The organism is Caballeronia udeis, from assembly GCF_044909315.1.
Lineage (GTDB): Bacteria > Pseudomonadota > Gammaproteobacteria > Burkholderiales > Burkholderiaceae > Caballeronia > Caballeronia udeis_A.
Genome location: NZ_JBIYEB010000002.1, coordinates 171874 through 229544, shown reverse-complemented (window position 1 = coordinate 229544; position 57671 = coordinate 171874). Strand labels below are relative to the sequence as shown.

The window sequence follows — 57671 nt, the reverse complement described above, 5'->3', positions numbered from 1 at the left end:
AACCAGACCACACCGTCAGTGGAAAAAATGGTCTCGCCTCGTGGAGCGGGCGGTGCTAGTGCCGCGCTCGATGTGCTGCGCAGCGCGGGCATGCGGGTATCGTCGGATCGCGTGGCACGTGCTCCTGAACCCGTGCGCAAACCCATCGCCCCGAAGGCGGGACCCACCGTACAGGTTCCGGTGCCGCGCAGGCCCGCTGCTTCGCCCGATAGAAGCGCCGCGCCCGCAGCAGGCGACTCGCGGGTCAACGGAACGCAGCAGGCTGCGAATGGCAATGATGCAAATGCGGGAGCCCAGCGCGGTGCCGCTGCTGGCAAGAGCAGCAGCGGCGCAACCCCTCCGTGGGAAGAAATGCCGCTGGACGACTATCAACCGGTGTCGTCGGACGAGGGTTATTTCATGCCCCCTGACGACGGCTTCATGCCGGCGTTCGACAGTGGCCCCGACGACCTGCGTTTTAACGATGCACCTGCTGCCAAGCCGGCGCCCAAGGTCGATGCACGTCCGCTGCCGCCCGCCGTCCCGCTCGACGTCATCGGTGTGAGCGGTGACTGGCCAACGCTGGCCGTGGATTTGCCGCTGAAGGGGATCGCTTACCAACTCGCGTTCAACAGCGAACTGACCGCGTGCGACGACACGTCCATCACCCTTGCGGTGCCGGTGCCGCAGTATGCCGAAAGCGCGCAGGTCGCGAAGCTGAAGGCCGCGTTAACCGATAAGCTTGGCCGGCCGATCGACGTGAACGTGAGTGTCGGTCCGGCGCGCCGCACGGCCGCTGCAGTCGATGCCGCCGCTCGCGCGCAGCGCCAGCAGGAGGCGGAACAGGAGATTACGCAGAACCCGTTCGTGCAGTCGCTGATCCGCGATTTTGGCGCGAGTATCGTGCAGGGTTCGATCAAGCCGATCGCATCGGGTAACGCGCAGGGCGGCCAGAACGCGGCATCGACGAACTGAGATTTGCACGAAGGCGAGGAACCCTCTTCAGCCGGACGGCTCGAACGAACACCGAAACACCCGCTGTAAAGTACCTAAAGCACGCAAGGCACAACCATCACCCCTTCACAGCCAGCGCGGACCCGAGCTGATTCCGAACCGCGCGGCACGCATTCATTCTCTTTACCCCGTTTCGAGCAAGGAGCCCGACCATGATGAAGAACCAACTCGCCGGCTTGATGAAGCAAGCTCAGCAGATGCAGGACAACATGAAGAAGATGCAGGACGAACTCGCCCTGGTCGAGGTGGAAGGACAATCCGGCGCCGGTCTCGTGAAGGTGACCATGACGTGCAAGAACGATGTCCGCCGCGTGTCGATCGACCCGAGCCTGCTCGCCGACGACAAGGACATGCTGGAAGACCTCGTCGCCGCTGCGTTCAACGACGCCGTGCGCAAAGCCGAAGCCACCACACAGGAAAAGATGAGCGGCATGACGGCCGGCATGCCTATGCCGCCGGGTTTCAAGCTGCCGTTCTAAGCACCTCAACCCTCAGAGCATAGGGGCCCCAAGCGCATGAAACAACCTTCCGCCTTGTCGGCGCTCGTCGAAGCGCTGCGCGCGCTGCCGGGCGTGGGTCCCAAGTCGGCGCAGCGCATGGCCTATCACCTGATGCAGCATGACCGGCCTGGCGCCGAAAAGCTCGGCCGCTCCCTGATGTTCGCGACCGAGCATCTGCAACACTGCGAGAAGTGCAACACGTTCACCGAGGCGGCAATCTGTGAAGTCTGCAGCGACCCTGAACGCGATCCTGAACTGCTCTGCGTGGTCGAAACGCCTGCCGACCAGATCATGCTCGAACAGACCTTGACGTATCGCGGACTGTATTTCGTGCTGATGGGACGGTTGAGTCCGCTAGATGGTATCGGGCCGAAAGAGATCCATTTCGATCGCCTGATCCAGCGCGCCACCGACGGGCTCGTAAAGGAAATCGTGCTCGCCACGAACTTCACGAACGAGGGCGAGGCGACCGCGCATTACCTCGCGCAGACGCTCAAGTCGAAGGGCCTGAAGGTCACACGCCTCGCGCGCGGCGTGCCGGTAGGCGGCGAACTCGAATACGTCGATGCCGGCACGATCGCGCGCGCCATGCTCGACCGGCGCTCCGTGTAGACAGCAGTTTGCAGACATCAGTTACACCGCAACAAGGCAATGACATGACCGAAGCAGAAGCATTGGCGCTCGCCACGCACCGGCATTACAAGGGCGGTTTATATCGCGTGATCGGTGTGGCGCGGCATTCAGAGACCGAAGAGTCGATGATCGTCTATGAACATCTCTGGCCGCACGATCACGGCCTGTGGGTGCGTCCGGCGGAATTGTTCAACGGCGCGCTGGCCGACGGTTCACCGCGCTTCAAGGCGCTCGATATTCCGCTGTAAAGGCTGTCTGGCGTTTCACGCTATCAAGCTATTTCAGGCCGCTGTGAAAACCGCTATGAAAACCCTAATGAAGGAGACAGCATGAGCGCTTCTACGGGACCGCTCGCCGGCGTCAAGGTGCTCGAACTCGGTACGCTGATCGCCGGGCCGTTCGCCGCGCGCTTCATGGGCGAGTTCGGCGCCGACGTGATCAAGATCGAAGATCCGAGCGGCGGCGATCCGCTGCGCAAATGGCGCAAGCTGTATCCGGAAGTGGGCGGAACATCGCTATGGTGGGCCGTCCAGGCGCGCAATAAAAAGTCGGTAACGGTTAATCTCAAGTCCCCCGAAGGCAAGGAAATCGTACGGCGGCTGGCGAAGCAGGCTGATATCGTCGTCGAGAATTTCCGGCCGGGCTTGCTCGAGAAACTCGGACTTGGCTATGAAGTGTTATCCGCCGAGAACCCCGGCCTCGTGATGGTGCGTCTGTCGGGCTACGGGCAGACCGGGCCGTATCGTGACCGGCCGGGATTCGGCGCGATCGCTGAGTCGATGGGCGGATTGCGTCACATCACCGGCTATCCGGACTTGCCGCCGCCGCGCATCGGCATTTCCATCGGCGACTCCATTGCCGCACTGCATGGCGTGATCGGCGCGTTGATGGCGCTGCACCATCGGCAAGCGAACGGCGGCAAGGGACAAGTAGTCGATGTCGCACTGTACGAAGCCGTGTTCAACATGATGGAAAGCGTAGTTCCCGAATATGGCGTGTACGGAATGGTGCGCGAGCGCACGGGGGCGTCGCTGCCGGGCATTGTGCCGTCGAATACGTATCCGTGCCGAGACGGCAGCATCGTGATTGGCGGCAACAGCGATCCGATCTTCAAACGGCTGATGCTCGCTATCGACCGTGAAGACCTGGCTAACGATCCCACGCTGGCATCGAACGACGGACGCGTGCCGCGCACGCGGGAAATTGACGACGCAATCCGCGTGTGGCTTTGCACCCGCTCCATAGACGAGGCGCTCGCCGTCCTGAACGCCGCGGATGTGCCCGCAGGCCGCATTTACAGCGTCGCCGATATGTTCACCGATCCGCAATACATCGCGCGGCAGATGATCCAGCATTTTCCCTGGCAGGACGGCCGGGAGATCGCGCTGCCGAACGTTACGCCAAAGTTGTCGGAGACGCCCGGCGAGACACGCTGGCTTGGCCCGCAACTTGGTGAACACACCGATGAAGTTCTGCAATCGCTCGGCTACGACGCCGATGAGATTGCGCGGCTGCGCGCGAACAACGCGATTTAGGCAGTCCTGTGCGCCTTGGCGATTCGCCAAATATGGAACTCGGCGCGCGGGGTGGGTCAGCAGTGGTCCTGTAAGCTGAATCTACCTTCGACATTGACACCGTGCCCGCCGACACTCTGGCGCCGGGCACCGCGCGATGAAGTGGCAGCTACGCACGGGCGATATCGAAAAGACGCGAGGGTCGGTGGGCGGCTTGAGAAGCGCTGTTCGTGCGCGCAGCCGTCCGTTACCGCCTCACAGCGTATCAAGGTTCGATCACGATTTTTCCTGACACGCGCCGGCTCGCCATGTCGTTCAATGCCTCGGCGGTCTGTTCAAGAGTGTAGCGCTTCGTGACGTGCGGCCGTACCCGGCCGTCCTTGATCCAGCCGAAAATCTGTTGCAACGCGGCGCTCGCCAGGTCGGGCTCGCGCTGGATATGCTGACCCCAGAACACGCCGACAATACTCGCGCCTTTCAGCAGCGCGAGGTTGAGCGGCAGCTTCGGAATCTCGCCATTCGCGAACCCAACCACAAGATACCGGCCGCGCCATCCTATGCTACGAAAAGCCGGTTCCGCGTACTCGCCGCCCACCGGGTCGTAGATGACGTCGGGCCCGTTCCCGTCCGTCAGCACCTTGATCCGTTCGCGCAGGTTTTCGCTCGTGTAGTCAATGACGGCGTCCGCGCCATGTTCCAGGCATAACGCGAGCTTTTCCGGACTCGATGCCGCCGCAATCACACGGGCCCCGAGCGCCTTGCCAATTTCCACCGCTGCCAACCCCACGCCGCCTGCCGCGCCCAGCACGAGCATGGTTTCGCCGGCCTTCAGCGCACCCCGGTCGACCACGGCGTGGTGCGACGTGCCGTACGCAAGCGTAATGGCGGCGGCGCTGGCGAAGTCGATGTCCTCGGGCAATGGCATACATGCCGCCTCGCTTGCCAGCGCCTGCTCGGCGAACGCGCCTTGCGCCGTGTACGCGGCAACCCGCATGCCGATCTTCAGCCGCTTGACGTCCGGACCCACGGCCCGCACCACGCCGGCGAATTCGGAGCCCGGCGTGAACGGCAATTCGGGTTTCATCTGGTACTTGTTCTGGATCACGAGCACATCAGGGAAATTCACGCTGGCGGCTCGGACGTCGATCGCTACCTGGCCGGCCCCGGGCTGGAGATCGGGCAGCGTTTCCAGGGCAAGGGACTCCGGTGGTCCGTACTGGTTGCATCGAATGGCGCGCATGGTGTCTCCGGGTGAAATTATCGTGATCTGGGAGTGTAGATCAGGGCTGCGCGAGTGTGCGCCTGCCTGCGCCGCGTTGGCCGAAAGGTCTATAGAACGCACGCAAATCATCCACTGCCACGCGCCGCAGCAGCCCATCAGGCCAAGTGCCCCGAGGGCGATCCGCGGGCCTTCCTTCCTCGGTTACAATCGTCGGATGCGAATCCTACTCAGTAACGACGACGGTTATCTGGCGCGTGGCCTCAACGTGCTGCACGCGGCCATGCAGCCGCTTGGCGAAGTGACGGTGATGGCGCCCGAGCAAAACTGCAGCGGCGCTTCGAACTCGCTGACGCTGTCGCGCCCGCTCATCATCCACACGGCGGCGAATGGTTTCAACTATGTGAACGGTACGCCAACGGACTCGGTGCACATCGCACTGACGGGCATGCTGGCCGAGCAGCCGGACCTGGTGGTATCGGGTATCAACAACGGCCAGAACATGGGCGAGGACACGCTGTATTCCGGCACTGTCGCCGCCGCCACGGAAGGGTTCATGTTCGGCGTGCCGGCCATCGCGTTTTCGCTGGTCGGGCGCGACTGGCTGCATCTGGAAGACGCAGCGCGGGTGGCGGCGGACATCGTCGCGCATTATCTCGCGCACCCCATGCCCGGCCATCCGCTGCTTAATGTGAACATTCCGAGTCTGCCGTATGACGAGATGGGCGAGTGGCGCATTACACGGCTCGGCAAACGTCATCCATCGCAGCCGGTCATTCGGCAAATCGATCCGCGCGGCAATCCGATCTGGTGGATCGGGCCGTCCGGTGACGCGCTCGACGCAAGCGAAGGCACAGATTTCCACGCGGTGGCGAACGGGCATATCTCCATCACGCCGCTGCAACTCGATCTAACTCACACCAAGCTGCTGCCTGCCACGCGCGAGTGGGCCGAGGCGCGGAGCCGCAGTTCATGACGGACGACCGCGCGAAACGCTTTCCGCTGGCGCTCGCCGATCTGGTGCGCGAGCCACGCAAGGCAACTGCGCGTCCCGATGCAGGAGCCAAGCCGGGCTTGAAACCAGCATTGAAGGCCATTTCGGGCGGCGGCGGTTTGAAACCTGCATCAACTATGCACAAGGCCGCTGCAGCCGCGCCGAAACTGGCGGGCGGCAAGGCAGTAAAACCGGCTAACGGCACGCATTCCGGCATGAACGCGAGCAAGGCGGCGAAACCTGAATCAATTGCGCTCGCGGGTAACACGGCGGCGCGCGGCGTGGCGGGGAGTCCGGCTGCTGCAACGGGCGATCGGCATCGCTCGTCTGCAAGATTGCATGCTGCGTCGAAACCTTCCACGGTCATCGCGCATCATCAGCCCGGCGCGCTGCGTTCGGGCGTGCGTCCGAACGAAACGCGCGATCTTCAGCCAAAGTTAAAGACACATCTGAAGCCGGATGCGAAGTCACAACCGGCAAAGTCACCGGCGCCGCAGCCCGAGGTCAGGCCGAACGCCGTCCGAAAGGCTGCATCCCAGGCGGGGCAGCCAAGCACGCACGCGCTGACATCGGAACGAGTGCGGGAGCGCATGGTCGAACGGCTGCGGGCGAATGGCATTACGGACGCCCGCGTGCTTGCCGCCATGGCCGCGGTGCCGCGCCATATGTTCGTCGATCCCGGTCTTGCCGCGCAGGCTTATGAGGATGCTGCGCTGCCGATCGGTCATCATCAGACTATCTCGAAGCCGTCGGTGGTCGCGCGGATGATCGAGCTGGTCGCGGCCGGACGTACGCTCAAGAATGTGCTGGAAATCGGCACGGGCTGCGGGTATCAGGCGGCCGTGCTCTCGCAGGTGGCAACCGACGTGTATTCCATCGAACGTATCCGGCCGTTATCCGAACGAGCAAAGCTGAACCTGCGGCCGTTACGCGTGCCGAACATCCGCCTGCATTACGGCGATGGCCGTCTCGGACTGCCGGCGGTCGCGCCGTTCGACGCCATTGTGATTGCTTGTGCCGGACTCGACGTTCCGCAGGCGTTGCTCGATCAACTCGCTGTAGGCGGCAGACTTGTAGCGCCCGTCGGGTCCCAGACGGCGCAAGCGCAGATACTGACGCTCGTCGAGCGCGTTTCGCCCACTCAATGGCGCGAGTCGCAGCTCGATCGGGTTTTCTTTGTACCCTTAAAATCCGGAGTGATTTAACACCGATGAGTATGTTGCGTGCTAAACGAGAAGTGAGCGCGAACCCCGGTCTGATGGCGGTTCAGCGCGGTGTATGCGTGGTGGCGCTGTGCGCGCTGGCCGCCTGCGCGACCCGGATGGACCAGGCGCCTGTCGTGGACCGGACCGGATCCGCAATCGGTACGCAAGCCGCTCAGGATGGAGCCGTGTTGCCGCCGGGTCCGCCGCCACCGGGTTACTACCGGGTGAAGCCGGGTGACACCCTATACCGGATCGCACTGGAAAACGGCCAGAATTATCGGGATATTGCGTCGTGGAACAACATGACGAACCCGAACCAGATCGAAGTCGACCAGTTGCTGCGCGTGGCGCCCCCGGGCGCCAATCTCGCGGCGGCCACACCGGGCGTTTCTACCGCTCCGATTGTCGGCGGCGGGGTGCAAGCCCAGCCGCTGAATAACACGTACGGCGCGAATCCTTCGGCTGCACCGGACACGAATGGCGGCGTGCCGCCTGCGCCGAATTACGGCACGTCGTCCGGCATGGGCGCAATGCCGGGTACAGCGGCGCCGGGATTGGCCATGACGCAGCCGCCGGGCGTGGGTGTCGACAACGGTGCAGCCGCAGTTCCGGCTGCACAGCCGGCATTCATCTGGCCGGCGCGCGGGCCGATTCTCGGCACGTTCGACGACGCGAAAAACAAAGGCTTGAACATTGGCGGCGCAGCCGGAGATCCGGTCAATGCGGCGGCCGATGGACGGGTCGTCTACTCTGGCAACGGTCTACGCGGATACGGCAATCTCATCATCATCAAGCACGACGCAACTTTTCTTACCGCGTACGCACATAACAGTGCTTTGATGGTAAAAGAGGGAGACGCGGTGACAAAAGGGCAGAAAATCGCCGAGATGGGCAACAGCGATTCGGACCGCGTGATGTTGCATTTCGAAGTCCGCCGGCAGGGCAAGCCTGTCGACCCTCTGAAGTATTTGCCGCCGCAATAAGCGAAACCATCATGCCTAAATCGAAGCGCCGCCCGCCGCAAGCCGAGACTGAGACAATCAGCCGACCCACGCAGACAACGGTGGAAGACGGCGCTTCGGGCCATGCAGACGAGGCTGAAAGTGAAACGGCCGACGCCGAGCTTGATGTAGACGAAGATAGTGGCGCGAGCGGGAAGGATGTCGCCGAGGGCGCGGCTGATTCCATACCCGACGTCGACGACTTCAAGTCCATTTTGCAGGCCGAACTCACGGCTGACACAATCCAGCATTATCTGAACCGCATCAGCGTGAAGCCGCTGCTGACCGTCGAGGAAGAGCAGCGTTATTCGCGGCTGGCGAAAGCCGGAGAATTCGAGGCACGCCAGGTGATGATCGAGCGCAACTTGCGCCTTGTCGTCAGTATCGCGAAGGGTTATCTGAATCGTGGCGTGCCGTTGCTCGATCTGATCGAGGAGGGCAATCTAGGCTTGATGCACGCTATCGAAAAATTCGATCCCACGCGCGGTTTCCGGTTTTCGACGTATGCCACGTGGTGGATCCGGCAGAGCATCGAGCGCGCGATCATGAACCAGGCGCGCACGGTGCGCTTGCCTGTGCACGTAATTCGCGAACTCAATCAGGTGTTGCGTGCGAAACGCCATCTCGAAAAAAGCTCGGCGAATTCGACGGCGGCTATTGCGCCTGACCGGCGCGATGCGAGTATTGACGACATCGCGCATCTCACCGGCAAAACGCCCGAGGAAGTCACGGACATCCTCGCGCTTAACGAACACACGGCGTCACTTGATGCACCGCTGGATCTCGACCCGGCGAGCAGCCTGCTTGATCTGCTCTCCGACGACGCCAGCCAGTCGCCTGATTCCGAAGTTCAGCATCGCGAACTGGAAACGCTGACGAAGCTGTGGCTTTCGCGGCTGTCTGACAAACACCGGCATGTTATCGAGCGTCGTTTCGGCCTGAACCACATTGAACCGGCCACGCTCGAAGAACTCGCGGACGAAATGGGCCTGACGCGCGAGCGTGTGCGCCAGATCCAGCAGGAAGCGCTGGTCCGGCTCAAGCGGTTCTTCGCATCGAACGGGGTGCGGAAAGACGCCGTGCTCTAGACGAGGCGCCGTCCTTGCAACGCTGTCCTTAAAAAATAATGACACCCATTCTCGTATTCGACATCGAGACGATTCCCGATGTCGACGGTATTCGCCGTCTCGACAATCTTCCCGCCACGCTGACCGACATAGAGGTCGCGGAGCATGCGTTCGCCGCTCGCCGCGAAAAGGTGGGCAACGATTTCCTGCCGCATCATCTGCAGCGCATTGCCGCCATTTCGTGCGTGTTCCGCGATAACACAGGTTTTCGCGTTCGCTCGCTCGGCACGACGACGGATTCCGAGGCGGTACTGATTCAGTCGTTTTTTCGCGTGATCGAAAAATATACGCCGCAACTCGTTTCATGGAACGGCGGTGGTTTTGATCTGCCCGTGCTGCACTACCGGGCGCTGGTGCACGGCGTGACGGCGTCTCGCTATTGGGACCTGGGCAACGACGATCGGGAGTTTCGCTACAACAACTACATCAGCCGTTATCACGCGCGCCACACCGACCTGATGGACGTGCTCGCGATGTACCAGGCGCGCGCGAACGCGCCGCTCGATGCGCTTGCCAAGCTCTGCGGTTTTCCAGGCAAGCTCGGCATGGATGGCGGAATGGTCTGGCAGACCTACTCGGAAGGGCGCATAGAAGAAATCCGCAACTATTGCGAGACGGACGTGGTTAACACGTACCTGATGTACTGCCGTTTTCAATTGATGCGAGGCGGGTTTTCCGCTGAAGAGTATGCCGACGAGATCAGCTTCGTAAAGAACGCACTCGCGCTTGAACCAGCGTCACATTGGGCCGAATATCTGGCGGCGTTCGACAACTGAGCACCGGGCCGGGGTTCTCCCGGCATCGTCTACAATCTCGCCTTTGCTGCCCGTTTTCGGGGCCTTCACCGCGCTTTTCGTTTCGTTTTCCGCTTCCCGATTCTTCAATTTTTTCACATTAGCCAGGAAGTCCGCAGGTGTCTCACGCTCGAAAAAAATCGCGTAATCGACGCAGTCCACCGGCTCGAATCGTTCCTCTGGACCCTTTGGCCGCACCGCTCGAGATCGAAATCAAATCGATCGACATGGATGCCCAAGGCGTTGGCCGCTCGACGACCGAGGACGGCTCGGACGGCAAGGTCATTTTCGTGGAAGGCGCGTTGCCGGGCGAACGCGTGTTGTATGCGAGCTTTCGCAAGAAGGCCGCATTTGAGCAGGCGCTTCTCGTGAAAATCCTGCGTGAAAGCGTGATGCGCACGCGGCCGAAATGCCCTTATTTCGGCAAGTGCGGCGGCTGTTCCATGCAGCACCTCGACGTGCGGGCGCAGATTGCCGTCAAGCAACGCGTGCTTGAAGACAATCTTCAGCATATCGGCAAGCTTCACGCGGAAACCATCTACCGGCCTATTCATGGGCCGTCGTGGGGCTACCGGTATCGGGCGCGGCTGGCTGTGCGGCTGATCGCGGGAAAGGGCGGCGCGCTGGTGGGATTCCACGAGAAAAAGAGTAGTTTCGTCGCCGATATGGAAACGTGCGAAGTCCTGCACCCGAAAGTGTCTGCCCTGTTGATGCCGCTGCGGCTGCTCGTACGCGATCTGTCCATTCGCGACCGCCTGCCGCAGATCGAAGTGGCTGTTGGCGCCGAGATAATCGCGCTCGTGCTGCGGATTCTCGAGCCGCTGACGCAAGCGGATGAGGCGTTGCTGCGTACTTTTGCCGACACCCATGGCGTGCAATTCTGGCTGCAGCCGAAAGGGCCGGAGACGGCTTATCCGTTTTATCCCCTCGGACAGGAACTGGCTTACACGCTGCCTGAATTCGGTATCCGCATGCCGTTCAAACCAACCGATTTCACCCAGGTCAATCATCAGATCAACCGGGTGCTCGTGAGCCGGGCTTTGCGGCTGCTGGGCGCACAGCGCACGGATCGGGTGCTGGATCTCTTTTGCGGTATCGGCAATTTCACGCTGCCGCTCGCGCGGATGGCGGGCGAGGTCGTGGGCATCGAAGGTAGTGCGGGCCTGACAGAACGCGCGCTGGAAAATGCCAGGGTAAATGGCGTCCATGAGCATACTTCGTTCGAGTGCCGAAACCTCTTCGAGATCACCGCGGACGATTTTCGTGCGCTGGGTCCCTTCGACAAAATTCTCATTGACCCGCCTCGTGAAGGGGCGTTGGCGGTGTCGAAGGCGCTGGGGGAGATTGCGCGAAGCGGCGAGGGAGTGTTGCCCAAGCGGATTGTGTACGTCTCCTGCAATCCGGCATCACTCGCCCGTGACGCGGGCGTGCTCGGGCGCGAGGCCGGCTACCGGATGAAGGGAGCCGGCGTGGTGAACATGTTCCCGCATACATCGCACGTCGAATCGATTGCGCTGTTCGAGCGCGACTGAATCCCCGCCCGCTGCGGACATAAAAAAACCGGCCCCTCGAAGGGCCGGTTTTTTACGAGTAACGCCAGACTGACGTGCAATCAGTTCCGGTTGCCGCCGAAGATGCCGAGCAGCATCAACAGGTTCGTGAATACGTTGTACAGGTCCAGATAGATCGCGAGAGCGGCGCTGATGTAATTCGTTTCACCGCCATTTACCACGCGCTGGACGTCGAACAGCATGTACGCCGAGAAGATCACGATGGCCAGCACCGACACCGTCAGCATCAAGGCCGGCAGGTGCAGGAAGACGTTCGCAAACGCGGCCAGCAGCAACACCAGTACACCCATGAACAGCCACTTGCCAAGGCCCGAGAAATCACGCTTGCTGACGGTTGCAATAGTCGCCATGGCGGCGAAGATCACACCAGTGCCACCAAACGCCATCATGATGAGCTGCGGCCCGTTCGTGTAGCCGAGAATGAAGCTCAGCAAACGCGACAGCATCAAGCCCATGAAGAACGTGAAGCCCAGCAGCACGAATACGCCGAGGCTGCTGTTCTTGGTACGCTCGATTGCGAACATGAAGCCGAATGCAATCGCCATGAAGGCAATGAAGCTCATGGCGGGGCTGGTGGCAGCGAACAGGGAGAAGCCCGTTGCTACGCCGACCCACGCGCCCAACACGGTTGGGACCATGGAAAGCGCGAGCAGCCAGTACGTGTTCCGTAGCACGCGATTGCGGGTTTCGGTCGACGTGACGCTACCGCTGCGGCCAAAACTGTAAGGGGATTCGTTCATGGTTTCTCCTTGCCTAAACTTGTGTAAAGCCATCTGGGTCAAAAATACCGGCTCAATTTGCCGTAAAACGCCGACACTGCCGCGAGCAAACACGGCTTTTAACGGTCAGGCGGCTTCGTTGGACGATTTGCCGCGAAACCTTTGGCTGCTTGGTTGCATTGTACGCTTCGGCCCGGCGGGCCTTCCAACACGACATATGAGCCTATCTTGCGCCGAAATCAACAATGCTGCTGTGCAGTAATAAGACCGCTAAAATTACGGCGCGTTTCATACCCACACTGTGATCCGCGCTGCGTGCACTGCAATTCCGAACCACGTTTTGCCTATGCTTTGATGCTTACGAAGTCGTAAGGTTTCAATCGCAATCATACATCGCTTCGTGCTATAATTGTCGATTCATTTATATTCGTAACCCGTTAATTTTTTGGAGTTTTTCATGGCGATCGAGCGCACCCTGTCGATTATTAAACCGGATGCAGTGGCAAAGAATGTGATCGGCCAGATCTACAGCCGTTTTGAGCAAGCTGGCCTCAAGATCATCGCGGCTCGCATGGTCCACCTGTCGCGCGCTGACGCGGAAAAGTTCTACGCGGTTCACGCTGCACGCCCGTTCTTCAAGGACCTGGTCGAATTCATGATCTCGGGTCCCGTGATGATCCAGGCACTGGAAGGCGAGAACGCCATCCTGACGAATCGTGACCTGATGGGCGCAACCGACCCGAAGAAGGCCGACAAAGGCACGATTCGTGCGGATTTCGCCGACAGTATCGACGCTAACGCGGTACACGGTTCGGACGCGGCTGAAACTGCCCGTCAGGAAATCGCTTTCTTCTTCCCCGAAGTGAACGTCTATTCGCGTTGATTCGGGAGTAGCTTTATCGCAGGAATTGGCGCGAAATAGCTGGAATGCGGCTCAGAACGTGTTCCAGGCTTCGCTCAGCAAGGAAATGGCAGAATCGAAATGACAGCTGCAACAGTCAACCTTCTGGACCTCGATGCCGCCGGGCTCGTCGCTTATTGCGACAGCCTGGGCGAAAAGCCGTTTCGCGCCAAGCAATTGCAACGCTGGATCCACCAGTTCGGTGTCGACGACTTCGACGGCATGACGGACCTGGCGAAATCGCTGCGTGAAAAATTGAAAGGTCGGGCCAGCCTGGACATGCCCGCCATCGTCCGCGATCACGTATCCACCGACGGCACGCGGAAGTGGCTGATCGACGTGGGTAATAGCAACGCGGTCGAGACCGTCTACATTCCAGAAGAAAATCGCGGCACGCTGTGCGTTTCGTCGCAAGCGGGCTGCGCGGTGAATTGCCGTTTTTGCTCTACGGGCAAACAGGGCTTTTCCCGCAATCTGAGTACGGGCGAGATTATCGGCCAGTTGCGCATGGCCGAATTTGCACTGCGCGCATCGAAAGGTGGTCGTGACGGCGCGCCGAATAACGGCAAGGCCGACCGCGTGGTGACCAACGTCGTGATGATGGGCATGGGCGAACCCCTGCTCAACTACGATGCCGTCGTGCCGGCCATGCGGCTGATGCTCGACGACAACGCGTACGGGCTGTCGCGTCGCCGCGTGACGTTGTCCACTTCGGGCGTCGTGCCCATGATGGACCGCCTCGCCGCCGACCTGCCGGTCGCGCTTGCCGTGTCGCTGCATGCGCCAATCGATTCGCTTCGCGACATGCTCGTGCCGCTCAACAAGAAATATCCGCTGCGGGATTTGATGGCGGCGTGCCAGCGTTACCTGAAGGTTGCGCCGCGCGATTTCATCACATTCGAATATTGCATGCTCGACGGCGTGAACGACACTGAAGCTCACGCGCGCGAACTGGTCGCGCTCACGCGTGACGTGCCGTGCAAATTCAACCTGATCCCGTTCAATCCGTTTCCCGAGTCCGGTTTGACGCGCTCGAGCAACGAACAGATCAAGCGGTTCGCCCAGGTGTTGATGGACGCTGGTGTTGTGACGACGGTGCGCAAGACGCGCGGTGACGACATTGATGCGGCCTGCGGGCAGTTGGCTGGGGCCGTTCAGGACCGTACGCGTCTTGCCCAGCGCATGGGCAAGACGCGTACGGTCATTGAGGTTCGCGCCGTCTAAGCCTGGAGCGAGATGTGTGCGCCGACCTGCAGCGACCCATTCGCGGAAAAACCGGAAAATCCGGCAATAAATGCTAGAAGGCGGCACACAATGCCGCGCATTTTGTTATAAAGCCGTCTGCAACGCCGACTCGGCTATGTCTGCGGTGGCGCTACGGTCAGCAACGAAGCTGAACAGCGACAAAAAAGAATCGATGCGAGGAAATTGGGATGAGTGAGCCGCAGCACCCGACGCCATTCGGCGCTCATAAAGGTGACCAATCAGGCAGTCAGGCCGGCGCTTTGTCCGGAAGTCAGCCCGAAAAAACCGTGAGCGCCGCCAGTACCGCGCCGGGCGGCATCCAGCAGGCAGCGAGTCTTGATTCGGTGGCCGCAGTCGGTGCGCGTTTTACGCAGCTTCGCGAAGCGAAAAATTGGTCCCTGGATGACGTATCCGCGCGGCTGAAGGTGTCGCCGCAGAAATTGCGTGCGCTTGAGAGCGGCGATCTCAGCCTTTTCCCTGACAGGAACTTCGCGACAGGTATTGTGCGCAGCTACGCGAAAATCATGGGGGCCGATCCGGCGCCCTTCACGGCAGCGCTGCGTCACGCGAATGGTCCCGTCGAGCAGAATTTGTCGTTGCCGGCATCGTCCGGCGCGGGTTTGCCGCGTGGTCGAGTGTCGGTCCCGCTCGGCGGTTCACCGAAGCGCCGGTCATGGCTATGGGGTGTCGCCGCGGTTGTCGTTGCCGTGATCGCACTCGCAATGTGGCACACCGGCGGGGATTCCGCGGCGTGGTTTGCCCGGCTGAAGGCCAGCGCCAACGGTGCAACCCAGACAACGAGCGGCGACACAAGCGCGGGTTCATCGGTGGCGGCCACCGAGGAGGCGACGGCCAACACGGGTTCGGTCGCATCGGGAGACGCTGCTACGGAGGCGCCCGCGGCCGTTGCTCAGGCTGAAACCCAGCCAGGTGCGCAGCCAATGCCGAGCCCGCTAGGTACGAATGCGCTTCCAGCGTCGTCGTCCGCTATTACTGCCGTTCAAGGCGCAGCCGCGCGCGCGCAAAGCGCGAGCGCGCCATTGGCGAATGCAGTGAAAGCCGCGCCGTCGGCCGATGCGGCTGTTACGGCATCGGCCGCTGCCTCGGTCGGAGCGGGCGCGAACGAACTTGAATTGAAGGTGGCGAAGGATAGCTGGTTCAGCGTACGCCAGAAGGACGGTAAGGAAGTGTTTTCAGGCCTGGTCAAGGCCGGCAGCGTGCAGCGAGTGGCTGGCGACGCGCCGTTCAAGATCACGGTTGGAAATCGGGCGGGTCTCGATTCGTTGATGTTTGACGGACAACCCGTCGATCCAGCCAAATTCGGCCCTGCGAAGGGCAATGTCGCCCGCTTCTCGCTGCCCTGATCTCCAGGCGCCGCGTGTTGGAGCGTGTGGTTGAACCGTGCCGGTTTTGGAAGCGGGCTCAAAAGCCATACGCCATACCGCTGGAGGGGTCTTGATGCCGCTTCTCAGCCCTGACACGGAGTTGTGCGAAGATTTCATCAAGGCGTCGCAAAAGTGGCGGCGCCGTTTCATGTCCTCGAGTCTCATTCATGTCCAGATACGCGTCACCGTGTGATAGCCGGCGGCGCAAAGGGTCTTTCGATGCAATCCGAAGCTCAACAACCCCTTATTGAAAGCAAGATTTGTTCGTCGGAGCCAGTCTTCGGCGGATCGTGGAAACGGCGGGCGTCGCACGCCGTGGACGTACGCTGGGGCGGCCAGCTCGTCACAATTGGCGGCGATGCGCCTGTGCGCGTCCAGTCAATGACGAACACCGATACCGCCGACGCCATCGGCACTGCCATTCAGGTCAAGGAATTGGCGCAAGCCGGTTCGGAACTGGTGCGGATCACGGTGAACACGCCTGAAGCTGCGGCGGCGGTTCCCGCGGTACGCGAGCAGCTCGACCGGATGGGCGTGACCGTGCCGCTGGTCGGCGACTTTCATTACAACGGCCATACGCTATTGCGCGACTATCCGGCTTGCGCCGAGGCGCTGTCGAAATACCGGATCAACCCGGGCAACGTTGGCGCAGGAGCCAAACGCGACACGCAGTTCGCGCAGATGATCGAAGCGGCTGCGCGCTACGACAAGCCGGTGCGGATCGGTGTGAACTGGGGCAGCCTCGACCAGGATCTGCTCGCACGGATGATGGACGAGAACGCGGCCCGTTCCACGCCGTGGGAAGCGCAAAGCGTGATGTACGAAGCGTTGATTCAATCGGCGATCGGGTCGGCGGAACGCGCGGTCGAACTCGGCCTCGGGCGCGACAAGATCATCCTGTCGTGCAAGGTCAGCGGCGTGCAGGACCTGATCGCGGTGTATCGCGAACTGGCCAAGCGTTGCAGCTTCGCGCTGCACCTCGGCCTGACCGAGGCGGGAATGGGGTCGAAGGGCATCGTGGCGTCGACGGCGGCGTTGTCGGTGCTGTTGCAGGAAGGAATCGGCGACACCATCCGCATCTCGCTCACGCCGGAACCGGGCGGTGCGCGGACCGGCGAAGTGATCGTCGGCCAGGAAATCCTGCAGACCATGGGCCTGCGCTCGTTCACGCCAATGGTGATCGCGTGCCCGGGCTGCGGACGTACCACCAGCACGTTGTTCCAGGAACTGGCGTCGCAGATCCAGACGTATCTGCGCAATGAAATGCCCGTGTGGCGCGATCAATTCCCGGGCGTCGAGAAAATGCACGTCGCGGTGATGGGTTGCATCGTGAACGGTCCCGGTGAATCGAAGCAGGCGAACATCGGCATCAGCTTGCCGGGGTCGGGCGAGAATCCGGCGGCGCCGGTGTTTATCGACGGCGTGAAGGTCAAGACGCTGCGCGGCGAGCATATCGCCCAGGATTTCCAGCAAATTGTCAGCGATTACGTGACACGCACTTACGGCAAGCGCGAAACCGCGCAGGCAGAAACACTTTAAAGACAGATGACTGAACAGAAGAAAAAGCTCGAGAAACTGAGCGGCGTGAAGGGCATGAACGACATCCTCCCGCAGGATGCCGCGTTGTGGGAATTCTTCGAAAGCACCGTCAAGTCGATGCTGCGCGCATACGGCTATCAGCAGATCCGCACGCCCATTGTCGAGCCCACGCAGTTGTTCACGCGTGGTATTGGGGAAGTGACGGATATCGTCGAGAAGGAAATGTACAGTTTCACCGACGCGCTCAACGGCGAGCACCTCACGCTGCGCCCGGAGAATACGGCTGCCGTGGTGCGTGCGTCGATCGAACACAATCTGCTTTACGACGGCCCCAAGCGGCTCTGGTACATCGGTCCCATGTTCCGCCATGAACGTCCGCAGCGTGGACGCTACCGGCAGTTCTACCAGGTCGGCGTGGAAGCGCTCGGATTTGCCGGTCCGGATACCGACGCCGAGATCATCATGATGTGCCAGCGGCTGTGGGACGACCTCGGTTTGTCGGGCATCCGGCTTGAGCTCAACTCGCTCGGCCAGCCGGAAGAGCGTGCGGCGCATCGCAAGGAATTGATCGCGTATCTCGAGCAGCATGTCGACGTGCTCGACGAAGAATCGAAGCGTCGTCTCTACACCAATCCGCTGCGCGTGCTGGATACCAAGAATCCCGCCATGCAGGAGATTGCGCAGAACGCACCGAAGCTCGTCGATTTCCTCGGGCCTGAATCGCTCGCGCACTTCGACGGTGTTCAGCGTTTGCTAAAGGCGAATAACATTCCGTTCAAGATCAATCCGCGTCTCGTTCGTGGCCTCGATTACTACAACCTCACCGTATTCGAATGGGTGACCGACAAGCTGGGTGCGCAGGGCACAGTGGCCGGCGGTGGCCGCTACGATCCGCTGATCGAGCAACTGGGCGGCAAGGCGACGGCGGCATGCGGCTGGGCGATGGGTGTCGAGCGCATTCTTGAACTGCTGAAAGAAGAAGATCTGGTGCCGGCGCCGGAAGGAACCGACATCTACGTCGTTCACCAGGGTGAGGCGGCGGCGGAGCAGGCGTTTGTCATCGCCGAGCGGCTGCGCGATACCGGCCTGGACGTCATTTTGCATTGCAGCCCTGACGGCATGCCGGCGAGCTTCAAGTCGCAAATGAAAAAGGCCGATGCAAGCGGCGCGGCGTTTGCCGTGGTGCTGGGCGAGAACGAATTGGCCCAGGGCATGGTGGGCGTGAAGCCGCTGCGCAGTGCATCAGTTGAGTCGACAGGTCAAAAGAACGAGCAGGCCACGGTGCCGGTGGAAGACTTGACCGAATTTCTAATCAATGCGATGGTGGCAACCGCCGATGACGGCGCCGACTGATTGTCAGGCTTGTGGTCGGGCGGCGCCACGTGTGCGAAAGCCGCGCGGCGGCCTGAAACAAAGGCGCGCAGCGTCGCGCGCGAACACAAAAGCAGTCAAGGAATAAGCAGGGCATGAGCTATCACGAAGAACAAGAGTCACTAGAAAACCTGAAAGCCTGGTGGGCCCGATGGGGCAACTCCACGACCTGGATCGTGCTCGCGGTGCTTGTTGCTGCAGCGGCCTGGAATGGCTGGAATTTCTGGCAACGGAAGCAGGCAGCGGAAGCCGCGGTGCTCTACGACCAGGTGCAGCAAGCGGTGGCATCGAGTGACAAGGCGCTGGTTACGCGCGTGTCCACGGACATGGAAAACAAGTTCGGCGGCACCGCTTACGCGCAGATGACAGCATTGGCCGCTGCCAAATCGCTGTATACCGCCGGGGACAGTGCAGGGGCTAAAGCGCAACTGCAATGGGCCGCAGATCACGCGAAAGACGCTGAATACAAACAGATCGCGAAACTGCGGCTGTCTTTGTTGCTGCTCGACGAAAAAGCCTATGACGCTGGCCTGAAGGTGCTCGGCGATGCACCGCTTGACGCGTTCAAAGGCGTGGTGTCGGATCGCCGCGGGGATCTGCTGGCGGCCGAAGGCAAACGCGATGACGCGCGTGCGGCTTACAAGGTTGCACTCGACACGCTGCCGAAGTCCGACACGTCAGCCCGTCAACTGGTCCAGTTCAAGCTGGACGCACTCGGCGGCTAGCGCCGACTGCTGGCCTCGGGATCTGTCAGCCGACCTCGTCCTTATGCAGGCGCGTTGCTCACTAGGTTAAAGTCACCGGTTTGCGGCGGTGAATTTAATCTGGCGAGTACCACGCCGCACACCGATCAACCGATTTCACTTATTCATGTTGCGTCCACCGATGACCTTTCTGAAACGCTACGCTCTCCCGCTCGCTTGCGCGATGACGGTTATGCTCACCGCCTGCGCCACCAAGGACGAGCGCCGCGTACCGACTCCGCTTGTAGACATCAAGCCGGTTCTAACTGTGGAGCAGGCGTGGAAGGCGAGCGTCGGCAAGGCCGGACGTTACCTGTTCTCACCCGTGGCAGTCGGCGATTTCGTGTACGCGGCCGGCACCAACGGCACGGTGGCGAAGATCGATGCCAAGACTGGTCAGGACGTATGGCGCATCAAGCTTAAAGATGATCTGTCCGCGGGCGTGGGCAGCGACGGTAACCTGACCGCGGTCGGTGGCCTGAAAGGCAACGTCTACGTGCTCGGACCGGACGGCAAGCAACTCTGGACGGCAGTAGCATCGGGAGAAATCATCTCGCCGCCGCTGGTCGGCAATGATCTGGTCATCGTCCGGACAATCGACGGCAAGGTCATCGCTTTCAACGCGCAAACCGGCGAACAGAAGTGGATCTTCCAGGCGCGCGCCGTGCCGCTCAACCTGCGTGTGGCTGCCGGCATGACGTTTGCCGCGTCCCAGGCGGTCCTGGCGGGCTTCCCTGGCGGCACCTTCGCAGCAATCAATCTGCAGACTGGCGACGCCTACTGGCAGACGCCGGTGTCATTCCCGAAGGGCGTGACTGAAGTCGAGCGCATCAACGACGTCACCGGCGCACCTACGTTGGTGGGATCGGAGACGTGCGCGGTGACCTTCCAGGGACGCATTGGGTGTTTCGACGCGAATTCGGGCCGCCCGCAATGGGAAAAGTCGTTCTCGAGCGACAGCGGTCTGGCGCAAGACAATGAAATGGTCGCCGCCGGTGACGACTGGTCGATCGTCAATGCGTTCAGCGGAATCGACGGTGCGCCGCTCTGGAAGAACGACAAGCTGAAGAATCGCATGGTCAGCGTGCCGTTTATCCTGGGCCGCGCGGTCGTACTCGGCGATTACCAGGGTTACGTGCATTTCCTTTCCACGGCAAATGGCGAATTCGTCGGCCGGGCCAAGACCGATGGCAGCGCGATCACGGCGGCTCCGGTGCTGGCAGGCGATACCCTGGTTATCCAGACGCACGACGGCGGCCTGTACGGTTTCCGTCCGCGTTGATGTGAAGGTTTGAGTTGATCTAACGTTCTGACGAACGTGCCGGCTTTGCCGGCCGTTCGCGTTTTTTCGGACTTTTTTGTTTTTTGAGTCCGCGCCGTGCGAATAGAATCGATTCATCAAGGCCGCGCGTGAAGGATCATCGTGCGGCAAATAAGCGCACAAGCAGCATATAAGCAGGTCAGGCAACGGTACAAGTAACACCAGGCATCGGGATTCCGGCAGCAGGATTGTGCAAGCGGGTCCACACCTTCGGGTGACGATGCTCGCGATCATGTCGTTTGGCGGAGCGCTCTCACTGCGTTCCACATGCGCTTCAAACGCCATGAACGTGGAACATCGCTGCACGCCGCGGTCGCTCCGCTGGAACCGTGCTAATTTTCGACACATCGCCGGGCCACGCACACTCGCGGCTCGCCGTTTCCGGACTTTTATCCGGCGCGCGCCGGGCCGGATTCATCCGCCTTGCGTTCAACTGTGAACACCATCTGATGAAACCCGTAATTGCCCTTGTAGGGCGCCCCAATGTGGGGAAATCGACGCTTTTCAACCGCCTGACGCGCTCGCGCGACGCACTCGTCGCCGACTTGCCCGGCCTTACCCGAGACCGTCACTATGGCGAGGGCCGGGTCGGAGATCGTCCCTACCTGGTGGTCGATACCGGTGGTTTCGAACCGGTCGCGAAAGACGGCATCCTGCACGAAATGGCTCGCCAGACCCGCCAGGCGGTGGAAGAGGCCGACGTGGTCGTCTTCATCACCGACGGCCGTAATGGACTCGCGCCGCAGGACAAGGCGATCGCGGACTACCTGCGCAAGACGGGCCGGCCGCTGTTCCTCGTAGTCAACAAGGCCGAGGGCATGAAGTACAGCGCGGTGGCTGCCGACTTCTACGAACTGGGCTTGGGCGACCCGCGCGCCATTTCCGCGGCGCACGGCGACGGCGTGACCGAAATGATCGGTGACGCGCTCGAGATCGCGTATGCCGGCCAGCCGGAAGAAGACCCGGAAGAAAAGGCGGCACGTGGCGTGAAAATCGCCATCGTGGGGCGTCCGAACGTGGGCAAGTCGACGCTGATCAATGCGTTGGTCGGCGAGGAGCGCGTGATCGCGTTCGATATGCCGGGTACCACGCGCGATTCCATCTATATTGATTTCGAGCGAAGCGGCCGCAAATACACGTTGATCGATACGGCGGGATTGCGCCGCCGCGGCAAGGTGTTCGAGGCCGTGGAAAAGTTTTCGGTGGTAAAGACATTACAGTCTATTTCCGACGCTAACGTGGTGATCCTGCTGCTCGATGCGCAACAGGACATCTCGGACCAGGACGCGCACATCGCGGGCTTCGTGGTCGAGCAGGGACGGGCGCTGGTGGTAGGGGTCAATAAATGGGATGGACTGGACTCGCATGTGCGCGAGCGCACCAAGGCCGACCTGACGCGCAAGCTCAAGTTTCTGGACTTTGCTAAATTCCATTACGTGTCAGCGCTGGAAAAGACGGGCATCAGCCAGTTGATGAAGTCAGTGGATGACGCCTACGCCGCCGCCATGGCCAAGTTGCCCACGCCGAAGCTCACGCGCGCGCTGATTGATGCGGTTGAATTTCAGCAGCCGCGGCGTCGTGGACCGATTCGTCCGAAGCTGCGTTATGCGCACCAGGGCGGACAGAATCCGCCGATCATCGTTGTGCACGGAAATGCCCTCGATGCGATCACCGACACCTATAAACGTTACCTCGAAGGGCGCTTCAGGGAAACTTTCGGGCTGGTAGGGACTCCATTGCGCATAGAGTTCCGTTCAAGCGCGAACCCTTACGCGGACAAAGGCTGAACCCCGCGTGCACCAAGCGTTTCGCCGGGTTTCAGGCGGTCGTGGCGCGCTGGTGCGAAAATGAAAATCGGCTATAGTGTAGCGATTGACGGCGGATCTCTTTTTCTTCGTCGCAATCACGTCAACCTGCAAAAATAATACGGAGTTTGCTATGAGCAACAAAGGGCAATTGTTACAAGACCCGTTTTTGAACGCACTGCGAAAAGAGCATGTGCCAGTGTCGATCTACCTGGTCAACGGTATCAAGCTGCAAGGCAATATTGAATCGTTCGACCAGTACGTCGTGTTGCTCCGGAATACGGTTACCCAGATGGTCTATAAGCACGCCATTTCGACGGTCGTGCCGGCGCGTCCGGTGAATTTCCACCCGGATGCAGAGACGCCCTAAACCTCGTTGCGTCCGGTGTAAGCGCATGAATGAACATGCTAATTCACCGGTCGCTTCAAAATGAAAACATTAATTTGATCAACGCAGCGCTTGTCGGTGTCGACTTCGGAAAGATCGATTTCGATGCCAGTCTCGAAGAACTCAGTCTGCTCGCACAAAGTGCGGGTGCCCATCCCGCCGTCACCCTGACCGGTCGCCGTTCCAGCCCCGATGCCAAGATGTTCGTCGGCAGCGGCAAAGTCGAAGAGCTGCGCCTCGCGTGCGAAGCCAACGACGTGGAACTTGTCATTTTTAATCACGCTCTCGCGCCCGCGCAGCAGCGCAATCTCGAAACGGCGCTCGACCGGCGTGTGATCGACCGGACCAGCCTCATCCTCGACATTTTCGCGCAGCGTGCCCGTAGTCATGAAGGCAAGCTGCAGGTCGAACTCGCCCAGCTCCAATACTTGTCCACGCGCTTGATTCGCGCATGGACTCACCTCGAGCGCCAGAAGGGCGGTATCGGCTTGCGCGGCCCGGGTGAAACGCAGCTTGAAACTGACCGCCGGTTGATCGGTGAGCGAATCAAGGCGCTGAAGGCACGCTTGATGAAGTTGCGGCGCCAGCATGGCACGCAGCGGCGTCAGCGCGAGCGCAACCGGACTACGTCGGTGTCGCTCGTCGGTTATACGAACGCGGGCAAGTCGACGTTGTTCAATGCGTTGACGAAGGCGCAGGCTTACGCGGCCGACCAGTTGTTCGCCACGCTCGATACCACCTCCCGCCGGGTTTATCTCAGCGAGGAAGCGGGTCAGGCCGTGGTGTCGGATACGGTCGGGTTCATTCGCGATCTGCCTCACCAGTTGGTCGCGGCTTTTCGTGCGACGCTTGAAGAAACCGTTCAGGCTGACTTGCTGCTGCACGTGGTGGACGCATCAAGCGTGGTGCGGCTCGACCAGATCGACGAGGTGAACAAGGTGCTGAGCAGTATTGGCGCCGACGGCATTCCGCAGATTCTCGTTTTCAACAAGATCGACGCGGTGCCTGAGCTGGCGGCCCGTGGGGACGCGGTTGAAAGGGACGAGTATGGTAATATTTTGCGCGTCTTTTTAAGCGCGCGAACCGGTCAGGGACTTGACGCGCTGCGCGCGGCCATCGCCGAATTTGCGGCTTCCGAACCCAAAGATAACAACGAGTACACGGAACTTCCGGACGGCACAATCGTGCCGGAGTCCATGGATAGCACATCCGACGACGGAACCACGCTACCGGAAGATCACCGGTCAGCCGAGGAAAGTGACGACCGTAAGGTCCCCGAGCACGGGCACTGATCTGTTCCGATTTGCATTGACCCGGCTGTCTAATGGTGAATCACCGAGTGAACGACTACAACGAGCGGAGTAACCGGCAGCTTTCGCATGCCGTCTTTTCGATCAACGACCCGCGCTGGGGGCGGGGCGACGGCAATGGTGACGGCAAAAGCCAGGACCAGAAACGTCCGCAGGAACAAAAGCGCCCATCGAAGGACAAGGATGGTGAAGGCCCGCCGGATCTCGACGAAATGTGGCGCGACTTCAACAAGAAGCTTGCTGGCTTGTTCGGCAAGAAACCCGCAGGCGGCGGTCCGCGCACCGACAACGGCCGCGGCGCCAGGATCGGCATGGGCATTGTTGTCGGTGTATTGATCGCAATCTATTTGGGCAGCGGCGTATTCGTCGTACAGGACGGCAATGTGGGTGTTGTGTCGCGCTTCGGAAAGTATGAGGAGACGGCCGACGCGGGTATTCACTGGCGTCTTCCGTATCCGTTCGAGTCGCACGAGATCGTCAATACGTCGCAGATCCGTTCGGTCGAAGTCGGCCGCAACAACAGTGTGACCCAGGCTAATGTGCGTGATGCGTCGCTGCTCACGCACGACGCGGATATCGTCGAGGTGCGGTTTGCCGTGCAGTACCAGATCAAGTCGGCGACCGACTACCTCTTCCGCAATGTCGATCCCGATCAGAACGTGACGGAATCGGCGCAGGCTGCCATTCGCGAGATTGCGGGCACACACAGTACCGACGACCTGCTTTTCAAGGACCGCGAAGCATTGCGCGCGAAGCTCGTCGACACCATCCAGGCATCGCTCGATTTGTACAAGACCGGTTTGCAGGTCACGGGTGTGACTATCCAGAGCGTGCAGGTGCCGGCCCAGGTTCAACCGGCGTTTGAAGATGCCGCGAAGGTGCGCCAGGACAACGAGCGCGCGGTCGACACTGCGAAAGCCTATGCCGATCAACTGTTGCCGCGCGCGAAGACCGACGCCGCGCGCATGATCGATGAAGCGAAGGGCTATAGCAACCGGGTCGTTTCGCAGGCGCAAGGCAATGCCGAGCGCTTCAAGCAGGTCTACGCAGAATATTCGAAGGCGCCGGCAGTGATTCGTCAACGCATGTATCTGGACACAATGCAGCAGATCTATTCGCGCGCGACGAAGGTGTTCGTCGACAGCAAGAGTTCGAATAACGTAGTGTATTTGCCGCTCGACAAGCTCGTCGAAGCAAACCGCCAGAACGCGAACGCAGCCGCTGCAGGGACGGTGCCTCCCGGCGCGTCGGGTGTCGCTGCAGGGACGGCGCCTTCGGGTGCGAATCAACCGGTCGGCGCCGCGCCTGCCGGTGTGATTGGAGGGACTGTCGGTGGTTCTATCACGCAGGATGCACGCGCTGAAAGCGCGTCGGCGGCTTCGGCCGTGACTGCCCAGTCCGCCGCTTCCGCCAGCGCCGCAGCATCCGCTGCCGCGTCGGGCGCAGCCTCGCAGTCGTCGGATGACCCATTGCGCTCGCGCGATGCGTTCCGTTCGCGTTCGCGCGAAGACGACACGCAATGAGGAGCGCGAACATGAATCGAATTATTGCGCTCGTAGTCGCTGTGGTCGCCGTGCTGTTCATCGGCTCGTCCATGATGTTCGTGGTCGACGAACGTCACGCCGGCGTGGTCTCCGCACATGGCGGCGGTACGCCCACGCTGGTCACGCCCGGCCTCCATTTCAAGCTGCCGCCGCCGTTCCAGACGCTGACGCTGATCGACACGCGTACGCTCACGCTCGACGAAGCAGGCTCGGACCGCTTCAATACGTCGGACAAGAACGAGGTGATCGTGAATACGGTCATCAAGTATCGGGTGGCCGATCCGTTGAAGCTGTTCGAAAGCAACGAGAAGAACACGCAGACGGCTCAGGACCGGCTCGCCGCGCTCACGCGCACGGCGTTGACGTCGTCGTTCACGAAGCGTTCGCTGACGGACGTGCTGGGTGAGCAGCAGGCCATTGCGAGCGAAGCACAGAAGGAAATCGAGCAGCCGGCAGCGGCGTTCGGCGTGGAGCTTGTCGATTTGCAGCTGACACGCATCGACTTTCCGCCGGCGGTGGCCGACTCAGTCTACAAACGCATGATCGCGGCGCGCCAGCAAGCGGCGGCCCAGGAACGCGCGAAGGGAACGGCTGATGCTGATGCGCTGAAGGCGAGCGCGGAGCGCCAGCAGGAAGCCATTCTCGCCGATGCCTACAAGGAAGCGCAGACCATCAAGGGTGAGGGCGACGGCCGGGCCGCGTCCATTGCGGCCGATGCATACGGCGTCGATCCGCAGTTCTACCAGTTCTATCAAAGCCTCGAAGCGTATAAAAAGACCTTCAATGCCGGCGACGTGATGGTTGTCGATCCGAGCAGCGATTTCTTCCGCTTCATGCGTAGCCCGAATGGCGCTGCGCCGAGCGGAACCGATGCCACCACCCCGGCGCTCGCGCATAAGCGCTAAGCCCCAAGCGTCGCGGCGCGAGCTGCGACGCCTTCAATCGAATGGATATGGCTGCATCGTTACTGCTCGCGATTGCGTTGATGCTGATTATTGAGGGGATGTTTCCGTTCGTCTTCCCTAACTCCTGGCGCGACACGTTTCGCCGGATCGCACAGCGGCCGCCGCACCAGATTCGTATTGGTGGCCTGATCGCCATGGTGCTCGGCGTGATCCTGCTGATTATCGCGACGTGATGCCTGCGACGTGATGCTCTCAAAACGACTCTTGCAACACGTTTGTTGCACCATGATTCGCGGCCTGTAAATTCAATGCGGGTTGACCTGCAGCTCTTGGTCGCCCATGGATTCAAAGCTTATGCTGACCCGCGGCAATCATCACCGCCGCGCTCAAACGCTTCGTAGGAAACGCACTGATGTCCACCTGGTTACTTCCCGAGAATATCGCCGACGTCTTGCCATCCGAGGCTCGCAAGATTGAAGAATTGCGCCGCCGGCTGCTCGACCGCTTTCGTTCGTATGGCTACGAACTCGTGATGCCGCCCATGCTCGAGTATCTCGAGTCGCTGCTCACCAGCGGCGGCAGCGACCTGAACCTGCGCACCTTCAAGCTTGTCGACCAACTGTCCGGCCGAACGCTCGGCCTGCGCGCGGACATCACGCCGCAGGTTTCGCGTATCGACGCGCATCTGCTGAATCGGCAGGGCGTGACGCGCCTTTGTTATGCGGGCAACGTGCTGCATACACGTCCGCGTGGTTTGCACGCTACGCGCGAGCAGATCCAGATCGGCGCGGAAATTTACGGGCATGCCGGGCTGGAAGCGGATCTCGAGATCCAGCAGCTGATGCTGGATTCGCTGCGTCTGAGCGGTCTCGATAAAGTGCGCCTCGACCTGTGTCACGCGGGTGTTTTGTCGGCATTGCTGGACCTGGAACCGGCTGCGGCCGCGCTCGGTGAAGCGCTGTTCGACGCGCTCGGGGCGAAGGATGTACCACGCCTGAACGAACTGACGGCCAAACTCGGCGATGTGACCCGGGACGCGTTGCGCGCGTTGCCGTCGCTGTATGGCGACGCTTCCGTGCTCGACGAAGCGCGGGCCCGGCTGCCGAATCTTCCGGTGATCGGCCGCGCACTGGACGACCTCGCGTTCCTCGCGGCCCAGGCGAATGGAGCCGAGCTGATGATCGATCTCGCCGATCTGCGCGGGTACGCGTACCACAGCGGCGTGATGTTCTCGGCGTACGTTGACGGTGTTCCGAACGCGGTGGCGCGGGGCGGCCGTTACGACGACGTTGGCCAGGCCTACGGCCGTGCGCGCCCGGCGACGGGTTTTTCACTGGATCTGCGCGAAGTCGCCCGTATTTCTCCCATCGATGCCCGCGGCAGCGCGGTCCTCGCACCATGGAAGCATGACGAACCGCTGCTTGCGGCGGTTGCGCAATTGCGCGATGCGGGCGAAGTGGTGATCCAGGCGCTGCCGGGGCACGACCATGATCTCGACGAGTTCGCGTTCGACCGCGTGCTGGTCGAGCGCGATGAAAAGTGGGTTGTAGAGGCCCGTTCCTAGCGGTTTTGTGGTTTGCCAGCGCGCCTTTTGGAGGCACACGGCGGCAAACTGCAGACAAAACTTTTGCCAGATCCGATTGATGCAAAATCAATACGCGTTCGCAAATACCGGGAAAAACTCGGAACCTTCCGCGAACATAGGTAAAATGCTTTTTTAACCAGCTATCAAATTGACATGTCTGCCAGCGCAGTGAATGTGAACCCGGGGCGCAACGTCGTCGTGGTTGGCACCCAGTGGGGTGATGAGGGCAAGGGCAAGATCGTCGACTGGTTGACGGACCACGCCCAAGGCGTCGTGCGCTTCCAGGGCGGCCATAATGCCGGCCATACGCTGATTATCGGCGGCAAGAAAACCATCCTTCGACTGATTCCCTCGGGCATCATGCGCGCCGGCACCGCCTGTTACATCGGCAACGGCGTCGTATTGTCGCCGGAAGCGCTCTTCAAGGAAATCGGCGAGCTGGAGTCGGTGGGTGTCGACGTCCAGAAGCGTCTTTTCATCTCCGAAGCCGCCAACCTGATTCTTCCGTATCACATCGCTATCGACCAGGCGCGCGAAGCACGGCGCGGCGCGGCGAAGATCGGCACGACCGGACGCGGTATTGGCCCGGCGTATGAAGACAAGGTCGGCCGCCGCGGCTTGCGCGTGCAGGATCTGTACGATCGCGAAGTGTTTGCCGAGCGCCTGCGCGAGACCCTCGATTTCCACAATTTCGTACTGACCGGTTATCTGGGCGCCGCTGCCGTGGATTACCAGGAAACGCTCGACACCATGTTCGGCTATGCCGAGCGCCTCGCGCCCATGGTGACTGACGTTTCACGCCGTCTCTACGACGAAAACCACGCTGGGCGCAACCTGCTGTTCGAAGGTGCACAAGGCACGCTGCTCGACATCGATCACGGCACGTACCCGTATGTCACGTCGAGCAATTGCGTGGCGGGCGCGGCAACGGCCGGCGCGGGCGTAGGTCCGCAAAAGCTCAACTACATCCTTGGCATCACGAAAGCGTATTGCACGCGCGTGGGCGCAGGGCCGTTTCCGAGCGAACTGTATGACGCGGACAACGCGAATCGCCAGGAGCAGGTTGGCCTGAAGCTTGCGACCGTCGGCAAGGAATTCGGTTCGGTGACCGGCCGTCCGCGCCGCACCGGCTGGCTTGACGCCGCCGCGCTGCGCCGTTCGATCCAGATCAACGGCATCTCGGGCTTGTGCATGACGAAGCTCGACGTGCTCGACGGCCTGGACGAAGTGAAGCTTTGCGTGGGCTACAAGCTCGACGGCAAGGATGTCGACATCCTGCCGCGCGGTGCGTCGGAAGTCGCGCGTTGCGAGCCGGTGTACGAGACGTTCGGCGGCTGGAAGGAAAGCACCATTGGCATCACGCAATGGGACAGCTTGCCGGCCAATGCGCGTGACTATCTCTCGCGTATCCAGGAAGTGGCGGGCGTGCCTATCGACATGGTGTCGACCGGTCCGGACCGTGACGAAACCATCCTGCTGCGCCATCCGTTCAAGGTTTGAGTAGCCTGGACGTGTAGCAACGACCGAAGTGGCCGCGAATCAGCGGCCACTTTTGCATATTCAACAGACGTACATAGCTGTACATATTGAAAAGAGTTTCACCATGATCGCGATGAAAGATCCGCGCAACGACGACCGGAATCTGTGGGTCGGCTGGGATGAATATCACCGGCTGATCGAACTGCTCGCGCTCGCCGTGCATGACTCGGGCTGGAAGTTCGACAACATCCTGTGCCTCGCACGTGGCGGCCTGCGGGTCGGTGACCAGCTTTCGCGCATCTATGACTTGCCGCTCGCCATCCTGGCAACGAGCTCATACCGCGAGGCGGCCGGCACGGAGCAGGGCACGCTCGATATCGGGCAATACATCACCATGACGCGCGGCGAGCTGTCCGGCAACGTGCTGCTTGTAGATGACCTGGTTGACTCCGGCGTGACGCTTTCGCGCGTGCAGCAGCATCTGAAAGACCGTTATCCGGCGGTCACGGCAGTGCGCTCCGCCGTGCTTTGGTACAAGGGCTGTTCCAAAGTGAAGCCTGATTATTATGTGCAGTTTCTCGAAACGAACCCGTGGATTCATCAACCATTCGAAGAATGGGACACGGTCCGCCCGCATAACCTCGGTGCGTGGATCAAGCGCGGTGTCCAGGACGAGCGGGGCTGATTCACATCCCGAGTGTGTTCAAGCCGTACAGGCGGCGAATGGTCACACAACGGGTCATTCCGCGGGTCATGCAGCGTTCACGTAACGTTCATTCAGCGCTCACGTAGCACACCGAAGCTGAAACAAAATGCCGTTCGATTCGCCTATCCGGTGCAATCGAACGGTATTTTTTTGCCCCTTGCCGGGTGAGCGCCGGAAAGCGTCGCCCATGCACCTTCGGGGCCTTGCCGCAATGCTAAACTGCCGCTTCGCTCCGGTCGTCGCGGTATCGCAACAGGCCGGTCGGGCGCCGCCCGCAACGTTAGAATGGCGTTCGTTTTTTTCCGCTTCGGACGGCTTCCCGCGTTTATGAACAATACGACTCACGCGCACGAGCGCAAACAGCCGCTACCTGCCCTGGCGCTTGCCGCAATCGGCGTAGTGTTCGGCGATATAGGCACCAGCCCGCTGTACGCAATGAAAGAGGGCTTCAGCAAGTCGCACGGTATCGAGCTGACCGACGCTTCCATCCTCGGAGTCATCTCGCTGTTGTTCTGGGCGATCATGATCGTGGTTTCCATCAAATACGTGCTCTTCGTGATGCGCGCCGACAACAACGGTGAGGGCGGCGTACTCGCGTTGATGACACTTGCGTTACGCACGTTGAAGGGGTCGGGACGCGCGAGCGGCGTGCTGATGATGCTCGGCATTTTCGGCGCATGCATGTTCTACGGTGACGCTGTAATTACACCGGCCATGTCGGTGATCTCGGCGGTGGAAGGGCTGGAGATCGTTTCTCCGGCGCTTGCCGAATGGGTGATCCCGATCACCATTGTCATCCTCGTGATGCTGTTCTGGATCCAGCGTCGTGGCACGTCGGTGGTCGGCAAACTCTTCGGTCCGATCATGGGGCTGTGGTTCGTGACGCTGGCCGTGCTTGGCGTGTATCACATCGTGCAAGTGCCGCGCGTGCTGATAGCGTTGAATCCGTATTACGCGTTTTCGTTCATGGCTGCCCACGTGCTTCAGGCGTATATCGTGCTCGGGTCGGTCGTGCTGGTGCTGACCGGCGCAGAAGCGCTGTATGCCGATATGGGGCACTTCGGCGCCAAGCCCATTCGCTACGCGTGGTATGGCCTCGTCATGCCGTCGCTGGTACTTAATTATTTCGGGCAGGGTGCGTTGCTGATGCATTCGCCGGAAGCCGCCGAAAGTCCGTTCTTTCTCCTGGCGCCGCAATGGGCTCTCTTGCCCCTGGTGATCCTGTCGACCGTAGCCACAGTGATCGCATCCCAGGCCGTCATCTCAGGGGCGTATTCGCTGACGAGTCAGGCAATCCAGCTCGGCTACGTGCCACGCATGAAGATCCTGCATACGTCGGATCTGGCGATCGGGCAGATCTATATTCCGGTCGTGAACTGGATGCTGTTGTTCGTTATCCTATGTATCGTGATCGGCTTCAAAAGCTCCGAGAATCTCGCGGCCGCATACGGGCTTGCCGTCACCGCGACCATGCTCGTCACCACCATTCTCGCGTCGGTCGTGATGACCAAGCTGTGGGGCTGGAACAAGTTTCTGGTGGGCGCGATCATCAGCGTGTTTTTTATCGTCGATGTCGGCTTCTTCGGCGCCAGCCTTCTGAAGATCGAGCAGGGCGGCTGGCTGCCGCTGGGTATTGGCGGTGTGCTGTTTTTTCTGCTGATGACGTGGTTCAAGGGCCGCATGATCGTGAAGGAGCGGACCGCCGCCGATGGTATTCCGTTGATGCCGTTCCTGCAGGGACTGCTCGCGCATCCGCCGCATCGGGTGTCGGGTACGGCAATCTACCTGACCGGTAACGACACGCTTGTGCCTGTCAGCTTGTTGCACAACCTGAAGCACAACAAGGTCCTGCATGAACGGACCATCTTCCTGAATTTCATCACGCGCGATGTGCCGTATGTCGACGACGCTACGCGCGTGGAAGTGAAGGACGCGGGCGGCGGGCTCTTTCTCGTGAAGGCGCAGTACGGTTTTAATGAAACGCCCGACGTGAAGGCGGTGTTGGTCGACATCGGCCGTACGCACGACATGACGTTCGAACTCATGGATACGTCATTTTTTATGGCACGGGAAACGGTTGTGCCGACGCAGTTGCCGGGTATGTCGGTGTGGCGCGAACGGGTGTTTGCGTGGATGCATCAGAATGCTGCGAAGCCGACTGACTTCTTCAGTATTCCCGCGAACCGGGTGGTCGAGCTAGGGACGAAGATCGAGATTTGATGGTCGTGTGTCTCAGACCAAAACACACTTGTTAAGGTAGCTAAATAGAAAACGGCCCGACGGGCCGTTTTCGTTTCTATCGAGCCGTATCGCTCGTTTACTTTTTCAGCTTGGCAAATGCCGCCGCCATCGCGCTGGCCGCTTCCGGTTCGCGCTTGCCGCCGTTATTGCCACGGACATCGCGGGCGCTGCCTCCGCCGCCCGCGCCGCCACGGCGGTCTTGCGCGCCGCGTTGCTGTTGTTGGGCCTGCCCGCCGTCCGCGGCGAAGTCATCGTCCAGACGCATGGTCAGCGCAATCCGCTGGCGCTTCACGTCCGTCTCCAGCACTTTCACCTTCACCACCTGACCGGCTTTCACGACCTCGTGCGGGTCCTTGATGAACTTCGTTGACATCGCCGATACGTGCACCAATCCATCCTGATGCACCCCGATATCAACAAACGCACCGAACGCCGCCACGTTCGTGACCACGCCTTCCAGAATCATGCCCGGCGTGAGATCGGAGAGTTTCTCGACACCGTCGCGGAACGTGGCCGTCTTGAATTCAGGACGCGGATCGCGGCCCGGTTTTTCCAGTTCCGCGAGGATGTCGCGCACCGTCGGCAGACCGAACCGCTCGTCGACGAATTCTGTCGGGGACAAGCCCGCCAAGGCTTCGCGCTTGCCCATGACATCGGCGGCGTGCTTCTTGATTTTGGCCAGTATCCGTTCAACCACCGGATACGCCTCCGGGTGCACCGACGAGCGGTCGAGCGGATTTGAGCCATTGTTGATGCGCAGGAATCCGGCGGCTTGCTCGAAGGTTTTATCGCCGAGACGGGGCACTTTCTTCAATTGATCACGCGATGCAAACGGGCCGTTGGCATCGCGGAAATCAACGATATTGCGCGCAAGCGTGGCGTTCAATCCCGACACGCGCGCAAGCAGCGCAACCGACGCGGTATTGGCGTCCACGCCGACCGCGTTCACGCAATCCTCGACCACCGCGTCGAGCGAGCGGGCGAGGTCGCGTTGATTGACGTCATGCTGATACTGGCCGACGCCGATCGCTTTCGGATCGATCTTGACGAGTTCCGCGAGCGGATCCTGCAGCCGGCGGGCAATTGACACCGCGCCGCGCAACGTGACGTCGAGGTCAGGAAATTCCTTCGATGCCAGCTCGGATGCCGAATAAATCGACGCGCCCGCTTCGGACACGACGATCTTCTGCAGCTTCAGTTCCGGATGTTTCGCGATCAGCTCGCTCGCGAGCTTGTCGGTCTCACGCGAGGCCGTACCGTTGCCGATACTGATCAGCTCAGCCTGCGTCTGCGCGGCGATCCGCGCGAGCTTGGCGAGCGAGCCGTCCCAGTCGCGACGGGGTTCGTGCGGATAGATCACGTCGGTGGCGAGCAGCTTGCCGGTGCGATCGACCACGGCCACTTTCACGCCGGTACGCATACCGGGATCGAGACCGATTACGGCTTTCGGACCTGCCGGAGCGGCGAGCAAGAGGTCCTTCAGGTTGCGTGCGAACACGCGAATAGCCTCGGCTTCGGCTTCCTCGCGCAAGTTCGTCAGCAGATCATTTTCGATATTCGGCTGCACCTTCACGCGCCAGCACCAGCGGCACACGTCAGAGAGCCATTTATCGGCCGGCCGGCCCTGATTCGCGATGCCCACGTGACGCGCGATGAGCGCTTCGCCCGGATGCGGCACTTGCGCGTCGAGCTCTTCGCCCAGACCCAGCTTGACCATCAATACGCCGGCGTTGCGTCCGCGAAATAGCGCGAGCGCCCGGTGCGACGGGACGGTGCGGATGGTTTCCGAATAGTCGTAGTAGTCGCGGAATTTCTCGCCTTCTTCGGTTTCTTTCCCTTCGACGACGGTCGAAATCACGCTGCCTTGCTTGAACAGGTAATCGCGAACCTTACCGAGAATTTCAGCTGTTTCGCCGAACTGCTCCGAGAGAATGTCGCGGGCGCCATCGAGCGCGGCCTTGATGTCGGCGACGCCTTTTTCTGCGTCCACGTAACGCGCCGCTTCTGTCTGCGGATCGAGTGTCGGGTCGGCGAGGAGAGCATCCGCAAGCGGTTGCAGGCCGGCTTCGCGGGCAATCTGCGCGCGCGTGCGGCGCTTCGGTTTGTAGGGAAGATACAGGTCTTCGAGCACCTGCTTGCTGTCGGCGCCTTCAATGGCTGCCCGCAGCTCGGGCGTGAGTTTGCCCTGTTCGTCGATGCTCTGGACAATCGTTGCGCGCCGGTCTTCCAGCTCGCGAAGATAGATGAGCCGTTCCTCGAGATTGCGCAATTGCGTGTCGTCGAGATTGCCCGTCACTTCCTTTCTATATCGGGCGATGAACGGAACGGTGGAGCCTTCATCGAGAAGTTGCACCGTGGCGGCGACCTGCCGCGGCTGCACATTCAACTCGGTGGCGATGCGCTGGACAATCTTGAGTGCTACGGTTTCCGTCATGGGGGTCTGCGTCAGCCTGCTGGCTCATCAAGGGCTTTTCGTGCCGCGCATTTCACGTTAAGCCGCGCGAACACGTTTGCCGGGTTGGTGAAGCGGGGCATTTTGCCATAAATGCCGGAGGGCCCCGGCGCGCGGTGATAGAATTTCGGCATCGTAGAGGCTGCTTTTTCACCACCTTGTCCGTCTCCTTGTCTATCACGCTGGCTATCACGTTGCCGACTTCCCGCCTTTCGCCCGCTTTGCCGACTGCTCCAGTCGATTCGTTCGCCTCGACCGGTCCGGCCGCCGTATCGGGAGGCGATGTTGCCACCATCGTGCGGCCGGCCGTTCTGCTGCCTTTTCTGCTGCCTGAAGTGTCGCGGCAGGTTTTGCCGCTCGCCCGGTCCGTCGCGGCAATATTGTTCGCGCTAGTCTGGGCGGGTGCCGGCACGACCGCCATGGCGCAGACACCGAAGCCCATCAACCCGGGCACGTCGGTTGTGCAAACGCCGCTCGACGACGCAGGCGCGCAAGGCAATGCCGCGCAAACGGCATCGGGCGTCCCGGCAAGCCAGGTGGCGGGCGCAGTTGGTGCCAGCGGCGCGATCGGTGCCAGCGCAGTGCAAGCTACCGCCGACGCAAACGATTTCACCACGCGTCAGAAGGCGCTGGATGCCCGCACCGCGGAGAATAACTATCTCTACGCGGTCAAGCAGCACGATTGCTACAGCACTTTCTTCGTGAATCACTGCCTGGACAAGGCGCGTGACGCGAAGCGTGAAGTAGGCGCGAAGATTCGCAAGGAGCAGCTGGCGCTCGACGACGAACAACGTTTGCAGCACGCACAGCAGCGGGACCAGCAAGCCGCGATCAAGAACGCGCAGTACGTGTCCGAAGCACCGCAGCGCGCGGCGAACGAGAAGGCGAGCGAAGAATCTTTCGCCGAGAAGCAGCGCCAGAACGCATTGTCGGAGGCGCAGCGAAAGGCGGAAGCGCCGCAGCGCGCGGCGAACCAGGCCGATTACGACCGCAAGCAAGCGGATTACCAGAAAAAACTCGCCGATGCCGCGGCGCGCGGCGTGCAGGACGCAAAGGACCGCGAGGACAAGGCGGAACGTTTTGCGGCCAAGCAACGCGACGCTGCCGAGCATCAGACGGAAGTCCAGTCCCGGCAGAAGGAAGCAGCCGTCAAGCAGCAACAGCGCGCGCAGCAGGAAGCCGCAGACCAGGCGCACCAGGAACAGCTCAAGCAACAACAGCAACAGCAACAGCAGCAGCAACCGAAGTAAGCCGGGTCCGGACAGCAACCTCGGGCGACGCCGCCAGTGACGTGAAGCGGCTCGCCGCGACCAGGGGAGGCGAGTATGCATGCATATCCTGCAGCAGCAGTCGACACAGGCACGATCCGCGAACGTATCGGGCAACTGGAAGCGGAGCATCACGGCCTGAATAGTCTTATCGGCAAGATGGCTGAGGTTCCCGGCATCAACGACTTCGAGATCAGGCGCCTGAAGAAGCGCAAACTCAAGGTCAAGGACACGATCATCCTGCTGCAATTGCAGTTGGAACCGGACACGCGCTCAAACACGTGATGCGCCCGTGACGCGGACGTAACATACGCGCGGCCCCCGGAAGAACTTCACGTCAGCCGCCCTTGACGCCCAGCCGGCAAGGGTACAAGTCTGGTTGACCGACACCCGTCATCAGCCGGAACACGAGCAGGAACGCCCCTTTGAATTCGCCTGACAATGCCCTCACAGAGAACGCGGAATCCGTGCTGAAGCCGGCCGCGAAGGCGGGTGTCGTCGACACGACGCTTTCGCTCACGCTTGCACCGAAGCGCCGAACTGAACTCGACACGATTTTTGCCGCCGGGGGTCTGTTGGCGCGGCAAATCGACGGTTATCGCTCGCGCGCCTCCCAGGTCGATATGGCGCGCGCGGTTGCGGCTGCCATGGAGGCGTCCGGGCGCGCCATGCCCGAACCCGCGATGTTCGACACGCAACGCCGGCCCGTGCGTAAAGCGGGGCCATCGGATGCGCCGGTCGTTCATGAAGAAGGCGCGGACGAACTGGGCGTGGCGACGGCATCGACAGGAATCGATGGTGGCGAGAACACGCTGATCGTGGAAGCGGGCACGGGCACCGGCAAGACCTTCGCCTACCTCGTGCCGGCCATGCTGTGGGGCGGCAAGGTGATCGTCTCGACCGGCACGAAGCACTTGCAGGACCAGCTGTTCCAGCGCGACATTCCCACCGTGCGCGACGCGCTTGCCGTGCCGGTGTCGGTTGCCATGCTCAAAGGGCGCGCGAATTACCTGTGTCACTACTACCTGCAACGCACCGCCGATAACGGCCGTTTGCCCACGCGGCAGGACACGGCACATCTGCAGGAAATCATCCGTTTCGCCAAGATCACGCGTACTGGCGACAAGGCCGAGCTCGCGAGCGTGCCCGAGAACTCGCCGGTCTGGCCAATGGTCACGTCCACGCGCGACAACTGCCTCGGTCAGGAATGCCCGCAGTACAAAGAGTGTTTCGTGATGCAGGCGCGGCGCGAAGCGCAGCAGGCGGATATCGTGGTGGTGAACCACCATTTGTTCTTCGCCGACGTCATGCTGCGCGACACCGGCATGGCCGAATTGCTGCCGACCGCCAACACCATCATTTTCGACGAAGCGCATCAGTTGCCCGAGACTGCGACGCTGTTTTTCGGCGAGACGGTATCGACCACGCAGTTTCTCGAGCTGGCCCGCGACGCGGTAGCAGAAGGCTTGAGCCACGCCCGCGATTTCTCCGACTGGACGAAACTTGGCGCGGCGCTGGAACGTGCGGCGCGCGACGTGCGGCTGGCGTTCAAGGAAGATTCCGTACGTATGTCGCTTGGCCAGCTCGCCGGCGACCATCCGCTATTCGACGCACTCGATACGCTGGAAGAGCATCTGGACGCGCTCACCCGGGCGCTTGGCGAGCACGCTGAACGGGCCGAGTCGCTTGGCGCACTGGTGCGCCGTGCGCGTGAATTGCAGGGCTTGCTGGGTGGCTGGACCGCGCCGCCGACTTCCGTCGAAAAGGCGGTCGCGGAGGAAGCGGAGGCAAAAGCCAAAGGGGATCCGAACGAGATGGTGCGTTGGATCGAAGTGTTCTCGCATACGGTGCAGTTGCACGAGACGCCGCTTTCCGTCGCGCCTATTTTTTCGAAGCAGCGTGCCGGTGTGCCGCGGGCGTGGATTTTCACGTCGGCGACGTTGTCGGTGCGGGGGGATTTCACGCATTACGCCGCGCAAATGGGCCTGAACGCGCGTCGTTCAATGACGCTGCCCAGTCCCTTCGATTACCCGGAGCAGGGCCTGTTGTACGTGCCGCGTAACTTGCCGCAACCGTCGTCGCCGAATTTCACCGATGCTGTGTTCGACGGTGCGTTGCCTGTTATCGAGGCATCGAAGGGCGGTGTGTTTTTCCTGTGCACGACGTTGCGCGCGGTCGACCGGATCGCCATGCGTTTGCGTGACACCATCGAGCAGCGCGGCTGGGACTACCCGCTGCTCGTGCAGGGCGACGCCAGCCGCACCGAATTGCTCGACCGTTTTCGTTCCTATGGCAACGCGATCCTGGTGGGTAGCCAGAGCTTCTGGGAAGGCGTGGATGTGCGTGGCGATGCGCTGTCGCTGGTGGTTATCGACAAGTTGCCGTTTGCGCCGCCCGATGATCCAGTGCTGTCGGCCAGGCTGGATGCATTGACCAAGAAGGGGCTGAGTCCGTTTGCCGTGCATCAGTTGCCGCAGGCGGTGATCACGCTGAAGCAGGGCGCCGGCCGGTTGATTCGCGCGGAAACGGATCGCGGCGTGCTGATGATCTGCGACACCCGTCTCGTCGACAAACCGTACGGCCGGCGTATCTGGCAAAGCCTGCCGCCGTTCAAACGCACGCGCGAACTGGAAGTGGTGCGCGCTTTCTTCTCCGATCCGGAAGCGGCGGTGGCTCAGGAAGACGAATGAGCGTGGCGTTTCAAAGGCTGCTTCAACGGCTGCAATTAACCCGCAGCCCGTACTTCATTCAAGGACAGCATCACCGCCCCTTCTTGTCCCGCCTGATCGTCAATTAATATCTTTTCCGACCTAATTGGGTCGAAAAAATATATTGGACGTCTTATCGGTGCTCTCGCACTATTCGTACATTCCCGGCGCACACAGTGCACGCTACCGCGAGCCGCGGTGACCATCACCGTCAGCGACCGTGCATTGGCTGGCCTGGGCGCGATTCCAACTTTGACAACCACAATCCCCGAGGAAACAGATGCCTGACTATCGATCACGCACATCGACTCATGGCCGCAACATGGCCGGCGCCCGCGCCTTGTGGCGCGCCACCGGAATGAAGGACGGCGATTTCGGCAAGCCCATTATCGCGGTGGTGAACTCGTTCACCCAGTTCGTGCCGGGCCACGTGCATCTGCGCGATCTGGGCGCGCTGGTCGCGAAAGAAATCGAAGCGGCGGGCGGCGTCGCCAAGGAATTCAACACCATCGCAGTGGACGACGGCATTGCCATGGGTCACGGCGGCATGCTGTATTCGCTGCCTTCGCGCGAACTGATCGCCGATTCGGTGGAATACATGGTCAACGCGCATTGCGCCGACGCCATGGTCTGCATTTCCAATTGCGACAAGATCACCCCGGGTATGCTGATGGCCGCCATGCGCCTGAACATCCCCGTTGTGTTCGTTTCCGGCGGTCCGATGGAAGCGGGCAAGGTCAAGTCTCCGACGGACGGCCAGGTGATCGCCAAGATCGACCTGATCGACGCGATGATCAAGGCGGCCGACTCCAGGATCAGCGATGCGGAAGTGGCGGAAGTCGAGCGCAGCGCCTGCCCGACGTGCGGTTCCTGCTCGGGCATGTTCACCGCGAACTCGATGAACTGCCTCACCGAGGCGATCGGTCTCGCGTTGCCGGGCAACGGCACGATCGTCGCCACACATGCGTGGCGCAAGGGCCTGTTCGAACAGGCCGGCCGTCTGGTGGTGGACCTGTGCCGCCGCTATTATCAGGAAGAAGACGCGTCGGTCCTGCCGCGCAGCATTGCCAGCAAGCAGGCCTTCGAGAACGCCATGGCGCTCGACGTGGCCATGGGCGGTTCGACCAATACCGTGTTGCATCTGCTGGCGGCGGCACAGGAAGCCGGCGTCGATTTCACGATGTCCGACATTGATCGCATTTCGCGCAAAGTGCCGTGCCTGTGCAAAGCGGCGCCGGCCACTGACAAATACCATATCGAAGATGTGCATCGTGCTGGTGGCATTCTCGGTATTCTCGGCGAACTCGCCCGCGCGGATCTGCTCGACCTGTCGTGCGGCAACGTGCATAGTGGTACGCTTGGCAACGCTATCGCCAAGTGGGACGTCGCCGGCGGCGCGGGCGAAGAAGCGCAGAAGTTCTTCCGTGCGGCCCCGGGCGGCATTCCGACCATCGTTGCGTTCAGCCAGGAAGCCACGTTCGCGTCACTCGATACCGACCGCAAGACCGGCTGTATCCGCAGCAAGCAGAACGCGTATTCGAAGGACGGCGGCCTCGCTGTACTCTACGGCAACCTCGCGGAGAAGGGTTGTATCGTCAAGACCGCTGGCGTTGACGAATCGCAATGGATTTTCTCCGGGCGCGCGCGAGTGTTCGAGAGCCAGGACGACGCTGTCGAAGCCATTCTGGGTGACAAGGTGGTCGCGGGCGACGTGGTCGTGATCCGCTACGAAGGTCCCAAGGGTGGCCCGGGCATGCAGGAAATGCTTTACCCCACGTCGTATCTGAAATCCAAGGGCTTGGGCAAGTCCTGTGCGCTGTTTACCGACGGCCGTTTCTCGGGCGGTTCGTCTGGGCTCGTGATCGGGCATGCGTCGCCGGAAGCAGCCGAAGGCGGCATCATCGGTCTGGTGGAAGACGGCGATGTGATCGAGATCGACATTCCTGCGCGCAAGATGCACCTGGTGGTGTCGGACCAGGAATTGGCACGCCGTCGCGAAACCATGAAGACACGTGGCGACAAGGCCTGGATGCCGGTGAATCGTGAACGCGTGGTGTCGCAAGCGTTGCAGGCCTATGCTGCGCTCGCGACCTCGGCCGACCGTGGCGCGGTGCGGGATCTCTCGCAACTCAAGCGCAAGTGAGGTGGAACGGCTCTATCGCGGTAAGGCGATCTGGGCCGAAGAGATCGAGATGCCGAGTACTGCGTATCATTTGCCGCGCTGATTGGTGATCGGACATTCATGGACGGTCGGGTGCCTGGCGGGAGATCTTTGAGTTGCCAGAAACGCAAAAAGCCGCGCTCGTAAGAGCGCGGCTTTTTTAAATGAACCTCAACTGAACCGCATTACGGCGAAGCCGGGTTTCTTGTTGCGGCAGTCAGCGTGAAAAACTGCTTACCAGATCTGCCACCACGATTTGTTTTCCTTACCCGGGCGCGACTTGCCGGTGACATACGGGCTGTCGGGGAACGTCGCGGCCAGCACGCGCTTCGTGTCGCCTTCCAGTTGCGGCTGATCGAGCTTGGCGTACGACAGCATCATGATGTGCAACGCATCTTCGGTTGCAGGCGCATTCCGGTATTCGCGAATGGCGAGCTGAGCACGGTTGATGGCCGCCACATACGCGCCACGCCGATAGTAATAATCCGCGGCGTGGACTTCGTGTGAAGCCAGCGCGTTCACAATGTAGCGCATGCGTTGCGCAGCATCCGGCGCATACTTGCTTTGCGGATATTTGTCGACCACGACCTTGAACGCGTCGTACGATTCGCGCAGCGACTTCGGATCGCGCTCGCTCATGTCCTGGCCGGAGAAACGGCCGAACAGACCCAGGTCGTCGTTGAAGTGGATCATGCCTTTCAGGTAATACGCGTAGGCAATGTCCGGATGATCCGGATGCAGCTTGATGAAGCGGTCGATAGCCGAGTCTGCCGAAGCGGTTTCACCGTCCTTCCAGTTGCAGTACGCGACATTGATCTGCGCTTGTTGCGCAAAATGACCGAACGGGTCGCGACCTTCAAGGTTCTCGAAATACTTCGCACATTTGCCGAAGTCACCGCCGGTCAGCGCATCTTGCGCCTCCGAGTATAATTTGCCGTTATTCCACGTTGCTGTTTCGTCAGTTTTCTCGGGCAAACCATGACAGCCCGCTACGATAACGGCGCTCGCAGCCAGCGCCATGACCTTGACAGACGAGTTCGACGATAGCCGGACCAGTTGACGGACAGGGTTCAAAACGGTTCTCAAAGCTTGATTCACGGCTCGCATCAGTGCTTGCATTTTCTAGCTCATGCCTTTCTGGCTAATTCCCAGCTTTCAGTCTAAATGACCCGCTCAAGTACAAGTCGTACCAAAGATCGCAGCAAAGATTATAGCCCAAGCGCATCGGCCGACGACGCACGTCCGGACGATTTGACCGAACCGGCCGCTGCGCCGGACGCGGCAGGGGAGATTCACGGCAAACCCGTGCCCACCAACCTGCACGAGCGCCGCGCCGACGCCGAAACGCCACGCACGATCCTCGTGCCCGATGAGTACGCCGGCGAGCGCCTCGACAAGGTCATGGCGCGGTTATTCCCGGAGTTTTCGCGCAGCCGCCTGCAGACCTGGATCGATGCGCAACGCGTGGTGGTGGACGGTGTGCCCGCCAAGATCCGCCAGCCGGTGCCTCTCGGCGCCACCATCACGCTGATTCCTGATTTGCTGCCCGAACAGCTCGCGTTCACACCGGAGCCGGTGCCGCTGGACATCGTCTATGAAGATGATGCGCTCGTGGTCATCAACAAGCCTGCGGGCATGGTCGTGCATCCGGCTGCGGGCAACTGGAGCGGCACGCTGCTCAACGGCCTGCTGTACCGATACGGCGATGCCGCTGCCGGCTTGCCGCGCGCGGGCATTGTGCATCGGCTGGACAAGGAGACGTCGGGGCTGATGGTGGTCGCACGCACGCTCGAAGCGCAGACGGTCCTGACCCGTCAGTTGCAGGCGCGCACGGTAAAGCGCCGCTATGTTGCGCTGGTATGGGGGACGATGCCGGACGAAGGGACCATTGACGCGCCGATCGGCCGCGATCCGCGCGATCGCACGCGCATGGCGGTGGTGGAGAGCGCATCGGGGAAATATGCTCGCACGCATTACCGCACCATCGACCGCGCGATGTGGAACAACCAGCCCGTGTCCGCGGTTCACTGCGATCTCGACACCGGCCGCACGCACCAGATCCGCGTGCATTGCGCGCATATCCGCCATCCGTTGCTGGGCGATCCGATCTACGGCCACGCACGCGGCAAGCGTTCGGTGCAGCCGCTGCCGGATGGTTTCAACCGGCAGGCGCTGCACGCGTGGCGGCTCGGGCTGATTCATCCCACCACGGGCCGTGAGATCAGCTGGCGCGCGGACGTTCCGGAAGATATTGAAGCGCTCGCAGCGGAACTGGGCCTGGGCCGCGATGAAGCGACGGATCTCGATCCGGAAGACGCGGATTTCATCGATGAAGACCAAGGTGGCGCTGAGGTGCGTGGCGGCTGGGATGAGTCGCAGCCGATCGAATACGACGATGACGATGAGGAATGACGCCGATGGTGACGCCCTCCGAGGCTGACTTTGCCGCCAGATTTGCCGCCTGCCCGCCGCTTCGCCGTGACGACTGCCTTTGGCCTGGCTGGTCGAGTGGTTCCGGTGCTGTTTCTCCGCGAGTGAAGGCGCTCGCGACCACCCGCAATGGTGGCGTCAGTGCCGCGCCGTATGGCGGTGCGAACGGCCGCGGCGGGCTCAATCTGGGTTTGCACACAGGCGATGCGCCCGACGCCGTAGTGGAAAACCGTCGACGCGTGGTGGAGCTTACTGGCGCTCCGGTTGCGTGGCTCGAGCAGGTGCATGGCGCGCGGATCGAGGATGCGGGTGAGGTGATCGACCGCTGCGCGGGTTCTGCCGGTTCAGCGGTCAAAGCCGACGCAGCGGTGACGGATCGCGCAGGCGTTGTGTGCGTGGTGATGATCGCGGATTGCCTGCCGGTACTTTTCTGCGATACCGCCGGCTGCGCAGTAGGTGCCGCGCACGCAGGCTGGCGTGGCCTCGCGGCTGGAATCGTGGAAAAGACGGCCGCGCGCGTGGCCGATCTGGCCGGCGCCAGGAGCAACACGCTGCATGCATGGCTCGGTCCGGCTATCGGCCCGGCGGCGTTCGAAGTTGGCGAGGACGTACTTGATGCGTTTGTCGCTGCGGCCGACCCCGCGTTGCGCGACGCGACCGTTGCCGCTTTCGCCAAACGTGAAGAGAAACACAAATATCTCGCCGATCTCTACGCGCTCGCCCGTTTGCGCCTCCAGGGGGCCGGCGTGGCATCGGAGAATATCCACGGCGGCACGTTTTGTACGGTGACTGAAGCGGACCGGTTCTATTCGTATCGGCGGGACCGCACTACCGGGCGCACGGCCGCGATGATCTGGCTGGGAGAATAGGCCCGCGAGACCCGCGCTGACCCTGCTGAAGTTCGCTGCTGCCCCGATCTTCGCCGATACCGTAGCGCACGCTCGCTCGCGCCAAGAAAACATGACTGCCGCGCGACGGTCGAGTTTTATGTTGCGCAACAATTCTTGACATTCATCATCGCGTCACATCGGGAAAACGATGATGAAAAAAATATCGCACTGCGTCAAAATCAAGGCGACGCATTGACACGCCTTGCACCGTGGAGCAAGAATGTTTCACAAAAGCGCACGGCGTAGCAAGGTCACATCACTGCGGTCGGGCGTTTAACAGCCCGGCGCGACGATCACGACGACGCGGCTCCACGTCACGCCTGCATCAGCAACTCAGTCTCTCGGGACGCTTAGGTCAAACGCGGATATGGCTGCTTCCAGATCTTCATCATCATCGTCACCGGGTTCAACAAGTCCGTCCGCTGCGCAGGCTGCGCAAGCTGCGCCTGCCGCGTCCGGCACGCCTGGTATACCCTTCGGCATATCCTCCACAGACCCCGCGGCGGTTCAAAAGATGTTCGAGCAATGGCTCAACACCTGGCGTGCGGTAGCCGATCCTGCTCAGTGGCAAAAGCTTGCCGCCCAGGCGAATCCGGGACAGACGGAATCGCCCGGATCAGCATCGGCCAATCCGTTTGCCGCGCTTGCGGGTTTCCCCGGTTTTTCCGGGTTCCCGGGCAGTCATGCCGGCAGCGGGATGGGCGGTACAGGTAGCGGCTCATTGCCGTTCGCCATGCCCGCCATGCCGAAGATTCCAACCGCGGCAATCGCGCCGGAGCGCCTGCAGGAACTGCAGTCCAGTTTCTCGCGCGAGGCCATGGAACTCCTCAAGCAGGCGAGTGAGCAAAGCATTGACCTGGCGACGCTGAAAGACCGTCGCTTCAGCGGTGCTGCGTGGCAGTCCGCGCCAGGTTTTGCGTTCGCCGCTGCGTGGTATGTGCTGAACGCGCGTTATTTGCAGGAGCTCGCTGAAGCGGTCGAAGGCGATCACAAGACCCGCGAGCGGATCAGGTTCGCGGTGCAGCAGTGGGCGGCCGCGGCATCGCCGAGCAATTACATCGCGTTGAATCCGGATGCGCAGAAGGCGCTGATCGAAAGCCGCGGCGAGAGCTTGCAAAAGGGCATGATGAATCTGCTCGCTGACATGCAGCGCGGCAAGATCCAGCAAAGCGATGAATCGGGCTTCGTGGTCGGCAAGAACATTGCGACCACGCAAGGCTCGGTCGTGTTCGAGAACGACCTGCTGCAACTGATCCAGTACACGCCGCGCACCGCGACCGTGAGAGAGCGGCCGCTGTTGATCGTGCCGCCGTGCATCAACAAGTTCTATATCCTCGACCTGCAACCGGAAGGCTCGCTGGTCGCGCATGCGCTCGACGCCGGCCATCAGGTTTTCATGATCTCGTGGCGTAATGCGGATGCATCGATCGCGCACAAGACCTGGGACGATTACATCGATGAAGGGGTGCTCACGTCTATCGATGTAGTCAAGCAGATCGGTGGCCGCGAGCAGATCAACACGCTCGGTTTTTGCATCGGCGGTACGCTGCTTGCGACCGCGCTTTCCGTGCTGGCCGCGCGTGGCGAACATCCGGCGGCTTCCATGACGCTGCTGACCGCCATGCTCGACTTCTCGGACACGGGCGTGCTCGATGTATTTATCGATGAGCAGCATGTGCAGATGCGCGAGCAGACCATCGGCGGCAAGGACGGCAAAGCGCCTGCGCTGATGCGCGGCGTGGAGTTCGCCAATACGTTCTCGTATCTGCGCCCGAACGACCTGGTGTGGAACTACGTGGTGGACAACTACCTGAAGGGCCGCACCCCGCAGGCGTTCGACCTGCTTTACTGGAACAGCGATTCCACCAATCTGCCGGGACCGATGTTCGTCTGGTATCTGCGTAACACGTATCTGGAAAATCGCCTGCGTAATCCGGGCGACCTGACGACGTGCGGCGAGAAGGTGGATTTATCGCTGATCGACGTGCCGACGTTCTTGTATGGATCGCGCGAGGATCACATCGTGCCGTGGACGGCGGCGTATGCATCCGCGCCTTTGCTGACCGGGCCGCAGACGTTCGTGCTCGGGGCCTCGGGACATATTGCGGGCGTGATCAATCCGCCGTCGAAGAACAAGCGCAATTTCTGGCTGCTCGATAACGCCGATAAAGCCCTGCCCGAAGATCCAGATACATGGCTTGAAGGCGCGACCGAGCATCCGGGAAGCTGGTGGCCCACATGGACACAATGGCTCGATGGTTACGGCGGCAAGAAAGTAAAGCCGAAGGCGAACCTGGGGTCGGATGATTACCCCGTGATCGAGCCGGCGCCGGGACGTTATGTCCTGCAGCGGGACCAGTGAAATTTTTGCGTGACCTGCACAGGTTGAACGGCGGTTTGAGTGCAAGTTTGACGAGTAACAGTGCCGGTCATGCGGATTGACCCGATTGCATTTCGGGCGCGACGGGTCAACAGTATTCGACGTATTGCTTACTTATCGTTTTATTGCAGTTGCAGAAACCCGAAGAAAGCTGAAGCAACGTAACGCCAGCGCTGTTGAGAGCGTCGGCTGCACCGGTTCAATACGGCGCAGGCGGACAAGGGGCGAGCGCGAACACGCATCCAGCCGGTCAGGTAATCAGCCGGTTGAACCCGGGCTACCACTTTCGATTCTCAAAGGAAACTGAAATGACAGACGTAGTGATCGTATCGGCCGCACGGACGGCCGTCGGCAAATTCGGCGGGTCGCTGGCGAAGATCGCCGCGCCCGATCTGGGCGCCATCGTGATTCGCGCGTTACTCGAGCGTGCGAACCTCAAGCCCGAGCAGATCAGCGAAGTGATCCTCGGCCAGGTTCTCACGGCGGGCTCCGGCCAGAATCCGGCACGTCAGTCGCTGATCAAGGCTGGGTTGCCCAGCTCGGTGCCGGGCATGACCATCAACAAGGTGTGCGGATCGGGCCTGAAGGCCGTGATGTTGGCGGCCAACGCAATTATTGCGGGCGACGCCGACATTGTGATCGCGGGCGGCCAGGAAAACATGAGCGCGGCGCCGCATGTGCTGCCGGGCTCGCGCGACGGTTTCCGAATGGGCGACGCGAAGCTGATCGACTCGATGATCGTTGATGGCCTGTGGGACGCGTTCAATTCTATCCACATGGGCATCACGGCGGAAAACGTCGCGAAGGAATACGGCATTACGCGCGCGGCGCAGGACGAGTTCGCCGCGCTGTCGCAAAACAAGGCGGAAGCGGCGCAGAAGTCGGGCCGTTTCAACGACGAGATCGTGCCCGTTGAAATTCCCCAGCGCAAAGGCGAGCCGCTGCGTTTTGCCACCGACGAATTCGTGCGTCATGGCGTAACAGCCGAGTCGCTGTCCGGCCTGAAGCCGGCGTTTTCGAAGGAAGGCACCGTGACCGCGGCAAACGCTTCCGGTCTCAATGACGGTGCGGCGGGCGTGATCGTGATGTCGGCGAAAAAAGCCGACGCGCTTGGCCTCACGCCGATCGCTCGCATCAAGGCGTACGCGAACGCGGGCGTCGATCCGAAGGTGATGGGCATGGGGCCGGTGCCGGCATCGAAGCGCTGCCTGGAACGCGCGGGCTGGTCCGCGTCGGATCTCGATCTGATGGAAATCAACGAAGCATTTGCAGCCCAGGCGCTGGCCGTGCATCAGCAGATGGGCTGGGACACGTCGAAGGTCAACGTGAACGGCGGGGCGATCGCGATCGGTCATCCGATCGGTGCGTCCGGCTGCCGGATTCTCGTCACGCTGCTGCATGAAATGCAGAAACGCGATGCGAAGAAAGGACTGGCGTCGCTGTGTATCGGCGGCGGTATGGGCGTGGCGCTCGCGGTAGAGCGGCCGTAGGGAGACAGTGTGCGAGAGCACCGCGCGCCGCGGTACCGGGTGGCAGGCATGCCCGGCTGCAGGCGCGCATAACGATAAACGGAGCGAGTAATGACGAAACGAGTAGCGTATGTGACGGGCGGCATGGGCGGCATTGGTACCAGTATCTGCCAGCGGCTGCATAAGGACGGCTACACGGTCGTCGCGGGCTGTGGACCGAATTCGCCGCGCCGGGTCAAGTGGCTCGAGGAGCAAAAGGCGCTGGGTTATGACTTCATCGCGTCCGAAGGCAATGTGGGCGACTGGGAGTCGACCAAGAATGCCTTCGACAAGGTCAAGGCTGAAGTCGGTGAAGTCGACATCCTGGTGAACAACGCGGGTATCACGCGCGACGTTGTGTTCCGGAAGATGACGCATGAAGACTGGACCGCGGTTATCGATACCAACCTGACGAGTCTCTTCAACGTGACGAAGCAGGTGATCGACGGGATGGTCGAGCGTGGGTTTGGACGCGTCATCAACATTTCCTCTGTGAATGGTCAGAAAGGGCAGTTCGGCCAGACCAACTATTCCACCGCGAAGGCCGGCATTCACGGCTTCACGATGGCGCTGGCGCAGGAAGTGGCGACCAAGGGCGTGACGGTCAATACCATCTCGCCGGGGTACATCGGGACGGACATGGTGAAGTCTATTCGCCCGGACGTGCTCGAGAAGATCGTCGCGACCATTCCAGTTCGCCGGCTTGGACGGCCGGAGGAGATCGGCTCGATCGTGGCGTGGCTGGCATCGGAGGAATCGGGCTTTTCGACGGGTGCCGATTTCTCGCTGAATGGCGGCCTGCACATGGGGTGAGGGGGCTTCAAGCGGCGCGCCATAAGGCTGTGCGCGCCGCGCGTCCCGCGTCGGGTCGGGACGTTGGGGTTGGATGCCGGGCCACCGGCATCCACTACGAACCGGCGGCTTGCGTCGCTTTCAATCACGCGGAGTCCGTCGGCACAGTTTGAGTTTTGCGTTTAAAGGCGTTACATGACCACTACAAAGAAATCCGCCGAACGACTCATAAAAAAATATCCGAATCGCCGGCTCTACGACACCGAAACCAGCACCTATATCACGCTTTCCGACGTCAAACAGCTCGTGCTTGACCAGGAAGAGTTCAAGGTGATGGATGCCAAGTCCGCCGAGGACCTGACGCGCAGCATCCTGCTGCAGATCATTCTGGAAGAAGAAAGCGGCGGCTTGCCGATGTTTTCATCGACCATGCTCTCGCAGATCATCCGCTTCTACGGCAACGCAATGCAGGGCATGATGGGCACGTACCTGGAGAAGAATATCCAGGCGTTCATCGATATCCAGCACAAGCTCACCGACCAGTCGAAGGGGCTGATCGACGGTAATGCGGTGCCGCTCAATCCTGAAGTCTGGTCGCAGTTCATGAACATGCAGGCGCCCATGATGCAGGGGATGATGACGAGCTATATCGAGCAATCGAAGAACATGTTCGTGCAGATGCAGGAGCAGATGCAGACCCAGGCGAAGTCGATGTTCAACACGTTCCCGTTCCCGACGCCGGTCACGGGCGCAACGCCGGCTACTACGGCTACTACGGCCACGACTCCGCCGGGCGGCACGCCGGAGAAGAAGTAAGCGGAGCTGGCGAGGCGTTTGGCTTGAGGCGGACTTGCGACGGCCCGGAAAGCCGCGCGGGTCGCGGGTTGGGCCGCGGCATTCGAGCGCGCCCGCTCACGGTACAATATCGGTATGCAGCGCAGCGACCAAGGCGAATATCTCGTCCTCTGGCGGACGCCTCGCCGGTTCTCGCCTTTGCAAGCGTCTTTTGTCCTGTTTCAAGCGACGATGCTAACGGCAGCATGCGTGCCGCTGCGCTCGTTAGCTTCTTGCCTGTCCGGTGTCCAAACGCCGCCCGGCACTCACATTGCCAGGCCACAACATGTCCCACATGACCACGCCCGCCGTTCGTAAAGTCGGCTTTGTTTAACTCGGGCGATCGTAAGAGTCGCAAAAGCAGCTTAGGCGCTGTTCTCCCATGAGCCGGCTGTTTCTTGCGCCCATGGAAGGGCTTGCGGACTACGTGCTGCGTGACGTGCTGACCAGCACACGCGGATTCGACGGGTGCGTGTCCGAATTCGTCAGGGTGACGGGCTCGGTCCTTCCCCAAAGTGCCTACGAGAGAGATACGCCCGAAGTCCTTCGCGGAGGCTGTACAGCCTCCGGCACTCCAATGGTGATCCAATTGCTCGGCAGCGATCCTGAATGGATGGCGCTGAATGCGGCCACGGCGGCCAGCCTGTCGCCGCATGGACTCGATCTGAACTTCGGCTGTCCCGCCAAAATCGTCAACCGGCACGGTGGCGGCGCAATGCTTCTGGCGCACCCGGAACAGCTGAACCGGATCATCTCGTCCGTTCGTGCAGTGGTGCCTGCCGGCATCGCCGTGACAGCAAAAATGCGGCTTGGCGTGTCTGATACTTCGCTCGCAATCGACTGTGCCACGGCGCTGGCCGAAGGCGGCGCCGCGTCCCTCGTCGTGCATGCCAGAACGCGTGACCATGGCTACCGGCCGCCGGCCCACTGGGAATGGATTGCGCGCATCGACGCCGCCGTGGACGTGCCGGTCGTCGCCAACGGAGAAGTCTGGACCGTGGCCGACTGGGAGCGGTGCCGGACGGTCAGCGGCTGTGCGGACGTGATGATCGGGCGCGGCGCCGTCTCGGATCCGTTCCTGGCTTTGCGCATCCGCGGATTGATGGACCGGACGCCCTCCGGCGAGGAATGGCCGGCCGTGCTCGCTCAACTCGCCGATTACCTGAGAAAACTGCAAGTCCGTGTCGCAGTCCGTCATGAGCACGGACGCGTCAAAATGTGGCTCAGCTATCTCAAGCGGACCTGGCCACAGGCTGCCGAACTGCACACAGCCATCCGGCGCCTGCATGATTCGCGCGAAATTCTCGACGTGATTGAGCGCGCTCCGGCATTCAACGACTTGATAACGGCACATTAGCGTGAGGTCCACGGTCTGCTCGATCCGGCACCCCCTTGCCGCTTGGCCGGCTGCGCCGTCGCGGGCGCGGTACAATAAACGGTTGCGTGCGCGGGACGCTGTCTGGGCTGTGGTCCTCATGGACATCGGTCCCCTTGGCCTTGCCGCATCGTCCCCATTTGTCGCCATCATCACCGCTATACGCCGGACTCACCTATGTCGCAGACCATTTCCCCCGCCGTGCTGACCGCTTCGGCCCCTAAAGTCGGGTTCGTTTCACTCGGGTGCCCAAAAGCCTTGGTGGACTCCGAGCAGATCATCACCCAACTGCGCGCGGAAGGTTACGAGATCTCCGGTTCCTACGACGGTGCCGATCTCGTCGTGGTCAATACCTGCGGTTTTATCGATGAAGCCGTGCAGGAAAGCCTCGACGCCATCGGCGAGGCGTTGCACGAGAACGGCAAGGTGATCGTGACCGGTTGTCTCGGCGCGAAGAAAAGCGCGAGCGGGACTGGGCTGATCGAGGAAGTGCATCCGAAGGTCCTCGCTGTGACCGGGCCGCACGCGACCGCCGAAGTCATGAGCCACGTGCATCTGCATTTGCCCAAACCGCACGACCCGTTCATCGATCTCGTGCCGCCTGCCGGCATCAAGCTGACGCCGCGACATTACGCGTATCTGAAGATATCGGAAGGGTGTAATCACCGGTGCACGTTCTGCATCATCCCATCCATGCGCGGCGACCTGGTGTCGCGCCCGGTGGCGGACGTGATGCTCGAAGCCGAGAATCTGTTCAAATCCGGCGTCAAGGAGTTGCTCGTGATTTCTCAGGATACGAGCGCGTATGGCGTCGATGTGAAATATCGCACCGGTTTCTGGAACGGCAAGCCGGTGAAGACGCGTATGACGGATCTGGTCGCCGCATTGGGCGAACTCGCCGTGCAATACGGCGCGTGGGTCCGCCTGCACTACGTGTACCCGTATCCGAGCGTGGATGAAGTCATCCCGATGATGGCCGAAGGTCCGTTGAAGGGTCACGTACTGCCGTATCTGGATGTGCCGTTCCAGCACGCGCACCCTGAAGTGCTCAAGCGCATGAAGCGCCCGGCGAACGCCGAGAAAGTGCTCGAACGCGTGCAGAAGTGGCGTGCCATGTGCCCGGACCTGACTATCCGGAGCACGTTCATCGCAGGATTCCCGGGTGAAACGGAAGAGCAATTCCAGACGCTGCTCGACTTTATTCGTATCGCGGATCTGGATCGGGTCGGATGTTTCGCTTATTCGCCGGTTGAAGGTGCGACGGCGAATGAGCTCGACGGCGCGCTGCCGGATGAAGTGCGCGAGGACCGTCGTGCGCGTTTCATGGAACTGGCCGAAGAGCTGTCGGCGGAGCGCATGAAACGCAAGGTCGGCAAGACGCTGAAAGTGCTTGTCGATGAACTGAGCAACGAAGGCGGCGTCGGCCGGACCGCTGCGGACGCGCCGGAGATTGACGGCGTGGTGTATATCGAGCCGGCGAAGAAGGCGTCGAAGCGTTATAAGGCGGGCGATTTCGTGTCGGTGAAGATCACCGGCGCCGATGGCCATGACCTGTGGGGCGAAGTCTGAGGTCTGGTTTTGACCTCACGCTCGGCGCAGCGGGTTTATTAGAGCGCAAAATTACTGAGACGAAGGAGCTTTCATGGCGCAACGTGAAGTGATGGTGGTCAGCGGCGTGCGGACCGCAATTGGCGATTTCGGCGGTGCGCTGAAGGACTTCAGCCCGACGGATCTTGGTGCGCGCGTGGTGCGCGAAGCCTTGTCGCGAGCGAACGTGTCGGGCGAGGACGTCGGCCATGTTGTCTTCGGTAACGTGATCCAGACCGAACCCAAGGACATGTATCTGGCGCGCGTCGCCGCATTGAATGGCGGCGTAGCGCAGCACGCACCCGCGCTGACCGTCAACCGCTTGTGCGGGTCGGGCCTGCAGGCCATTGTTTCGGCTGCGCAGTCCATTCTGCTTGGGGACACCGATGTCGCCATCGGCGGGGGCGCGGAAAGCATGAGCCGGGCGCCGTATCTCGCGCCGGCGGCTCGCTTCGGCCAGCGCATGGGTGACGCGCGTCTCGTCGACATGATGCTCGGCGCGCTGCACGATCCCTTCGATATGATCCACATGGGCGTCACGGCGGAAAACGTCGCAGCCAAATACGGCATTTCGCGCGAGACGCAGGACGAACTTGCGCTCGAATCGCATCGGCGCGCGGCGCGCGCTATCGAAGCGGGTTATTTCAAGGAACAGATTCTTGCCGTCACGCAAGCATCGAAGAAGGGCGACATCGTCTTCGATACCGACGAGCACGTTCGCCTGAACGCCACGCTCCAGGATTTTGCGAAGCTCAAGCCGGTGTTTGCCAAGGAAAACGGGACGGTGACCGCAGGCAATGCGTCGGGTATCAACGACGCGGCCGCGGCCGTTGTGCTGATGGAGCGCGGTGCAGCTGAATCGCGTGGCCTGAAGCCGCTCGCGCGGCTGGTTTCGTATGCGCACGCGGGCGTCGATCCGAAGTACATGGGCATTGGTCCGATTCCGGCCACGCGCAAGGCGTTGGAGCGCGCGGGCCTGAGCGTTGGCGACCTCGATGTGATCGAAGCCAACGAAGCGTTCGCGGCGCAGGCTTGCGCGGTATCGAAGGAACTGGCGCTGGACCCCGCGAAAGTCAATCCGAACGGTTCGGGCATCTCGCTTGGCCATCCGATTGGCGCAACCGGCGCGTTGATCACTGTGAAGGCGTTGTACGAACTGCAGCGCGTGGGCGGACGGTACGCGCTGGTGACAATGTGCATTGGCGGCGGTCAGGGCATTGCGGCCATTTTTGAACGCGTATGAGCCGCGCGAGCACAGGAATTTATTTGATGACGCAAATGAAAGTGGCGGCGGTGGCAGCAGCGCTGTTGCTCGCCGGCTGTAATTCAGCCATGCCGCCGGACGGCTCCCGAGCCGTGTCGGCGGCGCGCGCGGCGGCCACGCCGGGCGATCTGGGCCTGCAGTCGCCGGGTACGGCGGAAGCCATCGAAACACTCGCGCTTCCTTCGCCCAAACCGCTGACGCCCAATCCGGCTTACGCGCATTTCCCGACCTATGTCGGCACGCTCGGCGACAAGCAGATCGAGATGAAGCTCGGCGCAAAAACGGACGAGCGCACGGGTGTGCACGGCGAATACCGGTTCGCGGGAGCGTCGACGGTGATCCTGGTCGCGGGGGACCGTGACGGCGATACGCTCGAGATCGAAGAGTCGAATGACGGCACGCATATCACCGGGAACTGGGTCGGCAAGTTTGCAGCCGACGGCAGCGTGTCGGGCGAACGCATGAATGCCGACGATTCCAATCCGCTGCCCTTCGATCTCAAGCCGGTCGGGTCCGGATCGGCTGCGGTTTCTGCCCCGGTATCCGGCGCGGGTGCGGTCGTACCGAAGGCGCCACAATCGGCCGCGCCGTCGCTGGAACCCGCACCTCCGCCCGCTCCACCGGCCGCTGGTCACGCGCTCGGCGGGACCAGCAATGTGATCATCGGCGAGTAACCCTCAAACCCTCGCGAACTCGCCGTTTGATGTAACACGGCGTCATCGGCTTCACGCGATGGCGCTTTTTTCTTAAGCCTCGAACCAGCAGGACACTCATGACCGATTCCAGCAACTCGTCCAGCGCGCGCAGCTTGCAGACCCGCATCGTTCATCCCGAGGATCAGCTCACCCCCGGTTTTGATTCGTTCTCGATGCCGGTTACACGGGCGTCGACCGTGGTATTTCCGAATCTCGCCACCATGCGCGCGCTCGTCTGGAGCGACGACAGTCAATGGCGCTATGGCTTGCACGCCACGCCCACGTCGCTTGCGCTGGCGCAGCGGCTGGCGGTGATCGAGGGCGGCAAGCACGCGTTGCTGCAGCCTTCGGGGTTATCGGCCATATCGAACGTGTATTTCGGTTTGGTGAAGACGGGCGATCACGTGATGATTCCCGACAACGCGTACTCGCCGAATCGCGAACATGCCGACTGGCTCGTGGCGGATTTCGGTCTGGAAGTGACGTATTACGATCCGCTGATCGGCGCGGGCATCGATGCGCTGATCCGGCCGAACACCAAGCTGATCTGGCTCGAAGCGCCGGGTTCGGTCACCATGGAAGTGCAGGACGTGCCCGCGATCACGAAGGTCGCGCGGGCGCGCAAGATACTCACGGCTATCGACAATACGTATTCGGCCGGTCTCGCATTCAAGCCGTTCGATCATGGCGTCGATATCTCGGTGCAGGCGCTGACGAAGTACCAGTCGGGCGCGAGCGACATCCTGATGGGCGCGACGATCACCACCGGCAAAGCGGTCCACATGCGATTGAAGAGCGCACGGATGCGCATGGGGATCGGCGTGTCTTCGGACGACTGCTCGCTCGTGCTGCGCAGTTTGCCGAGCATGCAAATCCGCTTCGAGGCTCACGACCGGACAGCGCTTGCCTTGGCTCACTGGCTCAAGACGCGGCCGGAAATTGCGGCGGTACTGCATCCGGCGTTGGCGGATTGCCCGGGCCACGAATTCTTCAAACGCGATTTCACGGGGGCGGGCGGGCTGTTTTCAGTGGTCTTCGACAAACGCTACAGCCCGGCGCAAATCGATACCTTTGTCGAAGCGCTGGACAACTTCGCGATTGGCTGGAGCTGGGGCGGCGCGAACAGTCTCGCGATGCCTTATGACATCAAGTCGATGCGCACCGCCGGGGTATGGCCGCACGAGGGTGTGCTGGTGCGGTTTTATATCGGTCTGGAAGATGAGGCCGATTTGCGGGCGGATCTTGAGCGGGCGCTAGCGGGATTGGAAGCCTGAAGACGCCGATCGAGACAAGGGCCGGGTCTTCGGCTCAGCCCTTGTCTCGCGATACGCACATGCTCAAAACAGCCGCAGCAAGCCGTCCAGTCCCACGAAATTCAACGCCAGGCCGGCGGCTTCGCGAACCACCGGCTTCGCCCGGAACGCCACCGACAACCCCGCTTCCGCCATCATCTTCAGGTCGTTCGACCCGTCGCCCATCGCAATGGATCGCTGCGGATCAATACCCAGTTGCGCGCAGGTTTCACGCAGCGTACGCGCCTTGACATCGGCATTGACGATCTCGCCGGTGACCTTCCCGGTCAGTTTGCCATCGACTATTTCAAGCGTATTCGCGTGCGTGAAATCAAGCCCGAGCCGTGCCTTCAGCTTCTCGGTAAAGAACGTGAACCCGCCGGATACCAGCAAGGTTTTCAGGCCCGCCGCCTTCGCCCCCGCGAGCATGGTCTCCGCGCCCGGCGAAAGGCGCAGCCGTTCCTCATAAACCCGTTCCAGCGCGCTTGCATCGAGGCCCTTCAGCAGCGCGACACGCCGCGTCAGGCTCTCGTTGAAATCCTTGATCTCGCCACGCATGGACGCTTCGGTGATCGCCGCAACCTCTGCCTTCAACCCGCAAAAATCGGCGATCTCGTCAATACACTCGATGGTGATCAGCGTCGAATCCATGTCCATGGCGAGGAGGCCGAAATTGCTCAGTCGCAGCGCCGGGTCAATGAACGCGTAATCCAGCCGATGCGCGCCGCAATACGCGTCAATATCCGGCCGCTGCAGCGGCTCGGCGCCGCGCAGACGCAACACCCGGCCGGCGTCCGCGCGTTCAGTCTGTTGCGAGCGGGCGAGCGCGGTGAGCGGTTTCAGGTGCGTATCGGCGATCGGGTCGAGGCTTTGGATGACGAGGTTCATGACGGGTGGGGAGCGAGAAAAATGGCGTGGGGAACAGTCGAGACCCGTCATTGTAATGGTCCCGACCGATGGCGGACGTGCGTGCCACGCCGCTATGATGGTTGCCGATAAAACGACGGAGACCTGCATGACCCCGACCGAACGCGCGCTCGACTTCGATCTGCGCAAGCTCGACGCCGCGTTTTACGCGGATCCGTATCCGGTCTACGACGCGTTGCGTACCAGGGAGCCAGTCAGGACAATGCCCGACGGCTCGCTGTTTCTCACGCGCTATCGGGACGTGCAGGCCGTGTATCGCGATCCGAAAACCTTCAGTTCTGACAAGACCGTGGAATTCGGCCCGAAGTACGGCGTCCATACTCCGCTGTTCGCGCATCACACGACCAGCCTCGTGTTCAATGATCCGCCG

49 protein-coding genes (2 of these 49 only partly in view) are annotated in these 57671 nt (G+C 61.3%); 44 read left to right on the top strand and 5 right to left on the bottom strand.

Annotated elements, in window-relative coordinates:
• From ABH944_RS03800 to ABH944_RS03780, 5 genes are all read left to right on the top strand, one after another.
• A protein-coding gene (locus tag ABH944_RS03800) for a DNA polymerase III subunit gamma/tau (RefSeq protein WP_404604517.1) crosses the window boundary here: on the top strand, positions 1-954 show its 3' end. It extends 1839 nt beyond the left edge of the window; 954 of the gene's 2793 nt are visible here — the last part of the coding sequence; the start codon falls outside the window, past its left edge; the stop codon is at positions 952-954.
• Between the two features lie 191 nt (positions 955-1145).
• Positions 1146-1472, top strand: coding sequence for a YbaB/EbfC family nucleoid-associated protein (locus ABH944_RS03795; RefSeq protein WP_031356441.1), 327 nt, complete (start codon positions 1146-1148; stop codon positions 1470-1472).
• Between the two features lie 36 nt (positions 1473-1508).
• The gene (gene recR / locus ABH944_RS03790; RefSeq protein WP_097263478.1) at positions 1509-2105 is read left to right on the top strand and encodes a recombination mediator RecR; all 597 of its coding nucleotides are present in this window, start codon (positions 1509-1511) and stop codon (positions 2103-2105) included.
• Positions 2106-2149: 44 nt separating this feature from the next.
• Positions 2150-2374, top strand: coding sequence for a DUF1653 domain-containing protein (locus tag ABH944_RS03785; RefSeq protein WP_404604518.1), 225 nt, complete (start codon positions 2150-2152; stop codon positions 2372-2374).
• A gap of 81 nt (positions 2375-2455) precedes the next feature.
• The gene (locus ABH944_RS03780) at positions 2456-3661 is read left to right on the top strand and encodes a CaiB/BaiF CoA transferase family protein (protein ID WP_404604519.1); all 1206 of its coding nucleotides are present in this window, start codon (positions 2456-2458) and stop codon (positions 3659-3661) included.
• A 244-nt stretch (positions 3662-3905) separates the two neighbouring features.
• Here the strand turns inward: ABH944_RS03780 and ABH944_RS03775 are convergent, their stop codons facing one another.
• Entirely contained in the window at positions 3906-4880 is a 975-nt protein-coding gene (locus ABH944_RS03775) for an NADPH:quinone oxidoreductase family protein (RefSeq protein WP_404604520.1), read from the bottom strand.
• A gap of 196 nt (positions 4881-5076) precedes the next feature.
• Between ABH944_RS03775 and surE the strand changes: the two genes are divergently transcribed.
• From surE to rlmD, 6 genes are all read left to right on the top strand, one after another.
• On the top strand, positions 5077-5835 hold the full coding sequence (surE, locus tag ABH944_RS03770) for a 5'/3'-nucleotidase SurE (RefSeq protein ID WP_404604521.1): 759 nt from the start codon (positions 5077-5079) through the stop codon (positions 5833-5835).
• A 155-nt stretch (positions 5836-5990) separates the two neighbouring features.
• On the top strand, positions 5991-7058 hold the full coding sequence (locus tag ABH944_RS03765) for a protein-L-isoaspartate(D-aspartate) O-methyltransferase (RefSeq protein ID WP_472975127.1): 1068 nt from the start codon (positions 5991-5993) through the stop codon (positions 7056-7058).
• Positions 7059-7063: 5 nt separating this feature from the next.
• Positions 7064-8041 carry a peptidoglycan DD-metalloendopeptidase family protein gene (locus ABH944_RS03760; RefSeq protein ID WP_404604523.1) on the top strand — a complete coding sequence of 326 codons (978 nt, stop codon included), beginning with the start codon at positions 7064-7066 and terminating at the stop codon, positions 8039-8041.
• Positions 8042-8052: 11 nt separating this feature from the next.
• Complete coding sequence (gene rpoS / locus ABH944_RS03755) at positions 8053-9147, top strand: RNA polymerase sigma factor RpoS (RefSeq protein ID WP_404604524.1); 1095 nt, start codon at positions 8053-8055, stop codon at positions 9145-9147.
• A gap of 38 nt (positions 9148-9185) precedes the next feature.
• Positions 9186-9962, top strand: a complete 777-nt coding sequence (locus tag ABH944_RS03750; RefSeq protein ID WP_404604525.1) for a 3'-5' exonuclease — start codon at positions 9186-9188, stop codon at positions 9960-9962.
• Positions 9963-10150: 188 nt separating this feature from the next.
• A complete protein-coding gene (rlmD, locus tag ABH944_RS03745) occupies positions 10151-11512 on the top strand; it encodes a 23S rRNA (uracil(1939)-C(5))-methyltransferase RlmD (RefSeq protein WP_404604716.1) in 1362 nt (453 codons plus the stop codon).
• An 80-nt stretch (positions 11513-11592) separates the two neighbouring features.
• Here rlmD and ABH944_RS03740 read toward each other — a convergent pair whose 3' ends face one another.
• Positions 11593-12291: a Bax inhibitor-1/YccA family protein gene (locus ABH944_RS03740; RefSeq protein ID WP_062083939.1), complete on the bottom strand. Its 699-nt coding sequence runs from the start codon at positions 12289-12291 to the stop codon at positions 11593-11595.
• A gap of 436 nt (positions 12292-12727) precedes the next feature.
• On the opposite strand from ABH944_RS03740, the gene ndk reads away from it, so the two are divergent.
• From ndk to ABH944_RS03655, 17 genes are all read left to right on the top strand, one after another.
• Positions 12728-13153, top strand: coding sequence for a nucleoside-diphosphate kinase (gene ndk / locus ABH944_RS03735; protein WP_047897645.1), 426 nt, complete (start codon positions 12728-12730; stop codon positions 13151-13153).
• Between the two features lie 99 nt (positions 13154-13252).
• Complete coding sequence (rlmN, locus tag ABH944_RS03730) at positions 13253-14395, top strand: dual-specificity RNA methyltransferase RlmN (protein ID WP_404604526.1); 1143 nt, start codon at positions 13253-13255, stop codon at positions 14393-14395.
• Between the two features lie 209 nt (positions 14396-14604).
• Positions 14605-15780 carry a helix-turn-helix domain-containing protein gene (locus ABH944_RS03725; RefSeq protein WP_404604527.1) on the top strand — a complete coding sequence of 392 codons (1176 nt, stop codon included), beginning with the start codon at positions 14605-14607 and terminating at the stop codon, positions 15778-15780.
• A 240-nt stretch (positions 15781-16020) separates the two neighbouring features.
• Complete coding sequence (gene ispG / locus ABH944_RS03720; RefSeq protein WP_062084094.1) at positions 16021-17340, top strand: flavodoxin-dependent (E)-4-hydroxy-3-methylbut-2-enyl-diphosphate synthase; 1320 nt, start codon at positions 16021-16023, stop codon at positions 17338-17340.
• A gap of 6 nt (positions 17341-17346) precedes the next feature.
• On the top strand, positions 17347-18693 hold the full coding sequence (gene hisS, locus ABH944_RS03715; RefSeq protein WP_404604528.1) for a histidine--tRNA ligase: 1347 nt from the start codon (positions 17347-17349) through the stop codon (positions 18691-18693).
• A gap of 113 nt (positions 18694-18806) precedes the next feature.
• Positions 18807-19436 carry a tetratricopeptide repeat protein gene (locus ABH944_RS03710; protein WP_404604529.1) on the top strand — a complete coding sequence of 210 codons (630 nt, stop codon included), beginning with the start codon at positions 18807-18809 and terminating at the stop codon, positions 19434-19436.
• A gap of 160 nt (positions 19437-19596) precedes the next feature.
• Positions 19597-20736, top strand: coding sequence for an outer membrane protein assembly factor BamB (gene bamB, locus ABH944_RS03705; RefSeq protein ID WP_404604530.1), 1140 nt, complete (start codon positions 19597-19599; stop codon positions 20734-20736).
• 488 nt (positions 20737-21224) lie between these two features.
• The gene (gene der, locus ABH944_RS03700) at positions 21225-22562 is read left to right on the top strand and encodes a ribosome biogenesis GTPase Der (RefSeq protein WP_062084092.1); all 1338 of its coding nucleotides are present in this window, start codon (positions 21225-21227) and stop codon (positions 22560-22562) included.
• Between the two features lie 151 nt (positions 22563-22713).
• Entirely contained in the window at positions 22714-22950 is a 237-nt protein-coding gene (gene hfq, locus ABH944_RS03695; protein ID WP_031356421.1) for an RNA chaperone Hfq, read from the top strand.
• A gap of 35 nt (positions 22951-22985) precedes the next feature.
• On the top strand, positions 22986-24260 hold the full coding sequence (gene hflX / locus ABH944_RS03690; protein ID WP_404604718.1) for a GTPase HflX: 1275 nt from the start codon (positions 22986-22988) through the stop codon (positions 24258-24260).
• A 47-nt stretch (positions 24261-24307) separates the two neighbouring features.
• Positions 24308-25801, top strand: coding sequence for an FtsH protease activity modulator HflK (gene hflK, locus ABH944_RS03685; RefSeq protein ID WP_404604531.1), 1494 nt, complete (start codon positions 24308-24310; stop codon positions 25799-25801).
• 11 nt (positions 25802-25812) lie between these two features.
• On the top strand, positions 25813-26727 hold the full coding sequence (gene hflC / locus ABH944_RS03680) for a protease modulator HflC (RefSeq protein ID WP_404604532.1): 915 nt from the start codon (positions 25813-25815) through the stop codon (positions 26725-26727).
• A 41-nt stretch (positions 26728-26768) separates the two neighbouring features.
• Positions 26769-26960 (top strand): DUF2065 domain-containing protein, encoded by a 192-nt coding sequence (locus ABH944_RS03675; protein ID WP_031356417.1) that lies wholly within the window; start codon positions 26769-26771, stop codon positions 26958-26960.
• 179 nt (positions 26961-27139) lie between these two features.
• The gene (locus tag ABH944_RS03670; RefSeq protein ID WP_404604533.1) at positions 27140-28291 is read left to right on the top strand and encodes an ATP phosphoribosyltransferase regulatory subunit; all 1152 of its coding nucleotides are present in this window, start codon (positions 27140-27142) and stop codon (positions 28289-28291) included.
• 174 nt (positions 28292-28465) lie between these two features.
• A complete protein-coding gene (locus ABH944_RS03665; RefSeq protein ID WP_404604534.1) occupies positions 28466-29812 on the top strand; it encodes an adenylosuccinate synthase in 1347 nt (448 codons plus the stop codon).
• 103 nt (positions 29813-29915) lie between these two features.
• Positions 29916-30476 (top strand): phosphoribosyltransferase, encoded by a 561-nt coding sequence (locus tag ABH944_RS03660; RefSeq protein WP_404604535.1) that lies wholly within the window; start codon positions 29916-29918, stop codon positions 30474-30476.
• Between the two features lie 348 nt (positions 30477-30824).
• On the top strand, positions 30825-32717 hold the full coding sequence (locus ABH944_RS03655) for a potassium transporter Kup (protein WP_404604536.1): 1893 nt from the start codon (positions 30825-30827) through the stop codon (positions 32715-32717).
• 97 nt (positions 32718-32814) lie between these two features.
• On the opposite strand, the gene ABH944_RS03650 is transcribed toward ABH944_RS03655, so the two are convergent.
• Complete coding sequence (locus tag ABH944_RS03650) at positions 32815-35172, bottom strand: Tex family protein (RefSeq protein ID WP_404604537.1); 2358 nt, start codon at positions 35170-35172, stop codon at positions 32815-32817.
• 212 nt (positions 35173-35384) lie between these two features.
• Here ABH944_RS03650 and ABH944_RS03645 point away from each other — a divergent pair, with 212 nt between their 5' ends.
• The 4 genes from ABH944_RS03645 to ilvD all read left to right on the top strand — a co-directional run bounded on the left by ABH944_RS03645 (position 35385) and on the right by ilvD (position 41309).
• The gene (locus ABH944_RS03645) at positions 35385-36440 is read left to right on the top strand and encodes a colicin transporter (protein WP_404604538.1); all 1056 of its coding nucleotides are present in this window, start codon (positions 35385-35387) and stop codon (positions 36438-36440) included.
• 75 nt (positions 36441-36515) lie between these two features.
• Positions 36516-36743 (top strand): DUF465 domain-containing protein, encoded by a 228-nt coding sequence (locus tag ABH944_RS03640; RefSeq protein WP_062083911.1) that lies wholly within the window; start codon positions 36516-36518, stop codon positions 36741-36743.
• A gap of 185 nt (positions 36744-36928) precedes the next feature.
• The gene (locus tag ABH944_RS03635) at positions 36929-39148 is read left to right on the top strand and encodes a DNA repair helicase YoaA (RefSeq protein WP_472975126.1); all 2220 of its coding nucleotides are present in this window, start codon (positions 36929-36931) and stop codon (positions 39146-39148) included.
• 298 nt (positions 39149-39446) lie between these two features.
• The gene (ilvD, locus tag ABH944_RS03630; RefSeq protein WP_404604539.1) at positions 39447-41309 is read left to right on the top strand and encodes a dihydroxy-acid dehydratase; all 1863 of its coding nucleotides are present in this window, start codon (positions 39447-39449) and stop codon (positions 41307-41309) included.
• A 252-nt stretch (positions 41310-41561) separates the two neighbouring features.
• Here the strand turns inward: ilvD and ABH944_RS03625 are convergent, their stop codons facing one another.
• Entirely contained in the window at positions 41562-42347 is a 786-nt protein-coding gene (locus ABH944_RS03625) for an outer membrane protein assembly factor BamD (protein WP_231937022.1), read from the bottom strand.
• Between the two features lie 144 nt (positions 42348-42491).
• Here ABH944_RS03625 and ABH944_RS03620 point away from each other — a divergent pair, with 144 nt between their 5' ends.
• The 11 genes from ABH944_RS03620 (at position 42492) to ABH944_RS03570 (ending at position 56356) form a co-directional block, all read left to right on the top strand.
• Entirely contained in the window at positions 42492-43739 is a 1248-nt protein-coding gene (locus ABH944_RS03620; protein ID WP_404604540.1) for an RluA family pseudouridine synthase, read from the top strand.
• A 5-nt stretch (positions 43740-43744) separates the two neighbouring features.
• Positions 43745-44626, top strand: coding sequence for a peptidoglycan editing factor PgeF (gene pgeF, locus ABH944_RS03615; protein ID WP_404604541.1), 882 nt, complete (start codon positions 43745-43747; stop codon positions 44624-44626).
• A gap of 388 nt (positions 44627-45014) precedes the next feature.
• Positions 45015-47009 carry a class I poly(R)-hydroxyalkanoic acid synthase gene (phaC, locus tag ABH944_RS03610; protein ID WP_404604542.1) on the top strand — a complete coding sequence of 665 codons (1995 nt, stop codon included), beginning with the start codon at positions 45015-45017 and terminating at the stop codon, positions 47007-47009.
• Between the two features lie 326 nt (positions 47010-47335).
• Positions 47336-48517: an acetyl-CoA C-acetyltransferase gene (locus ABH944_RS03605; protein ID WP_062083903.1), complete on the top strand. Its 1182-nt coding sequence runs from the start codon at positions 47336-47338 to the stop codon at positions 48515-48517.
• A 90-nt stretch (positions 48518-48607) separates the two neighbouring features.
• Positions 48608-49348 carry a 3-ketoacyl-ACP reductase gene (locus ABH944_RS03600; RefSeq protein ID WP_047897600.1) on the top strand — a complete coding sequence of 247 codons (741 nt, stop codon included), beginning with the start codon at positions 48608-48610 and terminating at the stop codon, positions 49346-49348.
• A 174-nt stretch (positions 49349-49522) separates the two neighbouring features.
• The gene (gene phaR / locus ABH944_RS03595) at positions 49523-50143 is read left to right on the top strand and encodes a polyhydroxyalkanoate synthesis repressor PhaR (protein ID WP_404604543.1); all 621 of its coding nucleotides are present in this window, start codon (positions 49523-49525) and stop codon (positions 50141-50143) included.
• Between the two features lie 400 nt (positions 50144-50543).
• Entirely contained in the window at positions 50544-51518 is a 975-nt protein-coding gene (locus ABH944_RS03590) for a tRNA dihydrouridine synthase (protein ID WP_404604544.1), read from the top strand.
• 195 nt (positions 51519-51713) lie between these two features.
• Entirely contained in the window at positions 51714-53105 is a 1392-nt protein-coding gene (gene rimO / locus ABH944_RS03585) for a 30S ribosomal protein S12 methylthiotransferase RimO (protein WP_404604545.1), read from the top strand.
• Between the two features lie 73 nt (positions 53106-53178).
• Positions 53179-54366 (top strand): beta-ketothiolase BktB, encoded by a 1188-nt coding sequence (gene bktB / locus ABH944_RS03580; RefSeq protein WP_404604546.1) that lies wholly within the window; start codon positions 53179-53181, stop codon positions 54364-54366.
• Between the two features lie 17 nt (positions 54367-54383).
• Positions 54384-55061, top strand: coding sequence for a hypothetical protein (locus ABH944_RS03575; RefSeq protein ID WP_404604721.1), 678 nt, complete (start codon positions 54384-54386; stop codon positions 55059-55061).
• Positions 55062-55159: 98 nt separating this feature from the next.
• On the top strand, positions 55160-56356 hold the full coding sequence (locus ABH944_RS03570) for a cystathionine beta-lyase (RefSeq protein ID WP_404604547.1): 1197 nt from the start codon (positions 55160-55162) through the stop codon (positions 56354-56356).
• A gap of 63 nt (positions 56357-56419) precedes the next feature.
• Here ABH944_RS03570 and serB read toward each other — a convergent pair whose 3' ends face one another.
• Positions 56420-57262: a phosphoserine phosphatase SerB gene (gene serB, locus ABH944_RS03565; protein ID WP_404604548.1), complete on the bottom strand. Its 843-nt coding sequence runs from the start codon at positions 57260-57262 to the stop codon at positions 56420-56422.
• A 127-nt stretch (positions 57263-57389) separates the two neighbouring features.
• Here serB and ABH944_RS03560 point away from each other — a divergent pair, with 127 nt between their 5' ends.
• A protein-coding gene (locus ABH944_RS03560; RefSeq protein ID WP_404604549.1) for a cytochrome P450 crosses the window boundary here: on the top strand, positions 57390-57671 show its start. Its footprint extends 936 nt past the window's final position; the window shows 282 of its 1218 coding nt (coding positions 1-282); the start codon lies at positions 57390-57392; its stop codon lies beyond the right edge, outside the window.

What these genes read in the sequence shown, in the direction of transcription:
- ABH944_RS03795 (WP_031356441.1), top strand. Translation starts at nt 1,146, where the DNA reads ATGATGAAGAACCAACTCGCCGGCTTGATGAAGCAAGCTCAGCAGATG.
- recR (WP_097263478.1), top strand. Translation starts at nt 1,509, where the DNA reads ATGAAACAACCTTCCGCCTTGTCGGCGCTCGTCGAAGCGCTGCGCGCG.
- ABH944_RS03785 (WP_404604518.1), top strand. Translation starts at nt 2,150, where the DNA reads ATGACCGAAGCAGAAGCATTGGCGCTCGCCACGCACCGGCATTACAAG.
- ABH944_RS03780 (WP_404604519.1), top strand. Translation starts at nt 2,456, where the DNA reads ATGAGCGCTTCTACGGGACCGCTCGCCGGCGTCAAGGTGCTCGAACTC.
- ABH944_RS03775 (WP_404604520.1), bottom strand. Translation starts at nt 4,880, where the DNA reads ATGCGCGCCATTCGATGCAACCAGTACGGACCACCGGAGTCCCTTGCC.
- surE (WP_404604521.1), top strand. Translation starts at nt 5,077, where the DNA reads ATGCGAATCCTACTCAGTAACGACGACGGTTATCTGGCGCGTGGCCTC.
- ABH944_RS03765 (WP_472975127.1), top strand. Translation starts at nt 5,991, where the DNA reads ATGCACAAGGCCGCTGCAGCCGCGCCGAAACTGGCGGGCGGCAAGGCA.
- ABH944_RS03760 (WP_404604523.1), top strand. Translation starts at nt 7,064, where the DNA reads ATGAGTATGTTGCGTGCTAAACGAGAAGTGAGCGCGAACCCCGGTCTG.
- rpoS (WP_404604524.1), top strand. Translation starts at nt 8,053, where the DNA reads ATGCCTAAATCGAAGCGCCGCCCGCCGCAAGCCGAGACTGAGACAATC.
- ABH944_RS03750 (WP_404604525.1), top strand. Translation starts at nt 9,186, where the DNA reads ATGACACCCATTCTCGTATTCGACATCGAGACGATTCCCGATGTCGAC.
- ABH944_RS03740 (WP_062083939.1), bottom strand. Translation starts at nt 12,291, where the DNA reads ATGAACGAATCCCCTTACAGTTTTGGCCGCAGCGGTAGCGTCACGTCG.
- ndk (WP_047897645.1), top strand. Translation starts at nt 12,728, where the DNA reads ATGGCGATCGAGCGCACCCTGTCGATTATTAAACCGGATGCAGTGGCA.
- rlmN (WP_404604526.1), top strand. Translation starts at nt 13,253, where the DNA reads ATGACAGCTGCAACAGTCAACCTTCTGGACCTCGATGCCGCCGGGCTC.
- ABH944_RS03725 (WP_404604527.1), top strand. Translation starts at nt 14,605, where the DNA reads ATGAGTGAGCCGCAGCACCCGACGCCATTCGGCGCTCATAAAGGTGAC.
- ispG (WP_062084094.1), top strand. Translation starts at nt 16,021, where the DNA reads ATGCAATCCGAAGCTCAACAACCCCTTATTGAAAGCAAGATTTGTTCG.
- hisS (WP_404604528.1), top strand. Translation starts at nt 17,347, where the DNA reads ATGACTGAACAGAAGAAAAAGCTCGAGAAACTGAGCGGCGTGAAGGGC.
- ABH944_RS03710 (WP_404604529.1), top strand. Translation starts at nt 18,807, where the DNA reads ATGAGCTATCACGAAGAACAAGAGTCACTAGAAAACCTGAAAGCCTGG.
- bamB (WP_404604530.1), top strand. Translation starts at nt 19,597, where the DNA reads ATGACCTTTCTGAAACGCTACGCTCTCCCGCTCGCTTGCGCGATGACG.
- der (WP_062084092.1), top strand. Translation starts at nt 21,225, where the DNA reads ATGAAACCCGTAATTGCCCTTGTAGGGCGCCCCAATGTGGGGAAATCG.
- hfq (WP_031356421.1), top strand. Translation starts at nt 22,714, where the DNA reads ATGAGCAACAAAGGGCAATTGTTACAAGACCCGTTTTTGAACGCACTG.
- hflX (WP_404604718.1), top strand. Translation starts at nt 22,986, where the DNA reads ATGCTAATTCACCGGTCGCTTCAAAATGAAAACATTAATTTGATCAAC.
- hflC (WP_404604532.1), top strand. Translation starts at nt 25,813, where the DNA reads ATGAATCGAATTATTGCGCTCGTAGTCGCTGTGGTCGCCGTGCTGTTC.
- ABH944_RS03675 (WP_031356417.1), top strand. Translation starts at nt 26,769, where the DNA reads ATGGATATGGCTGCATCGTTACTGCTCGCGATTGCGTTGATGCTGATT.
- ABH944_RS03670 (WP_404604533.1), top strand. Translation starts at nt 27,140, where the DNA reads ATGTCCACCTGGTTACTTCCCGAGAATATCGCCGACGTCTTGCCATCC.
- ABH944_RS03665 (WP_404604534.1), top strand. Translation starts at nt 28,466, where the DNA reads ATGTCTGCCAGCGCAGTGAATGTGAACCCGGGGCGCAACGTCGTCGTG.
- ABH944_RS03660 (WP_404604535.1), top strand. Translation starts at nt 29,916, where the DNA reads ATGATCGCGATGAAAGATCCGCGCAACGACGACCGGAATCTGTGGGTC.
- ABH944_RS03655 (WP_404604536.1), top strand. Translation starts at nt 30,825, where the DNA reads ATGAACAATACGACTCACGCGCACGAGCGCAAACAGCCGCTACCTGCC.
- ABH944_RS03650 (WP_404604537.1), bottom strand. Translation starts at nt 35,172, where the DNA reads ATGACGGAAACCGTAGCACTCAAGATTGTCCAGCGCATCGCCACCGAG.
- ABH944_RS03640 (WP_062083911.1), top strand. Translation starts at nt 36,516, where the DNA reads ATGCATGCATATCCTGCAGCAGCAGTCGACACAGGCACGATCCGCGAA.
- ilvD (WP_404604539.1), top strand. Translation starts at nt 39,447, where the DNA reads ATGCCTGACTATCGATCACGCACATCGACTCATGGCCGCAACATGGCC.
- ABH944_RS03625 (WP_231937022.1), bottom strand. Translation starts at nt 42,347, where the DNA reads ATGGCGCTGGCTGCGAGCGCCGTTATCGTAGCGGGCTGTCATGGTTTG.
- ABH944_RS03620 (WP_404604540.1), top strand. Translation starts at nt 42,492, where the DNA reads ATGACCCGCTCAAGTACAAGTCGTACCAAAGATCGCAGCAAAGATTAT.
- pgeF (WP_404604541.1), top strand. Translation starts at nt 43,745, where the DNA reads ATGGTGACGCCCTCCGAGGCTGACTTTGCCGCCAGATTTGCCGCCTGC.
- phaC (WP_404604542.1), top strand. Translation starts at nt 45,015, where the DNA reads ATGGCTGCTTCCAGATCTTCATCATCATCGTCACCGGGTTCAACAAGT.
- ABH944_RS03605 (WP_062083903.1), top strand. Translation starts at nt 47,336, where the DNA reads ATGACAGACGTAGTGATCGTATCGGCCGCACGGACGGCCGTCGGCAAA.
- ABH944_RS03600 (WP_047897600.1), top strand. Translation starts at nt 48,608, where the DNA reads ATGACGAAACGAGTAGCGTATGTGACGGGCGGCATGGGCGGCATTGGT.
- phaR (WP_404604543.1), top strand. Translation starts at nt 49,523, where the DNA reads ATGACCACTACAAAGAAATCCGCCGAACGACTCATAAAAAAATATCCG.
- ABH944_RS03590 (WP_404604544.1), top strand. Translation starts at nt 50,544, where the DNA reads ATGAGCCGGCTGTTTCTTGCGCCCATGGAAGGGCTTGCGGACTACGTG.
- rimO (WP_404604545.1), top strand. Translation starts at nt 51,714, where the DNA reads ATGTCGCAGACCATTTCCCCCGCCGTGCTGACCGCTTCGGCCCCTAAA.
- bktB (WP_404604546.1), top strand. Translation starts at nt 53,179, where the DNA reads ATGGCGCAACGTGAAGTGATGGTGGTCAGCGGCGTGCGGACCGCAATT.
- ABH944_RS03570 (WP_404604547.1), top strand. Translation starts at nt 55,160, where the DNA reads ATGACCGATTCCAGCAACTCGTCCAGCGCGCGCAGCTTGCAGACCCGC.
- serB (WP_404604548.1), bottom strand. Translation starts at nt 57,262, where the DNA reads ATGAACCTCGTCATCCAAAGCCTCGACCCGATCGCCGATACGCACCTG.